The organism is Butyricimonas sp., assembly GCF_019423355.1.
Taxonomy (GTDB): domain Bacteria; phylum Bacteroidota; class Bacteroidia; order Bacteroidales; family Marinifilaceae; genus Butyricimonas; species Butyricimonas faecihominis.
Window position 1 is genome coordinate 115343 of the sequence record NZ_JAHZBP010000007.1, and the last position, 57671, is coordinate 173013.

A 57671-nucleotide genomic window follows, 5' to 3' on the forward strand; every position below is an offset into this window, starting at 1 on the left:
ATTTTGGTAATCGTTTCTTAACAATACAATTCTTCCTTTGTATAAGTAATTTAGGAATGAATATATGCCTAAGAAACAGCAACATTACAAAACAATCGTTCTTTCGGACATTCACCTCGGTTCTAAATGGTCGAAGACGAAAGAGGTTACCCGTTTTTTAAAACAACACTCTTGCGATACCCTTATCTTATGTGGTGATATTATCGACGGGTGGTCGCTTATGCGAGGGAAAAACAGTAAATGGCGGCGGCGCCACACGAATTTTATCAAGGTGTTACTGGACATCTCTCATGACACGAAGATTATTTACGTGCGGGGAAATCATGATGATTTCTTGGATCGAGTGATCCCCTTGACCTTCTCGAATATTTCAGTGGTGAAGGATTACATCTACACGAGTGGGGATAAACGTTATTACGTGCTGCATGGGGACGTGTTTGATAAAGTGACTTCCTCTATGAGTTGGTTGGCGAAAGTCGGGGATGTGGGATATTCTTTTTTGTTGTGGGCGAACAAGATTTACAATCGCCGTCGATTGAAGAAAGGTTTGCCCTATTATTCGATTGCCCGGGAAATCAAGTTGAAAGTGAAAGCTTCGGTTTCATATATCAGTGATTTCGAAAAACACATCGTGGATATTGCCGGGAAGAAAGGTTGTCAAGGGGTGATTTGCGGGCATATCCACTATCCGGAGAAGAAGATGATCGGGAACGTGCTTTACTTGAATTCGGGAGACTGGATGGAATCTCTCTCTGCCTTGACCGAGGATTACGATGGAAACTGGAACGTGTATATCGAAGAAAAGGCTTTGACGGAGGTAAGAGATTCGGAATCTGAAACTGTATTACACACGGGATTAGCGGTATGAAGTATTTATTTATCGTTCAAGGAGAGGGAAGGGGCCATCTGACACAGGCCATTTCGCTCTCACAAATGCTACGTCGTCATGGTCATGAGGTCGTGGAAGTGCTGGTTGGGAAAAGCAGTAACCGGGAGATTCCCGCTTTTTTTTTGGAGAAAATTGGGGCAAAGGTAAAGACTTTTACCAGCCCGAGTTTTTGTTATGGGAAAGATCACAAGAAGGTGAAACTGACAAAAAGTATATTACTTAATATCACGGTGAAGAAATTGCGGGAATATAGGAAAAGCGTGAATCTGATCCATCGTCACATTCAAAAGACGGAGCCGGATGTGGTAATTAACTTTTACGAGATTTTGGCCGGGCTGATGAACCTGCGTTTCCGGGAACATGTTCCTTTTGTCTGTATCGCTCACCAGTTTCTGATGAAACATCCTGACTTCCAATACGGGAACGGGACCGGAAGAGAAGAAATGTTATTGCGTCTGAATAACACGTTGTGTAGTATCGGGGCGACGAAAACATTGGCTCTTTCATTCTATCCCTTAAAGGATTTTTACCGGGAGAGAATGGCCGTCGTACCGCCACTTTTACGGGAAGAGGTGTTACAAGCTGACCCGCGGGATAAGGGATATATTTTAGGGTATATGCTGAATCCCGGGTATGCCGATGAGGTAAAAGAGTGGCATAAATCCCATCCCGATCAGGAGGCTCACTTCTTTTGGGACAAGAAAACTGCTCCTCCGGTTTTTCGGGTAAACGATCGTTTAACTTTCCACCGGATTAATGATGTCAAGTTTCTAGAATACATGCAAGGCTGTTCGGGGTATGTCACGACCGCTGGGTTTGAATCCGTCTGCGAGGCGATGTATCTGGGAAAGCCGGTCATGATGATTCCTACCCACGTGGAACAGGAAATCAATGCTGCCGATGCAGTTGGAGCCGGGGCGGGAATCGAGAGTACGACTTTCGATGTTTCCCGCCTCGTGGAATATATTCCGAGCCATAATGCAGATTCAGGGGCTTTTCGAGCTTGGGTACAATCTGCAGAAGAGTTGTTTATTCGGCATTTGACGACGCTGGTATAGAAAGTTTATCTACCTTACAATCCATCTTTATGCAAAAGACTTTCAGGTTATGCCGGGTACATTGAACAAGCCTTGGAAAAGTAATTAAAAATGTTTACCTTTGAAGTAGGTAATCAAACGATTTAGTGATGGATAAATACATTCGATTTGACTGGGCCGTGAAACGCTTGTTGCGCAACAAGGCTAATTTCGGGGTGCTGGAAGGCTTGCTGACAGTTTTACTGAATCGCCCGATACAGATTCTTGACATATTGGAAAGCGAGAGCAATCAACAGGACGACAATGACAAGTTTAATCGTGTGGACATCAAGGCTCGGGATAGCGAGGACGAGATCATTATCGTGGAAGTTCAGGTGATGCGGGAATTATATTTCTTGGAACGAATTCTTTACGGTGCGGCCAAGGCCATTATCGAGCATATAGAACTGGGAGAACTTTACTCGGAAGTGAAGAAAATTTATTCTATCAGTATCCTCTATTTCGATATCGGTAAAGGTGATGATTACTTGTATCACGGTCAGAACACGTTCACGGGAGTTCACACCGGCGACCACTTACAGGTAACAATGAAAGAACGTGATGCCTTGGTTCGTCGTCTTCCCTCCGAGATATTTCCCGAATATTTTTTAATCCGAGTGAACGAATTTGACAAGGTGGCTGTAACCCCGCTTGAAGAGTGGCTGGATTATTTGAAAAACGATCACATCCGTCCGGACACGACCACACCGGGATTAAAAGAGGCAAGAGAAAAACTGGTTTACTATGATATGGATCCAAGTGAGCGGGCCGCTTATGATCGTCATGTGGATGCGATCATGATCCAGAACGACGTGTTGGGAACGGCTAAATTCGAGGGACTGGTAGAAGGTCGAGCAGAAGGTCGGGCAGAAGGCCGTACAGAAGGTATTCTTGAAGTTGCTCGAAACATGAAAAAGATGGGAATATCCGTGGAAACAATTATTCGAAGTACGGGATTGCGACCCGAGGAGGTCGAACAGTTATAGGTAATATATGAATGTATTTGATTTATTAATCGGAAATACGGGACAGGCTCTTCAACTGGTGTTCCAATTGGGATTTCTTCCGGTTGAAGAGAATTTCCTAGAATTGACAGACGAGCAGTATCGGCAATTTTCGGCAGAAGTGGGAGGCGTTGATGAAAAACTTTATATGATCGTCACTTCTAATGGACAGGATATTCTGGACGATGATTATAATGAAATCTCTGTAGTGACTGAATCAGAAAAGAATGGATTTTTAAATGCGACGGCAATTATAAAAAAATATTGTGCGGACAAAAATTTGGCTTCTGATAAAGAAAAATTGTGTTATGCCGCACATTGTTTACCCGATTGTTTTTCGAAAGGTACGAAATTTGAAAAATATCATAATCTTTCTGTTGATTAGGGGCAATAAAGTCAACTCGTGGGTATAATTTTGCCTTCAAGGATAGCTTGATATAAGGAATAACAAGTAGTCAACGCCTTAATTTTCCAAAATAAACTGGGTGTCTCTATTGATAAGACAGGAGGATTTGAGTGTAGATAGGGGTGAGGTATAGTCAAGAAAGGGAGCCTCATGGACTCCCTTCCCTTGCCTGATAGCATTTCATTATTTCTTAGCCAAGTCAATCAAAATTTCGAGAACTTGGATTGCACTCTTGGATACTTTGGTACCGGGACCGAATACGGCGATAGCACCCGCATCGAACAAGAATTGGTAGTCTTGGTGAGGAATAACACCACCCACGTAAACGAGGATGTCTTCACGTCCCAATTTTTTCAATTCTGCGATAACGGCAGGTACAAGCGTTTTGTGACCGGCTGCCAGAGAAGAAACTCCGACAACATGAACGTCATTTTCAACGGCTTGTTTAGCGGTTTCTTCCGGGGTTTGGAACAACGGTCCCATATCCACGTCGAAACCAAGGTCTGCGTAACCCGTAGCAACAACTTTAGCACCTCGGTCGTGTCCGTCTTGACCCATTTTAGCGATCATGATACGCGGACGACGTCCTGTCATTTCTGCAAACTGGTCTGCCAGTTTTTTGGCTTTCTGGAAGTCTTCGTCTTCCTTGGCAATACTTGAATATACTCCGCTCACGGTTCTGATAACTGCTTTATAACGTCCTGCAACTTTTTCACATGCGTAAGAGATTTCTCCCAAAGAGGCTCTCTTCTTGGCTGCGTCTACGGCCAATTCCAACAGATTGCCCTCGCCGGTTTCAGCACAACGAGTGATCGCATCCAATGCGGCATCCACCTCGGCTTGGTTACGGTTGGCTTTCAATTCGTGCAAACGACGGATCTGGGCTTCACGTACTGCCGTGTTGTCCACTTCAAGAATATCGATCGGATCTTCTTTTTCCAAACGATATTTGTTCGTACCCACGATGGTTTGTTCGCCACTGTCAATACGAGCTTGCGTACGAGCGGCTGCTTCTTCGATACGTAATTTTGGAATACCGGATTCGATAGCTTTTGCCATACCACCCAGTTTTTCAATTTCTTGGATGTGAGCCCAGGCTTTTTCAACCAATTCTTGAGTCAAGCTCTCAACATAGTAAGAACCTCCCCACGGGTCGATTGATTTACATACGGTAGTTTCATCTTGAATATAGATCTGGGTATTACGAGCGATACGGGCAGAGAAGTCAGTCGGAAGAGCGATAGCCTCATCCAATGCGTTGGTGTGCAAAGATTGCGTGTGTCCCAAAGCAGCTCCCATGGCCTCGATACAAGTACGACCCACGTTGTTGAACGGATCTTGCTCGGTCAATGACCAACCTGAAGTCTGGCTGTGTGTACGCAATGCCAAAGATTTCGGGTTCTTCGGGTTAAATTGTTTAACGATCTTAGCCCACAACAAACGTCCGGCTCTCATCTTGGCAATTTCCATGAAGTGGTTCATACCGATAGCCCAGAAGAATGACAAACGAGGTGCGAATGCGTCGATGTCCATTCCGGCGTTAACCCCGGCACGTAAGTATTCCAAACCGTCAGCCAAGGTGTATGCCAACTCGATATCGGCGGTAGCACCTGCTTCTTGCATGTGGTATCCGGAGATAGAGATAGAGTTGAACTTCGGCATATTCTTGGAAGTGTATTCGAAGATGTCAGCGATAATCTTCATAGAGAACTTCGGCGGGTAGATATAAGTGTTACGCACCATGAACTCTTTCAAGATATCATTCTGGATTGTTCCTTGTAATTGGTCAAGAGTAGCACCTTGTTCCAATCCGGCAACGATATAGAATGCCAAGATAGGAAGTACGGCACCGTTCATCGTCATGGATACAGACATCTTGTCCAATGGAATTTGATCGAACAAGATCTTCATGTCCATGATAGAGTCTACGGCAACACCGGCTTTACCCACGTCACCGATTACACGCGGGTGGTCTGAGTCATATCCGCGGTGAGTGGCTAAGTCGAATGCTACAGACAAACCTTTCTGTCCGGCAGCCAAGTTACGACGATAGAATGCATTTGATTCCTCTGCGGTAGAGAATCCGGCATACTGACGGATTGTCCAAGGACGCATCGGGTACATCATGGAGTAGGGACCACGTAAATATGGAGGGATTCCGGCAACATAATCCAAGTGCTCCATCCCTTTTAAATCTTCAGCCGTGTACACGGGTTTTACCGGTATCAGCTCGGGTGTCAACCAGTTTTTCTCAATGTGATTAGCTTTTTCCCATTCTGCAGCAGCAGTGGTAGCTTTCTCTGTTGACTTGATATTTATATCTTTGAAATTTGGTTTCATCTTTCAGTTTTTGATTTATGATAAATCGTCAATTACTTAATTCCCAATTTTTGTTGGTATGCTTTCAAGTCTTCCAGCACGTTACATTTCACGTGAACATAGTTCTTGATGCCAATTTCTTCTAGTTGGGGTCTGCATTCCGGGTTACCGGCAACAACGATGATTGCTTTGTCCTTCATTGCTGCATATACTTCCGGTGCGATAGTAGCGTACTCGTCATCCGAGCTACAGATTACCACGATATCAGCCTTGTTGTCCATGCATGCTTTAGCACCTTCTTCAACAGTCTTGAATCCGTTGTTATCCATTACTTGGAATCCTGCACAAGCGAAGAAGTTACAAGCGAATTGAGCTCTTGCTTTACGCATAGCCAAATTACCCATCGGGAACATGTAAACTACCGGGCGACGACCTTGTTCTTTTGCAAACAAGTCAGTTCTGATACGCATAGCTTCGAAAGCTTGAGTTCCACGGTAAGGTTTCAACGTTTCAACAACAGCGTCGGGAGCGGTTTTGTCTTCCGGCTCTAGGATGCAAGCACAAAGCTCTTTATCCATTTTCTCGTTGAAGTTCGGGAATTGGTTCGTACCCAAGAAGTTTTCTTTCCGGTTAGCGATGTCCTGATCTCTCTTCTGTGCTGTAGCTTTCACGGCAGCCTGTACGAATCCTGATTCAAGAGCTTTCACCATACCGCCTTGTTCTTGTACTTCCAAGAAGAGTTTCCAAGCAGCCTCGGCGATGAATTGGGTTAATTCTTCGATATAATATGAACCTCCGGCAGGGTCAACGATTTTGTCGAAGTGTGATTCTTCTTTCAATAACAATTGTTGGTTACGAGCTACGCGTTCTCCCAGTTCTGAAGGATGGCACTCGTAGATATAGTCGTACGGGTGAACCGTGAACGAGTCAACACCACCGATTGTTGCGGACATGGTTTCCGTTTGAGTACGGAGCATGTTCACGTTCGGATCGTATACCGTCTTGTTCCATTCTGATGTTTCAGCATGGATATTCATCTTGCAAACGCAGTCACAGCAAGGATTGTAAGCTTTCACGATGTGAGCCCACAAATAACGAGCTGCTCTTAATTTAGCAATTTCCATGAAATATTTGGAACCGGTAGCAAAGTGGAAACGCATACGAGGAGCGATGTCCTTCACGTCCATTCCTGCATCGGTTAATTTGTCAAGGTATTCTACTCCGGCAGCCAAGCTGAATCCTAATTCCTGAACGATGGATGCTCCCGAGTTATTAAAGACATATCCACCTACCTCAATGGTTTTGAAGTTTTTCAGTTCGGAAGTGCTTTCCGTGGTAGCCTTTACCACGCTGAACGGGTTCGGGTCACAGAATTTTCCTTCTAAAACGAGTTTGCTGATCGGATCGATATTGATACCTCCCTGTATTTTTTCAGGGTTGAAACCTTTCTCTGCAACGTACTCTTTGAACATATTCAAGATAGCAACTTTGTTGCAGCATACAACGAAGTTAATCTCGATACATTCCAAGCAAATATCTTTCAACAAGGCAGCCATATCGGCTTTCGTGAAGTTCTTGCAATTTGTAAGCACGAATCCGAGTGAGTTAACACCCTTGTTCAGAACATCCAACGCTTTCTTGTTCGCCTCAGCTACATCCTCTACCACGATGTCCTGACGAACGAGCCATTCGTTGTTGTTTTTCTTGTTACCTCTCACGAAAGGATATTCTCCCGGGAAGCATTCTAAGTTCTTGAGGTCTTTCATGTCCTCCAACCGGTACATCGGTTGTACGTTGAAACCCTCGTTTGTTCTCCAAACCAGCTTTTTATCGAAGTCAGCCCCTTTTAGGTCTGCAATGACTTTGTCCTTCCACTCTTGGGTGGTGTTGGGAGCAAATTCACTGAAAAGCTTTTCGTTTACATTCTCTGCCATAATAGATTTTTATGTATTTATTCTGTAACTGTTTGTTATTAAAAACGAAAGGCAAAATTAGCCGTTTTTGACAATAAAAAAAAGAAATTCTTCTTTATTTCGCCTCGTGAATCGGATTATAAGTCTTTTTAAGGATTTTGTGAATAGAATGTTCTATGGGTTATCGGGGGATGATGGAATGACAGGTATTTAAAGAAATATTGCAGGAATGTTGTTTTGCATAGAGAAATGGATAATGCACTGATATTCAATGAATCGTTTTGCATCCGGTCGTTATGGTTTCGATGAGTGTCTGTTCTAGGGAATAAAGGGATAAAACGGGTTTGGCAGGACTGATGTAAGGGAAGGTGAAAAGATGCAGTGGTGTATGTTGTATTTTAATGGCAAGGGAAAAATAGATGTTGAAAGTTTAACAAATGGGTGAAAACGTTACGCTTGCGTTTTGTAGGGGAAAAAAATATTTCGTAATTTGCGGTGTTAATTTAAAAAGCAAAAACAGATGAAGAAAATTAGAGCAGCCATCGTCGGGTATGGAAATATAGGTAGTTACGTGCTTGAGGCACTGCAAGCTGCCCCCGACTTTGAAGTAGCAGGAGTAGTACGCCGGGATGCGACGAACGTGTCGGCCGAATTGAAGGACTATGTTGTCGTGTCGGATATTGCTCAAATCAAGGATGTAGACGTGGCAATTTTGTGTACCCCAACCCGTAGTGTGGAGTCGTATGCCTCGAAAATATTAGCTATGGGGATTAACACGGTGGATAGTTTCGATATTCACACGGAGATTTCCGGTTTGCATAAACGTCTGGGAGAGGTTGCCAAAAAGCATGGGAAAGTATCTGTTATTTCCGCCGGATGGGATCCGGGAAGTGATTCTGTCGTCCGTGCCTTGTTAGAAGCTTGCGCCCCGAAAGGGATTACTTATACGAATTTTGGCCCCGGCATGAGCATGGGACACACGGTTGCCGTGAAAGCCGTGGAAGGCGTGAAAGCTGCGTTATCCATGACGATTCCAGTGGGAACGGGAATCCATCGCCGGATGGTGTACGTGGAGTTGAAAGAGGGGTACGATTTCAAACAAGTGGCCGAGGCGATCAAGACCGATCCTTATTTCGTGCATGACGAGACGCACGTGATGCAGGTGGAGTGTGTCGATAACCTGAAAGATATGGGCCACGGCGTGAATCTTGTCCGCAAGGGTGTTTCCGGCAAAACGCAGAACCAGTTGTTCGAATTTGACATGAAAATCAATAACCCGGCTTTAACCGGACAAATCCTCGTGGCAACAGCTCGTGCATCCATGAAACAACAGCCGGGATGCTACACGTTAATCGAGATTCCGGTGATTGATATGCTGTATGGAGATCGGGAGGAGTTGATTAAGCATCTGGTATAATTCATGTAACGTTCTTGTAGAGCATTTATAATGATTTTAAACTACGACTTTATGCTGTTTTTTCAGATGTAAAGTCGTAGTTTTTTTTGTTCTCTTATTGGGTGGGTTTAGATCGTGGGTGTGAGAATGGGATGTGACTTGTCTATTTTTTTATTTTATTTTTTATATCTTTATCGTGTCGGATTTGGGGGTAACGTGCTTGCTCGGAAATTTGTATTTTCAAGAGAAGCAGGTGAGAGAAACCTATCGGGCCACTTTTGTTCGGAATTGGCGTGTTAAAACGAGTCGAGTAAAGGAGCGTGATTTCCCGAAGGAGAAGGCCACGATTACACTGGATGATCGGAGAGAATCGGACAATACGATTATTGCGGATGCGGTGAAGTGGATGAAGGTGAATAAATGAGAGATAAAAAGCAAAAGGTCATCCGATAAGGTAATTCGTGAATGTTAGAATGATTTTATACCAAAAGGTATTATACCAAAAGGTATAAAATTATTTCCTATAATTTGGTAAATCCTTGAATACTCATTACATTTGTAGAAAACAATTATTATGTTGGAGTCACCTTTTCAATACGGGAAATTAGCCGCTGGTTCGACTTTTGTAAATAGGGTTAGGGAGAAACAAGAACTTAAAAGTAACTTGTATTCGGGCATTAACACGATGCTGATTTCCCCCCGGCGCTGGGGAAAATCATCTTTGGTGAAAGAAGCGATGAAAGAGCTGGTTGAAGAACGTCCTGACGTGCGAGTATGCTTTTTGGATGTCTTTACGGTACGAAGTGAGGAGGAGTTTTATCAACTTTTTGCAAAAGAGGTCATCAAAGCTACTAGTAATAGTTGGGAAACGTGGATTTCAAATGCTACGGAATTCTTAAAAACGCTCTCTCCGAAAATATCTATCGGTGTTGATCCGATGACTGATTTTTCTATCGGGCTAGAATATCACCGGGTGAAAGAAAATGAACGGGAGTTATTAGAACTTCCGGAAAAGATAGCTTGTTCCAAGGGAATTAAAATTATTGTTTGTATTGATGAGTTTCAAAGTTTGGCAGGATTGAAAAATTATGGGCATTTAGAAGGAGAAATGCGTAGCGTGTGGCAACACCATCAAAAGGTTAGTTATTGTTTGTATGGTAGCAAACGGCACATGATGATCGAAATTTTCAATTCGTCTTCCAAGCCTTTTTATCGATTTGGACAATTGATGTTTCTCCAGAAAATTGATGAAACTGAATGGATAAAATTTATCATGAATTCCTTTCGACGGACGGGGAAGGAGATTTCGACAGAGGATGCCGGATTGATTGTTGAGAAGGTGAAATCTCATTCTTGGTACGTGCAGCAGTTATCTCATTTCGTGTGGAGTGCAACTCGGAAGGCTGTGACAGTAGAAATTGTTGACAAGGCGTTTTCGCAAATCGTGAATACAAATTTACCTTTGTATGTTGCCGAATGTGAGGCTTTATCCATTACCCAGCTTAATCTTTTGATTGCTATAGCGAAAGGGGAGTCCGTTCTTACGGGAGCGACAACGATGTCCAAGTATAAATTAGGAACGCCGCAAAACGTGTCGAAAAATAAAATCGTTTTAGAACAAAAAGATATTTTGGATAAAACGGTGGAAGGTTTTTATTTTCTTGATCCTGTATTCGAATTCTGGTTTAAGAGTGAATACGTGGATGGATAACGAATATTTCCCATATAGAAAAACTTTGGCGATTCTATATAGAGGAGAGACAGACAACACGATTATAGTGAATATCGTGAAATAGGAAAAGTGCCTCAATAGGGAATTTAACTTAAATTGTGGCCCAAAAGCAAGAAACCATGATAAATGCTTTTACATTCATCATGGTCTCTTAGTGTAGGAAATGATTAAATACTTTTGATTATTCCTTAATTGCCTCCAACGTTTGTTTTCCCGTCAGTTCCTCCGGTAGTCCATTCTGTAATTGTGGATGAAAAGTTAACTCCAGTGGCGTTTACTGTAATTGTTAAGGTTGTTATTTTTCCGGGTAATAAAGCTAGATCCTTTATATCGTAATCTTTTGCTTCTGTTATATTGGCAAATTTAAGATTGATAGTTGTTGGGGCTACTGGTAAAATAATAAAATTTTTGGATACAGAGGTTTCTGTCGTGCTGTATGTGATAGAGCCAAAATCAAGATCTATATTTGTGGGGGTTGCGTTTGCGGTTAATTCGGTACTTCCGTCTGCTTTAATTGTCATATCTAATTTTGAAGGTACGTTTATTTTGGCACTTTCTAGTACTCCGTAAAAGGAAAAAGCAGATTCGTTTTGAGCTATTACCTTTAATTGAAGTTGGGCTAGTTTATGTGCGAATTGGAAATTTACGGTTGGTGGTGTCGTGGAATAAGTTGTCGCGATAGCGGGAGCGACAATGATGTCTTCTTCTCCGGTTATCGTAAAATTGACTGTTCCGGAGGTGAGAAGGCCTTGTGGCCAATAGGCAATAAAATTTGCTGCATCTGTTGTTGATTTATAATATTGAGGATTTATGATGTTTTCAAATGTCCCATCTGTTTTTAAGTCAGCTGTGGTTGTTACATCTGAAATCGTGTTAAATGCGGGATTCGCTCCGTCTGTACCTCTTAGAATTTGTATGCTTGTTATGTTTGATACAGGATGACCGCTTCCGTCAGTAGTGATGGCAGCCCGGGATAACATATCGATACCAGCTCCGAATTTAATCTCTACTGGAGCATTAGGATCAACGTCATCTTCGGATGTTTTAGTACAACTTGCCATAGCTGCTATGGCAAGAATTGATAGAATAAATTTTTTCATATCGTGAGCATTTAAGTTTTTGCAAATGTGAGGGACTTGTCACGAAAGAGATGAGTAAAAAGTAAAATTCTGTTATAATTTTACCTTTTCGGTCGTGACTTGTACGAATTCCAAAGTTTTTACGTATTCGAAATTGTTAAAGGGGGGCCACGTAACGTTGTTTCCATTGTTTGGGGGTGATGCCCTCGTTGAGCTTGAAGGAGGAGATGAACGAAGAAAGGGAGTTGAAACCGGAAAGGCTGGCAACTTCCTGGATTTGCATATCCGGGTGTTGAATTAATAAAATGGTGGCTTTCTGTATTCGGTATTTGTTGACGAACTGGTAGAAGCTGAAGCCGAACTCGTTGTTGATAACGTTCGAGACGTACGTGCGGTTTGTTCCCAGCAAGGCGGCCACGTCGGCTATGGTCAGGTTCCCGTTGGTGTATATTTCTTTTTCATCGAAAAGACGGATCAGTTCGTCTTTCATCTTTTCTCTTTTGATCCCGAGATTTTTCAAGTATTTTTCGGGTAGAGGGGGGAAAACGGGGGATAATTCTGTTTCACTTGTTGGAGTGGTGACAGGTGTCTCCGGGCAGGAATTAGGGGAAATGATTTCCTCTTCATGAATCTCCGCGTGTTGCTCCGTGTAACAGATATAAGGTTCGTTGAGAGCGTGGATAAACAAGTAAAAAGTGAATAATATGGAACTGATGTGGAATAGATAATCGCTCCAGATGGCTTGAAAACAAGATGCGAAAAGAGCTATAAATGCGAAAAATGCAGCCAGAGGGATGGCTTGGTTTAGCCAGCGTAAATCGATGTTTTCCATGGAAGAATAATTCTCTTCCAGTCGTTGCATATGTTCTCGTTTCAAATGCAGAATGCGAAACGTGTATAGTGTGATCATGATGGCTTGAAGGATCAGGCTGGCGCAACGGAAAATAATTAAAGGTAAGTTGGCATTAAAGAACACGCCGTCCCCCGCAATTTTTTCTTGCAGAGGCGACAAAAAGAAACTGGTAATCAGTACCAAAATTCCCGGCATCAAGTGTGGCCAAATTCTTCGGGATGTCAGTTTTTCCGGTTTCGTGAGCTTGCGGAAATAGAAAAAATACAGGGGAACCAGAAACAAGTTAATGACAATATCAAAGATGGGTAAGCCCAGTTCACCCGTGATATATTTATGAATATCTTGTATCATGTTCGGGATGAAGATCAACCCCGAGAATGTGAAAATAATTCCCAGTAGCCTCCGCGGATGCATTCCGGCTTGTTCGCTGGGGACGGCCCCTTTGACCGTTAACAGTGTGAGGCCGCAAAATAGGGGAATGATAAAAGAAAGGACGTACGAAAAATACATCCAAAATATTGGAGAAGATATACTGTCATTCATCATATTCCTAGAATTTGAAATGCCGTCCTTTTATTTTACGGGACAAATATAGTGAAATTATAACTATATGGATACGATCTTGATATTTTGAATAAAAGTTTGGAAGAATAAAAATAGATACCTTAAAAATTGACATCCTGCCGTAAACTTTGTACTTTCGTCCCCACTATAGATGACTTATAATGAATGATGAAAAGCTAAAGGAAGAAGTTCGCAAGGCTTGCGAAATTCTTAAAAATGGGGGGATAATTCTTTATCCCACGGACACGATATGGGGCATCGGGTGTGATGCCACGAACGAGGCTGCCGTGAAACGGGTGTACGAGCTGAAACACCGGGAGGATAGTAAGGCCATGTTGGTATTACTGGACGATGTGGGTAAGCTTGCATCCTACGTGGAGGTTCCGGACGTGGCTTACGAGTTGCTTGAAGTGAACGATAAACCCATGACAATCATTTACCCGAACGCAAAGAACTTGGCGAAGAATCTGATTGCCCCAGATCGAACCATCGGCATCCGGATCACCTCGGAGGATTTCACGAAATCCTTGCTTTACCGTTTCCGTAAACCCATTGTCTCGACGTCAGCCAACATCAGTGGGGAACCTTCTCCCCGGTGTTTTGCCGAAATCAGTGATGCTGTGAAAACTGCTGTCGATTACGTGGTCGATTTCCGTCAGGAAGAAACAACGAATCCCGCTCCCTCCAGTATCATCAAACTGGGTGTTGGTGGCGAGATTCAAATCATCAGAAAGTAATAACCCGAAGATTGAAATCGAGAGTGTCCCCACATTTTCAATTTTCAATTTTCAATTTTCAATTGTATTATGGCTCTTATTTTAAATATAGATACTTCAACAGATGTATGTTCCGTGGCGATTGCCCGGGATGGAAACGTGATTGCTTTAAAAGAGAATGACGAGGGATTTAATCATTCTACTTTACTGGGTGTGTACGTGGATGATTTATTAAAAGAGAATAACTTGACGGCGAATGATTTGGATGCCGTGGCCGTGAGTATGGGCCCCGGTTCCTACACGGGCTTGCGTATCGGGGTATCTTTAGCCAAGGGGATATGCTTTGGTGCCGGGAAACCTTTGATTGCTGTTAGTACATTGGCAGCATTGGCAAATGCCGTGGCCCAAAGAGAGGACGAAGAGGCTTTTTATTGCCCGATGATTGATGCCCGTCGCATGGAAGTCTATACGGCAATATATGATCGGGAAGGAAATGTCGTGCGAGATATTCACGCTGAAGTGATTGAAGAAAATTCTTTTGCCGATTTATTATCTACCCGGAAAGTTTTGTTCTTTGGAAATGGGAGTGATAAGGTGAAGGAAGTCTTGAAACATCCGAATGCCGTGTTTATTAACGGGGTCTCGACTTCTGCGGCAAACATGATTGGGCTTGCAGAACGATACTTTGAAGCCGGTAAATTTGAAGATGTAGCCTATTTTGAACCGTTTTATCTGAAAGATTTCGTGGCTACCGTACCTAAACGGAAAGTTTTATAAATTAAAAGCTTTATCTTTGCTCTACTAAAAAAGAGAGATGGGCGATCCGCATGTAATAAAAAAAAGAGGTAAGCAAGAAGAAGAGGATTTTAAAATTCTTTTTCGGGGTTATTTTGCCTCCATGTGTGTCTTTGCTAATCGTTACTTGGAGGATGGAGAGATGGCCCGAGACGTGGTTCACGATGTGTTTTGTAGATTATGGGAAAATCCATCGGAACTGGTGGGTGTTGCCAACGTGAAAAACTATCTTTATACTAGCGTGAAGAATCGTTGTCTTGACGTGTTGCGTCGGGAGAATATCCATCATCGTTACGTGGAGTGGGAACAGGAAAATGAAAAAGAACGTGAAGAGTTTTTCGAGATAGAAACTTTGCGTGAAGATGTTTACCGGTTACTGGATCAGGCCATACAATTATTGCCGGAACGTACCCGGGAAATTTTGTTGTTGAAGTTACAAGGTCTAAAGAATCAGGAGATAGCAGATCAATTGCATATTTCCGTGAATTCGGTAAACACGTTAAAGGCAAATGCTTACAAGGTATTAAGAGACCAATTGCATGATCAATATTTCCTTTCATTGTTATTTTTTTTGAAAAAAGTCTGTTTTTGATTCACTAGTTTTTTTCATGAGTTCGTCTATGGGATGTATTAAGGATAATAGACGGATGTATGAATCTGAAATCAAATCATAAGGTATGGCTCGTGTTTGCCCAGTTGCTTGGAATGGAAACCGAGCAGGAACGGCGTCAATTGGACGAGATTGTCGTGCCTGATTCTAAAGAAAAATTATTACTTGACGAAATGTCTTCGGGGGAGGATTATTTGCGGCGGCGGCAAATGATAGAAGATATAGATGTGGATAGAGAGTTGGAACGGGTGATGAGGCCCCGTAGGCGGCGATTATCAGTTCTGTTGGGGAGAGTAGCAGCCGTGTTATTGCCTCTTCTTTTAGGGGGAACGGCCATTTATGTTATGTATTCAAGAAATAATGCATCCTTGAAAAATGTAATTAGTTTGCACGATGTGGAGCCGGGGACCTTGGAGGCTGTGCTTGTCACGAGTGACGGGACATTGCGGGAATTACAGACAGCCGGGAACCATATTAACGAAAAGGATGGAAGTAAGATAATGGTCGATTCGGCTCGCTTGAATTATCAGGACAACAGACCGGAATCCGTGCAGGAATTGATTTATAATAAATTGCTCGTGGGGCGTGGGCATGAATATATGCTGATCTTGAATGACGGGACACGGGTGTGGATGAACTCGAAATCAGAATTAAGTTATCCGGTAGCTTTTGGGGAGAACGTACGTCGGGTACGTTTATCGGGAGAGGCTTATTTTGAGGTAACCAAGGATTCGGTTCGTCCCTTTATCGTGGAAGTTGACCGGGGATTTGAAGTGAAGGTGCTGGGAACGCATTTCAATATAAAGGCATATGACACGGATGATTCCTATGAAACGACTTTGGTTGAGGGGAAAGTGCAGGTTTCTCAAGGGCATAAAACAAAGATCACGCTGGAACCTTCGGAACAGATGGTGATCGGGAAAGACGGGCGTCACGAGGTACGGGTGGTAAACACAAGTTACTACACGGCTTGGCACGAGGGATGGTTTTATTTTAACGACGAGTCCTTGGAACAGGTGTTAATCATGATTGGTCGTTGGTATGATGTCGATTTCGTTTTTGCGAAGGAGAACCTGAAAGAGATCGCCGTGACGGGGAAATTGAAACGTTTCGAGAATCTGAGTGTGATATTGAAGATGTTGGAAAGAACAACCGGAACGGAATTAATACTGGAGAATAGAATAGTAAAGGTGGATAAAAAGAAATAACCGGGGATGATTGGACCCATTCCCGGTTATTATTAATAATCAATAAATAATTATTATTTAGTCAAAAACAAAGTTATGAAAAAAAATGGAGAAACGCGCTATCTTCCGCGGGGAGGATGTGTGGAAAAATGGTTATTGTTTATGCGAAATTTTCTGATTATTTTTTTGATGAGTTCTATGTCTCTGTATGCTAATCAAGTGACTATGGCTCAAAAGATTTCGATTAAGGTGAATAACGTTAATCTGAAAGTGGTAATCGAGGCTATCGAGCAACAGACAAAGTTCGGTTTCCTTTATAATGAGAACGAGGTGAGACAAGTAAAGAACTTGTCTTTGAGCGTGAAGGATATGGATGTGATAAAGGTGTTGGACTTGGTGTTGAAAGGTAGTTCGTTGGTGTATTCCATTGAACAGGAAACAATTCTGATCTCGACGAGGGAACGTGTAGTGGGTGATACGGTAAAACCGATGGAAGAATGGGTAATTCGAGGACGGGTGACAGACAAGAAGAATGGGCCTTTACCCGGTGTATCCGTGTACATAAAAGGAACCACGAAAGGGGTGGCCACTGATTCGAAGGGTGAATATAAATTGGTTTTAGCTCCCCAGAAGAATTTGGTGTTGATGTATTCATTCGTGGGAATGAAAATGAAAGAGGTTCCGGTAAGTAAACCGGGAGTGGTAAATGTCGTTTTGGAAGATGACGTGTCGGATTTGGACGAGGTAAGAGTTATCGCTTACGGGAAGACCACGAAGCGAGAGATGATGGGGGCCGTGACTTCCATCAAGGGAGAGGACATTCTTAGTGTCCCGACAGCTAATCTTTCCAGTTTGTTGCAGGGGCGTGTTGCCGGGTTAGATGTCTCTAACATGAGCGGGGCGCCCGGTAGTGGGGGAACGGCAACTATTCTGCGTGGATATAATACTTTGAGTGCGGAGCAACGTGATTTTAGTTCTCCCCTGTGGGTGATTGATGGTGTGCCCATCACGAATATGACTTCTTCTTTAACGGGGACAAATGCTTTGGCCGAGATTGATCCGGAATCGATTGAATCTATTGAAGTGTTGAAGGATGCGGCGGCTACTTCCATGTACGGATCACGTGCAGCTAATGGAGTCATCTTGGTTACCACGAAACGGGGTAAAAACGGGGAACGTTCCATACGGGCTAACGTGTCTTATTCATGGTCTTATATCCCTGAATACCCGACAGTTTTTGCCGGTAAAGAATCTCGGAGATATAAATTGAAAGCCTTGCAGAATTATCGTCAGGCTTATATGAATGATGATTATGAGGCGGTGTATCCTAAAAGTTATCAGGATGTTTTCGGGAAGTATGGAGGAGCTTATGATTATTTCTGGGGAAATGGTAGTGAATATAATGCAAAATATATAGATCAATTGCAGGATAGTTTGAATTCGTTTTATAATAACTCGACAAATTGGTTCAAGCGTTTCTTCCAAACGGGAAAAGTCATAACGGCCAACGTGCAGTCATTGTATGGAACGGATCGTTTTAATAGTAGCGTGGGAGCTGGTTTTTATGATGAAACGGGAATTTTGAGAAATAGTGGGTTCACCCGGTTTAACTTCATGACGAATTTGGGATTTAAACCCATTGAACGTTTTAATATAGAAGTTCATTTGTCTTTGGCATACGCCCGTCGTAAACGAAATCAAGGAGAGAGTAGTAACTTGATCATGGGAGACGGTCAAAATTTAGTAAATATTCCGAAGGTGCCTTTTGAAACGTCTCCATTTTTGCCCGCAAATTCCGTGGTTGAGGAATACGTGCTGAAAAATCAAAAAGGAGTGAAGGAGAAGAATGAAGATTTATTTGGTCGTTTGAGTGTTGCTTTAACTTATAATATTGCCGATTGGCTTCGAATCTCGTCAACGAATTCTATTGGATATACATTAAGTAAACAGAATACGTTTACTCCTATGGAATTGACCACGGATGGTAAGACGGCCACTCAAGGATCATTTTTGGAAAATCGAACTTTATTAACAGAAAATCTATTGGTATTTAACAAACAATTTAAGGATCATAAGGTAGAAGCTTTGGCAGGTATTTCCACGCAGATGGATGAGGAACATGTCGTTGGAGGAATCGCTAAAGGGGGGCCTAATAATCAGGTACATTATGCTAAAAACAAATGGCCGTCGATTGACAATAGTGGCTCAACGCCTCAAGCTTTGCAAGCATATAGCTCTAATTATGAAAAAGACGTGATGGTGAGCTTTCTGGGAAGATTGACTTATAGTTACAAGCAGAAATATATTTTTGGAGCCTCTGTTCGGCGGGATGGTAGTTCAAAGTTCGGTAAAGGAAAACCTTGGGGGACTTTCCCGGCAGTTAGTGCGGCTTGGGTGTTCTCTGACGAATCATTTATGGATTGGTGTGATTGGCTGGATTTTGGAAAGATTCGTGGTAGCTGGGGAGAGACCGGAACTCAATTTACAACTCGTTATTTAGCTTACGGCTCTTTGACAACAGGTTGGACGTTTATGGGGAGTTCCACGATCGTACCGGAATCGGCCAATGGTTTGTTGAATCCCGACTTGTCTTGGGAAACAACTGGACAGTATAATATTGGAGTGGATCTGGATTTCTTGAATTACCGGCTGAATGTGGTATTCGATTATTACAATCGTTATACCGATGATATGATGTACGCGGTCCCGCTGCCGGGAAACTATTCTCCCATGACAACGCAATACCAGAATGCGGGGGCTATTTCCAATAATGGGGTGGAATTATCGTTGAGATATGACATCTTTAGAAGAGATAATTTCCGTTGGAGGTTGAATTTCAATATTGCCCGGAACTGGAATAAATTCAAAAAAAGCCATAATGGCCGGGATTTAGGGACCTATATCATTGGTGAGCCATTAAATATTATTCGGAGATTGAAGACGCAAGGCGTTATCGAGTCCGAGGATCAGATTCCGTATAAATATAATGCTTACGGTGAAAAACAATATTTACATCCGGATATGTATGAAGGGGAACGCCAGTTCTACACGGTAGGAGATATGTATTATTATGATGCGAATGGAGATGGTTTGATTAATCCCGCTTCTGATGCTATCTATGTGGGGAGTCCTCTCCCGGAGGCCCAAGGGGGTATTATGACAGAATTGCAATGGAAAGGTTTTGATTTATCCATGAATTTTACTTATTCTTTGGGGCGTACGATCATCAATGCCGGGAAGGCAGAAGCTATTGCGGTGAATAGTTCCACGTTAGACGGTCCTATTTTAGAGGATATTCGTAAATATACATTCTGGGAAAAAACCGGGGATAAAGCGGACTTTCCCAGATTATCTTATGATGTTGGAAAAAATAACACGGGAATTTACAGTGATCAGTTCGTGGAGGATGTGAATTATCTTCGGATGAAGAGTTTTGTTCTGGGTTATACTCTACCGAAGAAAGTTACGGATCGTATGCGTTTACAAAAAGTTCGAGCCTATATCAGCGGGGAGAATTTATTTACTTGGACTAATTATTCCGGAATGGACCCCGAGGCCGTTGACTTGATGACTGGATTTGATAATGTTCGAAAATATCCGTTGAATCGGAAGTTTACTTTAGGTTTGTCAATTAACTTTTAATAGAAGCTATGATGAAGAGGTTTACAATTATACTATTTCTGTCGGTGATCATGATGTTACATTCCTCGTGTAACGGGTTAATGGATATAGAGCCGGAGAATTCAATGACTTACTATAATTTTTTCAAGACGGAACAGGATTTTGAGGGGATTATGCGGGGTGCTTATGAAACTTATCGCAGTGCTTACGAGTATTCCACGCCTCGTGCTATTTCCGGGGAAATTATGGACGAGTGTGATCAATATCTGACAAAGGCATTAAGAATACTGGATGCAACAACAATTAATAGTGACGTGACTGCCTGTTCTTGGTATAGTTACTATCAAGCAATTACACAGGCAATGATGGTGATCGAGAACATTGATAAAGCTGATTTACCCAAGGAGAGACATGATTACTGGTTGGGACAAGCGCTATTTTATAAAGCTTTATGCTATTTCGAGATCGTTCGGGATTGGGGAGATTGTCCATACGTTGCGACTTCTTACAAGGTCGAACCTTTAGCTCGTAAGCCGTGGAATGAGATTTTGGATATTGCTATTTCTGATATGAAACAGGCTACTACTTTGCTCGATGTTTGGAATAACTTGACAGATGCCAGCGGGAATAAGGTAACAACGAAACAAATCCCCGGGAAAGAAGCGGCTTACGCCATGTTAGCACACATGTACGCGTGGGAAGGGAGTCTGTTAAATAATAACGACACCTTGCAAAAGGCGATAGATGTGGCAACTTGGGTTATCGAGAAAGGTGGATTCACGTTGGCGGCCGATCCGGAAGAGGTATGCACGAAGTTGCTATTAGGTAAGCATCCCGAATCTATTTTTGAACTGGAAGTGGTGTACACGGACTTGTTGTGGATGGATGTTTACATTGACGAGGAATTGTATTACCAGAGTTACCCGATAGAGCCTAATTCGGAGCCGGGAGATATTGCTTGGAAAGATATGAAAATTAAAGCGGAGAGTGTGTTGAAAATGTACAAAGAGGGAGATAAACGAAGAGATGCTTATTTCTACAAACCGGCTGAAATGATTGATGTTGAAGAAACTGAGGGATGGGCTCTTATGCAGCGTAGAAGGGATATAGTTGAAGATAAAACATGGTCATCTCCTTCCATGTGGTTCCAGAATTTTGCAGGAAACGTTATACGTACCCGTTTGGCCGATATTCTTTTGCTGCGGGCGGAATGTTACGCCAAGTTAGGAAAAGATGATCTGGCAAAATCTGACTTGGATCGGGTAAGAGACCGGGCCGGGGCAGCAAGATATACCGCGGCAGAAGGACCTATTTATAGAGCCGTTTTTGAAGAAAGGGAGAAAGAATTACTTCTTGAGCGTCATCGTTGGTATGATATGGTACGTACGGGATACTGGAAAACGGATATGACCGAGGAATATGCAAAACTAACGGATCAAGATGTTGAGGACGGGGCGTTGTACCTACCTGTTCATTATAGTGCATTCAATTCCAATAAATTAATGCGTCAAACTAGATATTGGTTAAAGAGACAATAAAATGTGAAAGCTATGAATAAGATATTTATAATACTGCTGATGGTTTTTATCGGGTCAGCTTGTACGAAAGAAAATTTTATAGACACGGGAAAGGCTTCCGGAATTTTTGACGGGAATATACTGGAATACATGAAGAATGATCCGTACAACTGGGATTCAACCGTGGTCGTTATTGAATGGGCGGGATTGACTTCCTTGTTTGAAGGGAAAGATGCGCAATATCCTGAAATAACCTTCTTTGGCCCGACCAGACTTTCCATCCTGCGCTATATGTTGAATAATGGAATCGAGCGGATAAAAGATGTTGAGCCGGAAGTGTGGAAAGAGATGATGCTTAGATACGTGATTCCGGGGAAACATATGAAAGATAGTTTTGCTGTTGGCGACATTGATGATGGGGGTGACGAGTTTACAGCAATAGCGGGGAATCGCATCCGGGTTTATCGAAAATTGAACCCTTATAAGGATACTCCGGATGTAGGTGCTGCTACCTTGCATATACAATCCATTGATACGGGGTATTCCATCGTGATGATTGCATCCGCGGACATTGAGCCTGATAACGGGGCCGTGCATTCATTAGTGTATGGCTTTACATTTGGAAAATTTTAAAACAAAAGCATTATGAAACAGATCATATACATTCTATTCATGTTTTTCGCTTTCATAGCCTGTGATGACACAAAAGTCGGTTACCTGGAAGTGGATGAGGTCAGTTATGATCCTAACACGATGATCGTTCAAAAGAACCCGGATGAGGAAGAAGAGGCGGACCGGATTGAACGGAAATACCCTTGGGTGTCTTCGCCAATACAAGGGATATTGGGAACTTACCCGATTCATTATAAAATTGCAGGAGTACATACCAGTGATGGCGATGTTGAGTCTTTTTATAATGAAGTACAACTGAGAGGAGATAGTTGTTTTGAAGTACCTTTTGAGAATTCAATAAAGGAAGGGACTTACTATATTGACGTGAATATTTATAATCAAGGGTATTCCCTCGTGAGGGATTCGCTCTTTATTATCGTGGTGGAATAAGGTAACATGAGGGTGTGTCAAAAGTCATTTTTCAAACTCCCTCCCCCCCTTCGGGGTACTCCCTCTATAAACAGAGGGAGAATTGAAATACTCCCTGTCTTTGGGATGAGTCACCAGTTCCTCCTCTGTTTATAGAGGAGGTGGCACGAAGTGACTGAGGAGTTTTTTTGAGGGTAAAATACCTTTTGACACACCCTCTTATTTCTAAGAGAATATATGAGAAAAATAGTTTTATTATTGTTGTTGGGATTTGTCCAACTTTACTCTAATGCTCAATATAAAATGGACACCTCGGTTCCCTTGAACCCGGACGTGAAACATGGAAAATTGAATAATGGGCTGACCTATTTTATTTGTAAAAATAACGAACCAGTAGGTCAAGCTGACTTTTATATCATCCAGAACGTGGGTGCACTCATGGAAAATGATGCCCAAAATGGGTTGGCTCATTTCTTGGAACACATGGCTTTCAACGGGACGGAGAACTTTCCCGGTAACTCGATTTCTGAAATCCTGAAAAAGTACGGTGTGAGCATGAATACACACGTGAATGCGCAGACCGGACATAACGAAACCGTGTATTACTTGGCAGGAATTCCCACCAAAGAAGAGGGATTAATTGATTCTTGCTTGTTAGTACTTCACGACTGGTCACGTTATATTACTTTTGATGAAAAGACGATCGACAAGGAACGGAAAGTTATTATCGAAGAAGAGAGGACAAGAATGGATGTGGGTGAACGATTAAGAGCCAAGACGATGCCTGTGATGCTGAAGGGGTCAAAATACGTGAAACACAACATCATCGGGAACATGGATGTGATTCGGAATTTTAAACCGCAGACACTAATTGATTATTACAACGAGTGGTATCGTCCGGATTTGCAGGCTGTTGTCGTGGTGGGAGATTTTGACGTGGAAAAGATGGAGAAGAACGTGATTGACTTATTTTCCCGGATCCCTGCCGTGAAGAATCCTACGCCGCGTCCTTTTTATCCTGTACCTTTGAAAGGGGGTGTTTCTTATTCGTTAGTTCTTGATAAAGATGTCCCTTACTCTTTTGTTTCTTTGAATATTCTTTCGGAGACGACAAAACCGGAGTTAAAAAATCACGGGTATATGAAAGAGGCTTTGGTGGAAGCTTTGTATAGTTTGATGTTTCAAAACCGGTTGGCTAAACTGACACAACAGAAGAATACGCCTTGTCTGGCTGCCGATAGCCGGATGAATGCTTTAGTACGGGGCTACCGGGTTTACGCTATCTCCACGACAGCTGCTCTAAACCAAGAAGACAAGGCGTTAGAGTTAGTGTATAAAGAAAATGAACGCTTAAAAAGATTCGGTTTCACGGAAACGGAATTAACGGATGCAAAAAAGTTGTTACTAACCAGTTTTGATAATCTTTACAAAGATAAAGGTAAACTTTCAAACGGGCAGATTGCTGCAGAACTTCAATCTTATTTCTTGGAAAATGAACCGGCCCCGGGCTTGGAGTACTATTATCGTTTTGTCCAAACCATTATTCCCCAGATCACTGTGGAGGAAGTTTCTGCCAAGGCGAAAGAGTGGATCACCCGTGATAACATGGTCATTTCGATTGCTGGGCCTAAAAATGCGATTCATCTTACCAAGGGAGAGGTGCTGAATGTGTTGAAACGAGTCGAAAAAATGGATATAGAACCTTACGAGAAGGAGAAAACAACTGCCAGAAAATTAATGATCGGAAAACTGGCAGGGGGAAAGATCGTGGAAGAGAAAGAATTACTAACATTACATGCAAAGGAGTGGATGTTGGATAATGGAGCCCGTGTCTTGTTCCGGAAAGCAAATTACGAGAAAAATCAAGTGGAGGTAATGGCCTATAGTAAAGGGGGTGCCTCTTTGTATGGTAAAGATATGCTCCCGTCTGCCATGATGTTAGGTTCTTTCATGCCGGCTTATGGAATTGGAAACCTTAGCATGAAAGAGTTGCAACAATATCTTGAAGGTAAAAATGTGAGATTCCGGGTAAGCGTGGACCCTTTGTCGGAGTCTGTTCTGGGATCAGCCACTCCTCAAACCTTGGAGACATTGATGCAATTGATTTATCTCGGTTTTGAAAAGCCACGGTTCGATAAAGTAACACACGAACTGATGATGCAACAAGCGAGAGCCTCGTTTCAAACATCACGGGTGAATGATTCCTTGCAGATGATCATGAATAATTATAATCCGAGAATCGTGTTGTATAATCAGGATTTTCTGGATCAGGTTTCGTTGGAGAAAATAGAACGGATTTACAGGGATCGTATACAAGATGCCAGTGATTTTACTTTTTTCATCGTGGGAGACGTGGAGGCGGAACAAGTTCGACCGTTAGTTGAAAAATATATTGGTTCGATTAAATCGACTTACCGGAAGGAAAATTGGAAGGATAACGGGGTTCGTTGTCCGCAGGGTGTTACCCGGAAAGTAATCGAATTGGATGGGGAGAAAGCAAAAGCGACGGAAATTGCCATTTATTCCAAGGAGATGCCCTATACCGTGAAGGATAATATTTATTTGGGGATTTTGAAATCTATTCTTAATTCCCGTTGCCTGCAAAGAATCCGGGAAGAGGTAGGGGGAACCTATAATATTGATGTGCAAGGCTCGGCGGAGCGGGAACCGTATAACGTGTACGATCTTAGTATTAGTTTTGATTGTGACCCGGCTCGTTTGGATGAATTGAGGTCCATCCTTTTCAACGTGATAGAGAAAATGGTGAAAGAGGGGCCCCGGCAGGATGAACTCGTGCAGCTTGTGATTGCTATCCGGAACGCTTACAACGAGACGATGCAACATAATCCTTTTTGGATGAATGCCCTGATGATGCAAGCGCTCTATGATTTGGATATTACTGATCCTAAGAATCAGAACGATATACTTGATTATGTTACTCCCGGGGATATTCAGGAATTTGCACGACGTTTATTCGAAAATGCCAATTTGATGGATATATCTTTCGTAACGAGAGCGAAGTGAGATCGGCTGTTAGTTGAGTGTGTGTTGGGACGGGACTTTTTAGCCCCGTCCTTTTTGTTTAAAACGGATACTGTGTTACCTTTGTCTTTCTAAAATTAAGCATAAAATGCATCTTATGGATATAAAATTACTAAGCCCTTCATGCTGGTCAGATTACGAGTTAATTGATAGTGGTGCTTTTGAGAAATTGGAACGTTTCGGGCGTTACGTGATTGCCCGGCCGGAGCCGCAGGCGATATGGAATAAATCGCTTCCCAACGTGGAATGGCAGCAACGGGCGGATGCTTATTTCAAGAAGGATAAGAAAAGCGAGGACCGGGGAGAATGGATTTGCAAGCCTAAAATGCCACAGCAATGGTTCGTGAATTACCGTTACGGGGAGATGAATCTCCGGATGCGTTTGGGATTGACTTCTTTCAAGCACGTGGGGATATTCCCGGAACAGGCAGAGAACTGGAATTTTATATTCGATCAGGTGAAACGAATTGGTTCGGAGGCAAAAGTGTTGAACCTGTTTGCTTACACCGGGGGAGCTACTCTTGCGGCGAAGAGTGCCGGGGCGGATGTTACCCATGTGGATTCGGTGAAGCCGGTTGTTTCTTGGGCTAGGGAAAACATGGAAGCTTCGAAATTGGATGGTGTTCGCTGGATCGTGGATGATGCTTTAAAGTTCGTACAGAGGGAAGTACGTCGGGGTAAAAAATATAACGGGATCATTCTGGACCCTCCGGCTTACGGGCGCGGTGCGAATGGCGAGAAATGGGTATTGGAAGAAAATATCAACGAGTTGATCACCTTGTGTGGGCAATTGTTGGAAGGTTCTAATAGTTTCCTTGTGCTTAATTTGTATTCCATGGGGTTATCAGCCTTGTTGGCCCGGAGCATCGTGCGGCAGTTGGTCGGTGATTGTACCGGGGAACAATTCGGAGAGTTGTATTTTACCGATTCATACGGGAAATCGTTACCGTTAGGAGTTTATTATCGGTTGTGGCGTAAGTAGTGTGGTTTTATATTATTACTTTTGTATTTATAAAAGCAATAATATGACACAAAAGGATGCAATAAAGCTATTTGAAGAAAGAAAGATTCGTACAGTTTGGGATGAAGACCAAGAAAAGTGGTATTTTTCAGTTGTAGATATTGTTTCTGTATTGACAGATAGTGCTAATCCGACTGATTACTTGAAAAAAGTAAGAAAACGTGATTCTGAATTGGGATTGTTCATGGGGACAAATTGTCCCCAGGTAATGATGATGACCGAAACGGGTAAGAGGCGTAAAACACTTGCTGCAGATACGGAATCCCTTTTTCGAATTATTCAGTCGATCCCCTCTCCTAAAGCGGAACCTTTTAAATTGTGGATGGCACAAGTAGCTAAAGAACGTCTGGATCAACTGGAGGATCCTGAGTTGTCGATCGAGCAAGCCTTGTTAGACTATAAACGATTGGGTTATTCGGATAATTGGATAAACCAACGTCTAAAAAGTATAGAAGTGCGAAAGGAGCTTACTGATGAATGGAAATGTCGGGGAGTGAAGGAAGGTGTGCAATTTGCTGCATTGACAGATATAATAACGCAAGCTTGGGCTGGACTGACTACTCGAGAATATAAACAATTAAAGGGTTTAAAAAAAGAAAATCTTAGAGATAACATGACCAATATGGAGTTGATTCTAAATATGCTTGCAGAAGCGACGACAACCGAAATATCGAAAGAACGTGAACCGAAAACATTTGAAGAAAATCGACATATTGCGAATCAAGGAGGTCAAATCGCAGGTAATACTCGGAAAGAAATTGAAATTCAGACAGGTAAAAGTATAATTTCTCCATTAAATGCAAAAGATTATTTGCAACTTGGAAATTCGGAGAAGGATGATTAGTTTATTATTTGGACTGGATTAAAAATCGGCTTACTTGTGTGATAATAGACGGATCATATAAGAAAATAAAATCCTCATTTGGTGATTTGTGCTGATTTCCTTATCTTTGCACACTCAATGAAAAATATTAAATCTAAAAAATAAAATAAATGGCAACAACGGCTGATTTTAGAAATGGATTATGTATCGTTTTCAAAGACGATTTATACAGAATTGTACAGTTTCAACACGTGAAACCCGGTAAAGGTCCCGCTTTCGTGAGAACGAAGATGCAGAACATCAAAACCGGTCGTACCTTGGAAAATACCTTTACGTCAGGAGTGAAGATTGATGTAGTACGTATCGAGAGACGTCCCTATCAATTCCTGTATATGGAAGGAGAGGACTATATCATGATGCACACGGAAACTTTCGAGCAAATTCCTATTGCAAAAGATTTAATCAATGCTCCCCAGTTCTTGAAAGAAGGTGATGCTGTTGAAATGGTTGTACATGCCGACACGGAAACCCCGTTATATGTTGAGTTGTTGCCGACCGTTGTTTTGGAAGTAACTTACACGGAGCCGGGATTGAAAGGTGATACCGCTTCTTCCACGGCGTTGAAACCGGCAGAAGTAGAAACCGGTGCAAGAGTGATGGTGCCGCTTTTCATCAATACCGGCGAGAAAATCCGTATCAAAACGGAAGACGGTACTTACGTGGAACGTGTGAAAGAATAAAAAGATTGAGTGATTTATGATTGGCGATTCTGTGATTATATTCACTGAAAGAAATCACGGAATCGGCAATCGTGGAATCATGGAATAATATTAGATTTCAATTTCTCCTTGGGTCTCGACTTGGAGTTTTTGAATAACTTTTTCAGCGGAGTTTTGCTCCGCTTCTTTTTTTGATGCACCTATACCTTGGGCCATAATGTCCTCGCCGATAGAGATGGTGCAGACGAATTTAGAGCGACGGGCATTACTTTCAATCGTTTCGATATTCAGGTCAATCTTTTGTTTTTGGGCCCATTCAATCAGGCGGCTCTTGTAGTTTTTGTCAACGTACACGAGGTCTTCCAAGTTCACGTAGTGAGGGAAGATGTAATTCTCGATAAACGCTTTTGTTTTGTCGTATCCTTGATCTAGGTAGATGGCCCCGGTGAAAGCCTCGAATACATCTCCGTAGATATGTTTGTTTTTGGAAATATCCGATTTGGCAATTACTTCCTCGCTCAACCCCATTTTGATGGCAATGATATTCAATGATTCGCGGCTCACGATCTTGGAGCGTAAGCGGGTCATGAATCCCTCGTCCTTGTTGGGAAAAAATTTGTACAGGATTTCAGCGACAATAGCTCCCAGCACGGCATCGCCCAAGAATTCGAGACGCTCGTAATTCAATACGGTTCCGCTTTTCGTGTATCTGGATGCCGATTTATGTAACAATGCTAGGGTGTATAAACCCTTGTTACCGGGAACGAATCCCCATTCCGAAATAGACAATCCATAAAACTTTTCCTTCCTGTGAAGGTAAAGTTTTATGGATTGAATTATTTTACTAATCACTTCCCCAAAATTTTAGTTAGTGATTACTTTTTGAATACAACGCAAGCATTGTGTCCTCCGAAACCGAAAGTGTTACTGATGGCTACATTGATTTCTTTCTCTTGAGCCTTATTGAACGTGAAATTCAGCTTGGGATCCAGTTCCGGATCAAGGTTGCTGAAATTAATGGTAGGGGGTACAATGTTGTTTTTCACAGCCAGAACACAAGCGATCGCTTCCAAGGCACCGGCGGCACCTAATAAATGTCCTGTCATTGATTTGGTGGAACTGATGTTCAGATCATAAGCGTGTTCACCAAATGCTCTCTGAATGGCCTTAGGTTCTGCCACATCTCCGAGTCCGGTAGACGTTCCGTGAACGTTGATATAATCAACATCTTTCGGGGTTAGTCCGGCGTCTTCCAACGCGAGTAACATAACATCGGCTGCACCTTCTCCTTCCGGGTCCGGGGCTGTCATGTGGTAAGCATCGCAATTGGCTCCGCCTCCCGCAAGTTCCGCGTAGATGTGAGCGCCTCTTTTTACTGCATGTTCGTACTCTTCCACGACTAGGCAAGCACCGCCTTCGCCGATAACGAATCCGTCACGGTCAACGTCGAAAGGACGCGAGGCTGTTTTCGGGTCATCATTACGAGTGGATAAAGCTTTCATGGAATTGAAACCACCTACACCCGGGGGGGTGATGGCTGCTTCGGATCCACCGGCAAGTATCACGTCTGCTTTTCCTAATCGGATCAGATTTAATGCATCTACTAACGAGTGTGCGGATGATGCACAGGCTGAAACCGTCGTGTAGTTCGGACCCTTTAGGCCTTCTTCTATGGCGATCATGGCTCCACCCATGTTGGCAATCATCTTGGGTATAAAGAACGGGTTGAATCTGGGAGTTCCGTCTCCTAATGCAAAAGTTTTGCATTCTTCGTAGAACGTATCCAAACCACCGATACCTGCACCCCAGATTACACCGATTCTCTTTCTGTCCTCTTGCGAGAAATCGAGTCCGGCATCTTTCACGGCCTCCCTAGAACAAATTAGGGCAAACTGGCTGTAAAGATCCATTTTACGGACCTCCTTCTTGTCGAAGTATTCCGTGGGCTCGTAGTTTTTAACTTCGCAAGCGAATTGCGTGCGAAATTTAGATGCATCAAAACGAGTAATAGGACCGGCGCCACTGACGCCACCTTTCAAGTTCTCCCAGAATTCGGCCACGTTATGACCCAAGGGATTAATAGTTCCAAGACCAGTTATTACTACTCGTTTGAAATTCATAGATAAAATATTAAATTATTGAGCGTTAGCTTCAACGTATGCAATAGCATCGCCCACGGTAGCGATTTTCTCTGCTTGATCATCCGGAATAGTGATGTTGAATTCTTTTTCCAATTCCATGATCAACTCTACCGTATCCAAAGAGTCAGCTCCTAAGTCGTTAGTAAACGTTGCTTCAGGTTTAACTTCACTTTCGTCAACTCCTAATTTATCAACAATGATAGCTTTAACTCTGTTTTGAATGTCAGACATAACTTTAAATTTTAATTAGACATTTTTTAAATTCACACTTGCGTCTACAAGAGACGCGCATAACTCTCTAAGTTCGGGGGCAAAGTTAGAGAATTTATTTTTCCTAGAAAATTTTTTGGCATGAATAAAGTTTTCTTATCTTTATGCGTTTGATTTTTAATAGATTACAGGATGAAAAAAATAGCAATATTTGCCTCTGGTTCAGGTTCTAACGCTGAAAATATCATTAATTATTTTAAAAATGACACCGAAAATGTCGTGAAAATCGTGTTTTGTAACAAACCCGATGCCTATGTTTTGGAACGGGCGAAACGTTTAAACGTACCGACATTTGTTTTCGGGCGGGAAGAGTTCTCTCATTCTGACTTGGTTTTGAATGAATTGAAACGATTGGATATTGATCTGATCGTGTTGGCGGGTTTTCTCTGGAAGGTGCCGGATGCCATTATTGAGGCCTATGAAAATCGGGTAATTAACATCCATCCGGCCCTGTTACCCTCTTACGGGGGCAAGGGTATGTACGGCATGAAAGTACACGAGGCGGTGATCGCTGCCGGGGAAAGAGAAAGCGGTATCACGATTCATTACGTGAATAATCATTATGACGAGGGGACAACTATTTTTCAGGCTAAATGTGAAATCGTCCCGGGCGACACACCAGAGATGCTGGCAACGAAAGTCCATGCCTTGGAATACGAGCATTTTCCTCGTGTGATCAAGGAAGTCCTAGAAAAAATCGAGTGATTTTTTCTCAATTTTAGATTTATAGGAAACTTGATGATTCCGGGTGTGTGAGGCCATGTTTTCATTTTCAATTTTCAATTTTTATGAGGAGGTTTATTCTTTTACTAGGCGTGTTGTTAGCCGGTTTGTGGGTGCAGGCCGGGGAGGCAAGGTTATTAAGGTTCCCGCATAGCGTGGGGGACAAGTTGGTATTCTCGTATGCCGGGGATCTTTATTTGGTTTCGGCCGGGGGAGGAACGGCCCGTCGGTTGACCTCGCACGTGGGGTACGAGATGTTTCCTCGTATTTCCCCGGATGGAAAATATATCGCCTTCACCGGGCAATATGATGGTAACACGGAAGTATTTGTCATCCCCGTGGAGGGGGGCGAACCTCGTCGCTTGACTTACACGGCCACGCTGAAACGGGATGATCTAGGGGATCGCATGGGGCCGAACAATGTGGTGATCGGTTGGACCCCGGATAGTAAACGGATTCTTTATCGTTCCCGGAGATATACTTTTAACGATTTTACCGGGCAACTGTTCACGGTCCCGGTGGAGGGAGGGATGTCCGAGGAAGTACCTTTAAAGAATGGCGGCTTTGCCTCTTATTCTCCGGATGGCAAGAAATTAGCTTACAATTATATTTTCCGGGAATTCCGGGCGTGGAAACGTTATCAAGGTGGTATGGCAGATGACATCCGGGTGTTTGATTTCAACACGAAGAAATCCGAGCGGATTACCGACAACGTGCGGCAGGACGTGTTCCCGATGTGGTCACCGGACGGGAATACTATATATTATATATCTGACCGGGGTGACATCATGAATCTTTACGCCTACGACGTGAACACGAAAGAGGATAAACAATTGACTTCTTACAAAGAATACGATATAAAATTTCCCGCGATAGGTGACAAGCTAATCGTGTACGAGCAAGGAGGGTATATTTACGGGTACGATTTGCAGAGTGGTAAGGAATCCAAGATCACGATAAACATTGATAACGATCAGGTTTATTCTCGTCCGACCTTGACTGATGTAAGCGGCCAGATTTCGAGTATCGCGGTTGCTCCCGGTGGGGAGAGGGTGGTTGTGGCTGCCCGTGGGGATATTTTCTCTTTGCCCGTGAAAGAGGGTATTACCTATAATTTAACCAATTCTTCCGATGCTAACGATATGCAGGTGGGGTGGTCACCGGACGGGAAATACATCAGTTACGTTTCCGACAAGGACGGGGAATTCAATATTTATCTCCGGGACGTGGCGACGGGAAAGGAACGGAAACTGATCAAGAATCTGAAAAGTTATATCTTCAATTATAAATGGTCCCCGGATTCCAAGAAAATTCTCTGGAGCGAAAAAGGAAACACGTTGAATATATCTGACGTGGAAAGCGGGAACCGGAAGATCGTGGAAAAATCGGGTATCCGTTCCATGACGTCCTACAACTGGTCTCCCGATAGCAAATATGTCACTTACGTTCGTCCGGAAACGACGATGGATAACATCATCGTGTATCATGTTGAAAGTGGCGAGAAACACCAAGTTACCGACGGGTGGTTCGGTTCCAGTTCACCGAATTTCAGCGAGGACGGGAAATACCTTGTGTTTGTTTCTGCCCGCACATTCTCCCCGACGTATGGACGGACGGAATGGAATCACGTGTATAATGATATGAATAAGGTGTACATACTGCCTTTGGCGAAAGATGCCCCGGTATTGTTCGCCCCTAAAAATGATGTTGTCCGGGTGGAGACAACCGTGAAAGAAAAGGATAAGAAGAAAGAGAGTGAAGACAAAGGTGTCGTGTATGATTTCACGAATTTGGAAAGTCGTCTTGTCGAATTGCCCGTGTTGGCATCGAATTACTATGGTAACGTGCATATGCTGGGGAACCGGGTATATTATAACCGGGGAGGCCGCACGCTGATTTATGATCTGAACGGGAAGAAAGAAACCGACACGGGTGGGGACATAGAGTTTTCTCCCGGTTACAAAAAGGCTATCGTTTCTTCGGGTTCCGCGTTCCAAGTGGAGGACCTTCCGGTGCTTTCCGCTAACGTGACTTCTCCCGTTCCCACGAAAGGGGTGAAACGGGTGATTGACTACCATCAAGAATGGATGCAGATCTATAACGAGAGCTGGCGGCAGATGCGTGATTTCTTCTATGCCAAGAATATGCACGGCGTGGACTGGGATCATGTGTACGAGAAATATAAAGTGCTGGTGCCTTACGTGAATCATCGTACGGACTTGACTTATATTATCGGGGAGATGATCGCGGAATTGAGTGTCGGACATGCTTACTCGATTAACGGGCGGGTTCCGATGCCCGAGAGAATTGATATGGGGTTGCTGGGTGCTAAATTCGTGAAAGATAAATCCGGTTATTTTAAAGTGACCGAGGTGATCGAGGGAGCCAACTGGGATGCCTCCACCCGCTCGCCTTTGACCATGCCGGGCGTGGAGGTGAAAGCGGGTGACTATATTCTGGCCATTAACGGGAAATCGTTGAAAGAGGTAGATAACCTGTTCTCCGAGTTGATCGATATGGCTGGTAAGACGGTTGAATTGACCGTGAACACGACCCCGACCGAGAAGGAGGCCCGTAACGTGTTGGTTGTTCCGTTGGCTGACGAATCGAAATTGTATTATTATAATTGGGTACAGAATAATATCCGTAAGGTAAACGAGGCCACGAACGGAGAGGTCGGGTATATTCATATCCCGGATATGGGGGTTGACGGTTTGAACGAGTTCGTGAAACATTATTACCCGCAGTTGAATAAGAAAGCCTTGATCATTGATGATCGGGGAAATGGTGGGGGAAACGTGTCCCCGATGATTACCGAACGTTTGATGCGTACGCCGACTTTCTACACGATGCACACGAACCAAACTTCCGGGTCGGTAAGCCCGGTTGGTACGTTCTTGGGGCCGAAGGTGTTGCTGGTAAACGAGTATTCCGCCTCTGACGGGGATCTTTTCCCGTATCGATTCAAGTATAATCATTTGGGAACGATTATAGGTCGTCGCACGTGGGGCGGTGTTGTTGGATATAGCGGTTCGATCCGGGTGGTTGATGGCGGTTCCATCGTGACTCCGTCATACGCGCCGTTCGCGGCAGATGGCAGCGAGTTTATTATCGAGGGAACGGGAGTTACTCCTCACGTTGATATTGAAAACGATCCTTATTTAGAGTATAATGGTGAGGATCAACAGTTAAATAGAGCGATTCAAGTGATTCTGGAGAAGTTAAAGACCGAGAAGAAGGAGATTCCATCTATTCCCGCTTTCCCGAATAAAGCGGCAAAGAAGAAATAGTACCGATCATACGTGAGAATATAGAGAGTGTTTGGCTGTGATGCCAGGCACTCTTCTTTTTTTAGTGTGTTTTTGTGATTTAACAAGGGGGATTAACCTTGAATAAATCCTTGTTAATGCCTTGTGTGTGAATATAAAATGAATGTTTCATGATCACTTCTAGATCACTACCAGATAAACTAGTTTGAACATCCTATTAAAATTCTAATAGAACGCTATTATATATAGCGTTTTAATAGGGATTTAATAGCGTTTTAATAGCGCTTTACACGATAGTGATCCGCTAGATTTCAAGATGTGATCATAAAATATGTATGATTATCAGTTTGTTTACCATTACTATACCGACAGACAACCGATAAGGTAGTTTTTAAAATTTTCGTACGCTGGGTGAAATGGGAATTTTATATTTCGTATTTTTGCACGATAAAATTGGACTGGGAAAATGAGAACGAAAGAGGTAGAGTGGGACGGGTTGCCTATCCCGAAACGATACTGGGCGATTCTTGCCATTGCCATGGGAATTACGGTTTCCGTGTTGGACGGCACGATTGCCAACGTGGCGTTACCGTCTATTGCGGAGGATTTGCAGGCGACGCCGTCCATGTCGATCTGGATCGTGAATGCCTACCAGTTGGCGATCGTGGTTTCCTTGCTGTCCTTGTCTTCGTTGGGTGATATTTTGGGCTATCGACGGGTATATATCGGGGGATTGCTCATATTTAGCGTGACTTCATTAGCTTGCGCGCTTTCCAATTCTTTGCTGACGTTGACGATAGCCCGTGTATTTCAAGGTTTTGGTGCGGCTGCTCTGGCAAGCGTGAATACTTCTTTGATCCGGATTATTTATCCCAAACGACATTTGGGGCGGGGAATGGGCATCAATGCGCTAGTGGTTGCCGTGTCGGCGGCAGGGGGGCCGACGATTGCGGCAGGAATTTTGTCTGTCGCCTCTTGGCAGTGGTTGTTCGCGATAAATGTTCCCATTGTTATCGTGGCTTTGATTTTATCTTTCCGTTTTTTGCCCGTGAATCCGGTAAAAAGAAGTGGGCGGAAGTTTGATTGGATAAGCGGGTTGATGAACGCTTTTACATTCGGGTTATTGATTTTCTCGATCGAGGGATTCACTCACGGGGTGAGTTTGTCCGTGCTACTCCCGGGGATTGGGGTGGTTCTGTTGGTTGGTTACTTTTTCGTGCGCCGCCAGTTGTCGCAGGAATATCCCCTGTTGCCTGTCGATTTGTTGAAGATACCGATTTTTTCGTTGTCTGTCGGGACGTCCGTGTGTTCTTTCGTGGCACAGATGCTGGCCATGGTTTCTTTGCCTTTCTTTTTGCAGCACACGTTGGGACTGGATGAGGTGGCGACGGGATTGTTGCTGACCCCTTGGCCGTTGGCGACGATGATCGCGGCTCCTTTGGCCGGGAGGTTGATCGAACGGGTTCATGCCGGGTTGTTGGGTGGTGTGGGATTGTCGATATTTTCCGCGGGATTATTTTTATTAGCTGTCTTCGCGGATCAGGTTTCCAACGCTGGGATTGCTTTGTTTATGGCTATGTGTGGATTCGGGTTCGGGTTATTCCAGACGCCGAATAATAGTATATTAATTTCTTCCGCGCCACAGAACAGGAGTGGCGGGGCTAGCGGTATGCTGGGTATGGCCCGTTTGACCGGACAGACTACGGGCGCTTCGTTGGTGGCATTAATGTTTGTTGTTTTTCCGGTGGACGGGACGTATGCTTCCCTCTATTTTGCTGGAGGGTTTGCCACGCTTGCTGCTATCGTGAGTTTTACCCGGGTTTCCTTGCCGGAACCGGAGATGCTGATGACGACGAAAAAGAAGAAGACAGTATGATTTAAAAAGAGGTTTCTACATAAGATTGTTTATTTAGAAAATACAGTTGTTGATTAATTCCGTAAATTTGTGTAATGGCGTTTTCAGCGTGTAACTAATAACAAATTTATGAAATCGAGAGATATTCTATTTTCGAGTCTATTTGTTGTTTTTTATTTGGTTCTCTTTTTTTCTGTAGAGGCGCAAGTTAAGTCGAGCAGGGGGACGTTGGGTTACACGTTCGAGGAGAAAAAGCGAGATGCACGGACTTCGGGAGATCCGTTTTTACAACGAGGGGACACGTTGTACTTGCTTTATGATTTGACGGATTCTTTGCAAATGAGAACGGGAGAAGGTGTTGAATGGTGGCAACGTTTCTTGACGAAGGAGGAAATTGCGATTGTAGAGGACCCTTCAAATGAAGATATGTTTGATCTTGGCGAACCGGATATGTTTCTTGTGCGGCGTTGGAAATTGAGTCCGAAAAAGGAATTGTCATCCGAGGAAATTAGAGAACTGACCTTGACGACACGTGACGAGGTAATTGCTTTTTATGAACGGGAAGTGAAACGAATGGCGGAGAGGAAAGCCAAGGATAAAGGATTTAAGATATACGTTCGGGTTTGGGGATCTTTTAACTTGGAATGGTATTTTGATAAAATATATATGATTATTCCAAAAACGGATAGTTCGGCTGTCATGTACGATATATATACCTTGTGAATTTATGATTTTTGAAAATGGGAGCAAGGCGAGAGTTTCGTTATAGTTTCTAGGAAATCTATATGAAAGCTAGGATTTTTGTCTAATTTTGCGTGATTGAATAAGAATGCTTAATTAGATCTATGGGTATAGAAAGGACATGGAAAACGATTGTTTTTCTAGGAGTTATATTCGTCGGGAGTGTGTTGCGCGTAGCAGGACAGGGGAACGATAGTCTGGTGAACGTGTCACCACGTAAGTTCGTGCATGGTTTGCGGGTGGAGGGACGTCCGGAGTATATTTTCCCGACAAGTTCTTTTCTGAAGGGGGCGAATGCCGAGGGGAGGATTATCCGGGGAGCTTTTTCCACTCACTTGAAATATTTGTTCCGTTATCGCCCGGGGAGTGTTGACGAGCGTATCTATGGAGATGTTTATCAAGGGATAGGGCTCGGGTTTTATAATTTTGGGGAATCCCGGCAGTTGGGAAATCCGGTTGCGTTTTATTTGTTTCAAGGGGCTCGTATCTCTAGTTTGGCTCCTTGGTTGTCTTTGCATTACGAGTGGAATTTTGGTTTGTCCGCGGGATGGAAACCGTATGACTCGTATTATAATTCGTACAATACGATGATCGGTTCGAAGGTGAACGCTTATATTAATGCTAATTTTTATTTGCGCTGGAGGTTGTCCCCGAGGCTTAGCCTGCTTTCGGGGTTGACGGTATCGCATTTTTCCAACGGGAACACGAAGATTCCTAATGCCGGGTTGAACACGATCGGGGGAAATATCGGGTTAGAGTGTAATTTCTACCGGAAGGATGATTTGAAGTCGTTGGAGAGGAAAGTAGCTTTGATCACACAACCTTTTCGACGGCATTTCACGTACGATTTTGTTTTCTTCGGCTCTTGGCACGATCGGCTGGTGAAGACTTCCGACGGATTTTCCCCTTCCCCGGAGGCTTACCCCGTGTTCGGGTTTAATTTTACCCCGATGTATAATTTGAATTATAAACTCCGGTTAGGCGTGTCTCTGGATGGGACGTTTGACGGGGGAGCTAATTTATACACGGATGGGGATGTGTACGGGAGTGTGGATAAGTCAGACATTGTTCGTCCTCCTCTAGGGGATCAGTTTGCCCTAGGGCTTTCCGGGCGGGCGGAGTACGTGATGCCCTTTTTTGTCGTCGGAGTTGGGATCGGGGCGAACGTGATCGGGAAGAATGATCTGAATATGTTCTACCAACTGTTGACGTTGAAAATAGCCTTGTCCCGTGCCGTGTTTTTGCACGTGGGGTATCGTCTTCAGAATTTTAACGAACCTAACTTCTTGATGCTGGGGATTGGTTTCCGGTTTAACGGGAAATATACTGCTTTTTAGAATTGTTTGTATGATACGGGGTGGTAGTGTCGGGATTTTTGGCTAAATTTGTGATATGCCTTTTAGGGGTGTGTTAATATTTAATTAAGTGTATATATGGCATTTACGCATTTTCATGTACATTCTCAGTATTCTATTCTCGACGGGGCGGCGAGTGTGCCCGGTTTGGTGGAGAAGGCGATTGCCGACGGGATGAAGGCAATCTCGTTGACGGATCACGGGAATATGTTCGGGATAAAATTATTCTACGATACTTGTCGCAAAAAGGGGATAAAACCTATTTTGGGGGTGGAGGCCTACGTGGCCCGGGTGTCTTTGTATAATAAGGAGAAGCCGGTGGACCGTTCGGGAGAACATTTGATTATTCTGGCCAAGAATTTGAAAGGGTATTTGAATTTGATCAAGCTTTGCTCGGCGGCGTTCGTGGATGGGTATTATTATCGTCCGCGTATTGATAAGGCTTTGTTGGAGAAGCATCACGAGGGGTTGATTATTTCGTCGGCTTGTTTGGGAGGTGAGATTTGCCAGAAGATTATGGCCGGGGATATCGAGGGGGCGGAGGCGGCTGCCTTGTGGTACAAGAATCTGGTGGGGGAGGATTATTACTTGGAGGTGATGAGGCATCCGGCAGAATCGGCCAAGGAGAGAGCGGAGGTTTACGATAATCAGGTGAGGTGTAACACGGAGATTCTGCGTATGGGAGAGAAGTTGGGGATCAAGGTGATTGCCACGAACGACGTGCATTTCCTGAACGCGGAAGATGCCGAAGCGCATGACCTGTTGATCTGTCTGAATACTCGTAAGGATTTGGATGATCCTAACCGGATGCGCTACACGCGGCAGGAGTGGTTCAAGACGACGGCGGAGATGGAAGAGTTGTTCAAGGATATTCCACAGGTAATCGAGAATACACAGGAGATTGTTGATAAAGTTGAAGATTATAAACTGGATTCCGACCCGTTGATGCCGGTTTTCCCGATCCCGCCGGAGATCGGTACGGAGGAAGAGTACCGGAAGAAATACACGGAAGAGGATTTGTTCAACGAGTTTACCCGTAATGAGAAAGGTGAGGTCGTTATGAGCGAGGAGGATGCTCAAAAGAAAGTGAAGAAGTTGGGGGGATATGATCGACTTTACCGTATTAAGTTGGAGGCAGATTATTTGAAGGAGTTGGCGATGAAGGGAGCCGTGCGGCGATATGGTGAGAATATTCCACCGGATATTATGGAACGTTTGATTTTCGAGTTGCATATCATGAAGACGATGGGTTTCCCGGGGTACTTCTTGATCGTGCAGGATTTTATTCAGGCGGCTCGTGATATGGGGGTGATCGTGGGACCGGGGCGTGGTTCTGCCGCGGGAAGTGCCGTGGCGTATAGTCTGGGTATCACGAATATTGATCCGGTGAAGTATGATTTGCTGTTCGAGCGTTTTTTGAATCCCGATCGTATCTCGCTACCGGATATTGACGTTGACTTTGATGATGACGGGCGTCAGCGGGTGTTGGAGTGGGTTACACAGAAATACGGGGCGGATAAGGTGTCGCACATCGTGACTTTCGGTAGTATGGCTGCCAAGATGGCGATTAAGGACGTGGCGCGGGTGTTGAAGTTGGATTTGTCGGAGGCAAACCGGTTGGCCAAGATGGTGCCGGAAACCCCGAAAATCACGTTGAAGAAGGCTTACAAGGAGAATCCTGATTTGGAAAAAGAACGGGAGTCCTCGAACCCGCTGGTAGCAAAAACGCTTCATTTGGCGGAAATTTTGGAAGGTTCCGTGCGGCAGACGGGGGTACACGCTTGTGGTATCTTGATCAGTCGTGACCCGTTGACGGAACATATCCCGATTATGCCGACGGAAGGGGAAAGTTTGATGACGACTCAATATGACGGTCACTTCGTGGAGCCGATCGGGTTGATCAAGATGGACTTTCTGGGATTGAGAACGCTTTCGATTATAAAAACCTGTTTGGATAATATAAAGAAATCCCGCCACGAGACACTGGACGTGGATGCGATTTCGTTGGAGGATAAAGAGACATTCGAATTGTTTTCAAGAGGGGAGACTACCGGTCTGTTCCAGTTTGAGTCGCCGGGAATGAAAAAGCATTTGAGGGCGTTGAAGCCGAACCGTTTTGAGGATTTGGTGGCCATGAATGCCTTGTATCGTCCCGGGCCTATGGAGTATATCCCGGATTTTATCAAGCGTAAGCACGGGGAGGCTCCTATCGAGTACGATCACCCGATGATGGAGCCTTACTTGAAGGACACGTATGGTATTACCGTTTACCAAGAGCAGGTGATGTTACAGTCCCGTGCATTGGGTAATTTTACCCGGGGTATGTCGGATACTCTTCGTAAGGCAATGGGTAAGAAACAGATTGACACGATGAACCAGTTGAAGACGCAGTTCATCGAGGGGTGTAATAAAAACGAGGAGTTCGTGAAGGGATGCAAGGAGATGGGGAAGGAGGTCAACCCGTTGGTTGATAAGATTTGGGGAGACTGGGAGGCATTTGCATCGTACGCGTTCAACAAATCGCATTCGGTTTGCTACGCTTATATTGCTTACCAGACGGGATTTTTGAAAGCTCATTATCCTGCCGAGTTTATGGCGGCCAACTTGAGTTGTAACTTGTCACAGATTGAGAAGGTTACGGTTTTCATGGACGAGTGTAAGCGAATGGGGTTGAGCGTGCTGGCTCCGGATGTGAACGAGTCGGATGATGATTTCACGGTGAACCACAAGGGAGATATTCGTTTCGGGATGGCCGGAATCAAGGGGGTTGGCGAGGCTGCCGTACATTCGATTATCCGGGAACGAAATGCTAACGGGGGGTACAAGGATCTTTTCGATTTCTTCGAGCGATTGGATTACAAGACGGTGAACAAGAAGACGTTGGAAAATCTGATTACCGCGGGAGGGTTGGATAGTTTCGGGTTGGATCGGGCGCAGTATTTCTATATGCCTGACGGTCACACGACATTTCTTGAAAATCTGGTGAATTACGGGCAGAAAAAGCAACAGGATAGTTTGATGATGCAGGCGACGCTGTTTGGGGGGATGGATGAATATGACGTGAAAAAGCCTACCATTCCTTTGTGTGAACCTTGGACGGATGTGGAGAAGGCGCGTAAAGAGAAGGAATTGATCGGTATATACCTAACTTCTCACCCGTTGGATTCGTATAAGTTAGAGATCAAGGCGATTTGTACTCCTTTGGAGAGTCTGAGCAGTGATTTGAGTTCTTACAAAGACCGGGACGTGACGATTGCGGGAATTATTGTTGCCATGCGAGAGGGGAAGACGAAGAAAGGGAATGATTTTGGTATTTTGACAATCGAGGATTTCACGGGTTCTTACGAGTTACCTTTCTTCGGGGAGGACTATATCAAGTTCCGGAATTATTTTATTCTGGAGACGTCCATCTACATCAAGGGTAGAGTGCAGGAAAAGAAGTGGGGCGGGGCCGGAGAGCTGACTTTTAACGTGCAGAGCATGGATTTGCTGAGCGTTATCAGCGAGAACCTGATTCGCTCGATCACGTTGCAGGTGGACGTGGAAAAGCTGACACACGAGCTTGTGTTGGAGATACATAACCAGTTCGTGAACGAGAAGGGTGATCTCCCGTTGAATTTTATTTTGTATGACGGGACGGGACACCGGGTAAAGATGTTTTCAAGAACCTGTAAGATAGGGCGTTCGAGAGAATTATATGAATATTTTGAAAATAATGATGCTATTAAAATGAAAATTAATTAATTTCGCCATGTCAAAGCGTTGGATCATGGCGGAACTTAATCCAACGCTTTTAGCATGAATATTATTATAAACTTTAAAGATAGAAGTATGGCTATTGCAGTTAATGATTCAAATTTCGAGGAAGTTGTGCTAAAAGCAGAAGTTCCTGTTCTTGTAGATTTCTGGGCAGAATGGTGTGGACCATGTAAAATGATGTTACCCATCGTGGAAGAGATCTCTAAAGAGTTCGAAGGTAAGTTAGTGGTTGCTAAAGTGAACGTGGATGAAGGTTCTGCTGCTGCTAAGTATGGTATTCGTAACATCCCGACAATTCTTTTCTTTAAGAATGGCGAGGTTGCTGACAAACAAGTAGGTGCAGTACCTAAGACGACTTTGGTTTCTAAAATCAATGCACTGCTTTAAAATATTAAACCGCCGATCGGCGGTTTTTTTGTTTGTATTTCCACTTGTAATTTGCAAAGCCGTAAGCTTAACTTGTAGCTCGTAACGGGAATGTCCAAAAGTCATTTTTCAAACTCCCTCCCCCCTTCGGGGTACTCCCTCTATGAACAGAGGGAGAGCTGAAATACTCCCTATATTCTGGGAGAGACACCAGCTCCTCCTCTGTTTATAGAGGAGGTGGCTGCGAAGCAGACGGAGGAGTTTTTTGAAATAAAATGACTTTTGGGATAGCTTCTAATAAAGAAGATACCCGGCCACTCCTGCCGCTATGATCATGAGTATCGGGTCCATTTTGAATTTGAAGGTGGCGATGAAGGCTATGGCGAAGATTATATAGCTTTTGTAGTCCACGAAGTTTTGTTTGTTCATCAATAACAACGCTGCTGCCCCGATAAGTCCTAAAACAGTGATTTTTAAACCTTGCATGGCCATTTCCACGTATTTGTTGTCCCGGAACATGAAAAAGAACTTGGAGATCGTGATCATGATGATCAGGGAGGGAAGACTGACGGCTATCGTGCAGATGGCTGATCCCCAGATGCTGCCTGTTGCCGTGTAGCCGATGTAGGTGGCGGTGTTGAAGGCGATGGGGCCGGGCGTGCTTTGCGAAATGGCCACGATGTCCGTGAAGTCGGCCACGCTGATCCAGTTGTGGGTTTCCACGACGTCATGTTGTATCAACGAGAGCATGGCGTAACCGCCCCCGAAACCGAATAGACCGATTTTGAAGAAGGTGATGAAGAGGCTGATATAGAGATCAAGTTCTGACATATTAATTGAAAATTGAGAATTGAAAATTGAAAATGGAGAACGGACTTTGTTTCATGACATTTTTAGAGTTTGTGGGTGATCTTGCCGTAGAGCAAGCCACCTAGGATGGCGGCGATGATGATATATATGGGCGAGAGGTTGAGTAACCAGACGAGGAGGGCGGCAACGACCGGGAAAATGATGGTTTTACGGGTAACACCTGCTGATTTACCCATTTTGTATAAAGGAGCGGCGATGAGGGCCACGACTGCCGGGCGGATGCCTTTGAATACTCGTTCTACTCCGGGGTTGTTTTTGAAATCCGTGAAAATGATGGCGATTAACAGGATTACGATGAAAGAGGGGAGGATGGTTCCGAGGCTGGAAAAAATGACCCCTTTAATTCCTCGTGCCTTGTAACCCACGAAAATGGCCGTGTTCAGTGCAATCGGTCCGGGGGCGGATTGGGCTATTGCCATCATCTCCACGAATTCGCTCTCTTTTAGCCAACCTTTTTTATCCACGACTTCTTGTTGGATGAGTGGTATCATCGCGTAACCACCTCCTAGCGTGAAAGAACCGATCTTGAAAAACGAGATAAATATTTGCCAGTATGAAGCCATAATTTTGCGTTATATATCAGTGGCAAAGATACGATTTCCCGATTAAAATTCTTAATATTGTAGTGTTGAAAACAGTGCAGATGCGTTAAAACCTTGTTGATTTTTGGAATGAGAGTTCAAGCCTTTGTACAGACTCTGGTGAAGAATATACGAACTTGATGATTCATGTATGAAAAAAAGTACGAAAAGAAAGATAATTGTTGTTTTGGGCCTGTTTGTGGTAGTCGGCCTGATCGTGTGGTTCGGGATTTTCCGAAAGATGGGGAGGTTTGATACTTTGCAGGCGGTACCCGTGGATGCGGTCTTTAAGGTGAATATTGTGTCTGTAAATAGCGTGCATGAACGGTTGCACCGGAATTTTATCTGGAAATCGTTGAAAAATTATCCCTATTTCGAAGAGTATCATTCGAATTTGCAATACGTGGATTCCTTGGCGAATACCTATCCTAAATTAAAAAGGATATTAACTGATCGTCCGGTAACAATTTCATGTCATCAGGTGGGGTTGAACAAATACGATTTCCTGTACGTTTGTGATTTGGGGAAATTGAATGTGATTCAGGTGTTTGAAACGTTACTGCTGAAATTGGTGCAGGATGACGAGATAAAAATAAAGACGATCAAGGACCCGAACGGGGAGATCCGGGAGATTCGCTGGGCTGACTGGCGATTCTTTTTCACGATTAAGGATAATCTGCTGATCGGTTCATCGTCTCATGCTCTGATGGCTCGTTCTCTGGCTCGGTGTAAGACGAACAAGGAGGTGCAGGAAGTGGTGGTTTCGGGGGATATAATGCTTGATCTTGATCATCGGCAGTTGGGAAAATGGGTTACTTCGGTCATGGAGGCATCGGCGGTGGCAGATGAATTTTCATTGTTGAAAAATACCCGTTTGATGATGCAGTTGAATGATAAATCTCTTCGTTTTGTTGGGGAAACGAGGCCCGATCCTAATAAGTATTCTTTGTTGGATGTAGTTAGTTTCTTGGAAGGAGGTTCTTCTAACCTAGAGACGATCGCAGGTGAAAATACGGCAGCTTATGTTTCTTTTTGTTTTCCTTCTTTCAAGGATGCGGAAAATTTGCTGTTGGAGAATTACAAGGTGAATAGCCTGCAATCTTACACGGAAATGAAGAAATCACTGGATCGGTTGAATAAATTTCTGAATATGGACGTGCTGGAGGTGTTTACATCTTGGATTGGTGGGGAGGTGGCAATTATCAAACCCCGTTTGGAGAACGATCAGAAGGCGGATTATATCGTGCTGGCGATACGGGCAAAAGAGATTCATCTGGCCAAGGATCAAATGGCTTATCTGGCCGAACAGATTCAATGGAGGACTCCTATCCGGGAGAGGGCGATGGAGTTTAACGGGCACACGATTCATTATTTCCGGTTAAAAGGTTTTTTCCAGCTTTTCTTCGGGGGGATGTTCGAACGGTTTGAACGCCCTTATTATACATTTTTGGGTGATTATGTCGTTTTTAGTAATTCTCCTGCCACACTTGCCGAGATGATTAAAGAGTACGTGCTGGGAAACACATTGGAGAATGACGAGAAACATATGCGTTTAAAAGGGCAGTTGGGAAGTCGGAAGAACGTGTTCGGTTACGTGCAGACACCCAATACGTACGAGTATTTATATGATTCTTTCAAGGCGGGCTCCCAAGAAAGTCTGGAGAAGAACAGAGGGGCATTTCTGAGTTTTGAAACGATCGGTTTCTCGTTATCTAAGGAGGGAGGAATTTTTGAGACTCAAATTATAGCAAATTATAATGATAAGGCTCCCGAAGAGTACAAGATGCGAGAGTTGAATCGTCAGTTTGAGAATCAGATAAACAAGATCGAGGCAGGTTTTTATTATCCCGTGATTCCCGATAGTATTGCGGTGAGTAATCAAGAGTATTACGAGTACAAGTCGGAACAGGCCATTTTTAAAGGGGCACTGAAGGATGGAGAGCCGGATGGCGTGTGGTGCGTGTTTAATGTTGCGGGAAAGTTGCTCGGACAATTCCCGTATGGCGACGGAAAGATAGACGGGATTGCTCCGTTTTTTTACGAGAACGGGGATTTGTTGGCTCAAGTGACTTATAAAAACGGGCTGATCGCGGGATATAAGGAGTTTTTCCCGGACGGGACGCTTCGTACGGAGATCGCATATCGGAAAGGATTACGACACGGCACGGCAAAGTTTTATTATAATACCGGGCATTTGTTTTGTGAAGGACGTTACAAGAACGGGCGACAGACCGGAAAATGGCGGTATTATAAAGTAACGGGGGAAAAACTTTATTAATTTTAGATTTTAAATTTTAGATTGAAAAATTTAATGATTTCGTGGTTAAGAAATCGTAGGAGAGGTCACTGAACTATGGAATCATAAATTTAGTGAGTTCCTCAATTTAAAATCTAAAATTTAAAATCTAGAATTATAGGGTTTGTTTTAAGATCTTCACAAGCGAGTCTCTTGTTTGAATGAAACGAGGCATATTTTCCGGTGAGATCGGTTCTTTTGGGGGTGAACTCATTTTTAACGGGTTGATGGGAGTTCCATTTTTATATACCCGGAAATCCAAATGAGGGCCTGTTGCCAGTCCTGTACTACCGACATAGCCGATGACATCACCTTGTTTTACCCGTTTGCCCGGTTGGATCCCTTTAGCAAATTTGGAAAGGTGCATATAGGTTGTGGTGTACACGCTGTTGTGTTTGATGGTTACGTAGTTTCCTCCACCGTTAGCTTGATAGGCTTTTTTCACGACAACGCCGTCCCCGATGGTGTGTACTTCCGTCCCTGTTGGGGCTGCATAGTCCACGCCATGATGCGCCCTGTATCTTTTCAGTACCGGGTGGAAGCGGTTATTGGAGAAACCGGAAGAAATACGGGAATATTTTAAGGGGGCTTTTAAAAAGGTTTTTTGTAAGCTATTTCCTTCTTCATCAAAATAGGCCAGTTTTTCGTTTTGTTCAAAAGGAATGGCATAGAAGTCTTTGCCGGAATTGGTGAAAATGGCGGCTTTCACGTTAAAGTCTTGCAGGGGTTTATCTTCCACGTATGATTGTTCGTAAAGGACACGCACTGAATCACCTTTGGCAATGCCGTAAAAATCGATGCTCCACGCGTAGATATCGGATAGCGTGACAGCGAGCATGGGGTCTGCTTGGGCATCAACCATGGCATTCCATAGATTGGAGTTTATAATTATATTAGCTGTTTTCTCTTTGGTCACGATGTCTTTTTTGCCCACGTAAACATCCGCAGTTTCCTTGAAATCTATGACAACGTATTCTAAGGCATTTTTTTCGTAAATGAAAAATTCCGGGGTGCGAAGGCTGTCTTGTGCCAAGAAAAGAGTGTAGTTTTGACCTCTTCTGATACTTCGTACGTCAAAGACATCCTTGCAGCGTTGGGAGATTTCATGGATTTTGGCTGGTGATACCTTGTATTTGGAAAGGATTAGAGAGAGATTCTCATTTTTTCCCACGGTACCTTCTTCTATAATAAAGTTTTCATCGGGGATACCGTATTTGTAATGAATTTGTTGTTGTTCGGTCGTGTCAACAACTTCCTCTACCGCACTAGCCTCTAATATTGCCTCTTTGTTTCCTCTGTTGCTGGGCCAAAAAATAATAATACCTAACACGAGCCCTATGGCTGCCCAAATCCAAATCCATTTCGTTTTTTTCATCTTTTCCGTTTGATTCCTAATGTTCACTCAAAATCCGGGATGCAAGTTAGGGGATTCCTCTTGAAACTGCAATAAGGAAGGAATGTTTTTTTATCCACATGATTTGCAATGTGTGAAAAGATTCTTAATGTTGTTATTAATAAAAAGTTAAAGTCATTTTTTTAATATTACTCCTATTAGTATTTTACTATTTTTGACAAAACACAATATAAAAAAATGTTCCTGATTTTTTGGTGTGTATTTGTTTTTGAAGTGATGATGTAAAAGTTGAGAATGTTATTTTCTTCTGAAAATGCAAAATGGTGATTAATGTAATTTGATGTAAAACAACTTGTTAATGAATTTGAATATCTTAAAAATTTCATAAAGTTGATTTTTGAATAACACTAAATTGTTTTTGGAACGTCTTTTTATAAAGTTTATACCTGTTGTTGTAGATAATATTAATTTTAATAACAAGTTTATGGAAGAGCCAATTGTAAAAGTCGAACATTTGTCACATCGTTACAGCATCCAGTGGGCGGTAAGAGACATTAGTTTCGAAATCCCCCGGAGGGGGATATACGGGTTGCTAGGGTCTAACGGGGCCGGAAAGTCAACCACGATGAATATTATTAGTGGAGTTATCAAACAAACCGAAGGGCAGGTTTTTATCAAGGGTATCGATGCCCGTAAGAGACCGGTTGATGCGAAACGCCACATCGGTTTTTTACCGCAGAAGCCGCCTTTGTATGGTGATTTGACAGTGGAAGAATATTTGATTCACTGTGCAAGATTACGTTGGGTGGCCGATAAGGATATTATTCCGGCGGTGGATGAGGTGCTGGCAAAGTGTGGTATTACTCATTTCCGTAAACGTTTGATCAAGAATCTATCCGGTGGTTATCAACAGCGGGTTGGTATCGCACAGGCTATCGTTCATAAACCTGATCTGGTTATCTTTGATGAACCGACAAACGGGTTGGACCCGAACCAGATCATGGAGATCCGTCATTTGATCCGGGATATTGCCAAGGATCGTACGGTGATTCTTTCCACCCATATTTTGACTGAGGTTCAGGCCGTTTGTGATCATATCTTGATGATCGAGGAAGGTAAGCTCGTGTTTATGGGAACGGTGGATGAATTTGATAATTATATTATCCCGAATTCTCTCTATGTTTCAATGATAGATCCCCCCGTTGCCGACGAGTTGGCAAAGATCGAGGGAGTTCTTGGTGTGGAAGAGTTAGGAAACCGGAATTTCCGTATTCGTTTCACAGAAGCACAGGAGGTTATTGACCAGATCGTGAAATTAAGCGCTGCTAACGATTGGCGTTTGTCTGAGGTTCGGGTGGAGAAGAGTTCCCTCGATAATATATTCGCAGAATTATCTAAGAAAGCACATTAAAAAAATCGGGTTATGTTTAAAATGATATATAATATAGCGAGGACGGAATTGCAGATGTTGTTCTATTCTCCTGTGGCATGGCTAATTTTAGTCGTATTTGGGGTACAATCGGGAATGCTTTTTGCCGACCAGTTGGCCGGGCTTGTGAGTGCCCAAGAAATGGGATATGATATTCAAGGTTCCACGATCAGTATTTTTGCCAATAGATGGGGAGGTGTTTTCACCACGATGCAGAATTACCTGTATTTTTATATTCCTCTGTTGACCATGAGTTTGGTAAGTAAGGAGTTGAGTAGCGGGTCTATTCGTTTGTTGTATTCTTCTCCGATTACGAATACCCAGATTATCGTGGGAAAATTCTTCTCCATGATGATTTACGGTCTTATCATGATTGGTATTTTATTCTTGATTACCCTTTGTAGCTGGGCTATCGTTAAGGATTTTGAATTATCCATGGTTTTAACCGGGTTGTTGGGATTATACCTGTTGATCTGTGCTTATGCGGCTATCGGTATTTTCATGTCCAGTTTGACTTCTTACCAGATCGTGGCAGCTATCGGTACGTTTGCCGTGTTGATGGTATTGAGCATGATTGGAGGATGGTGGCAGGATTACGATTTTATTCGTGACGTGACTTATTGGTTGTCTATGCCGGGTCGAAGCGGTAAGTTTATAGCCGGTTTGATTTGTAGTGAAGATGTCCTTTATTTTGTTATCGTGGTATGTCTTTTCTTGGCGTTGACAATTATTCGCTTGAACTCGGTTCGTCAGAAAATTCGGTTCGTGATCACTTTGGGAAGAAATATCGGTGTTATTTTCTTGGCTTGTTTCTTGGGATATTTGTCTGCACTTCCGCAGATGAAACTTTACCATGATGCGACATCAACGAAAATGAACACGTTGACCCCGAATAGTCAGGATATCGTGGCGAAGTTGGATGGTGGTATGACAATAACTACTTACATTAATGCTCTTGATCCGGGTGCATCTTGGTATGCTGCTCCTTATTTTCTGAAACCGGATATGGAGCGTTTCGAGCAATATTTACGTTTCAAACCGGACATGAAGTTGAAATACGTGTATTATTATGATACCACGGCGAATCCCATGCTGGACAGAAGATTCCCGAACGCAACACTTCGCGAGAAGATGGTGGAGGTTTGTAAGATCTACGGTTTGGATTCCAACAAGTTTATGGCACCGGAGGAGATTCGAAAAATTATAGATTTGTCGGGAGAAAATAACACGTTCGTGCGTCAGATCGTTCGAGACAATGGTGAAAAAGCATGGTTGAGAATATACAATGATATGCAACGTTTCCCGAGTGAAAAAGAGATTTCAGCCGCTTTCAAACGGATGGTGATGGATCTCCCGAAGGTTGGATTCGTGGAAGGCCATGGAGAACGTAGTTATTCAGGTGGTAAAGACCGTGATTATAGTGCGTTTGCTAATGATAAGGGTTTCCGTTATGCTTTGGAGAATCAAGGGTTTGATGTTGCAAAAGTTACGATGGATCAGCAAGTGCCTGAGGATATTAATATTATCGTGATTTCTGATATGCGCGAGTGGTTTACCCCGGAGCAGGAGGCTAATTTACAACAGTATATTGACCGGGGGGGTAATTTATTCATCTTGGGAGAGCCGAAACGTAGAGACGTGATGAATAATTTGTTTGCCAAGTTCGGTTACGAGATGACAACAGGAGTGCTGGTTAAGAGAGACACGAACCTGCAAGCTGACGTGATTCTTTCCTACCCGACGAAAGAGGCTGATAGTATTGCTTATGATTTTGGGGCAATGCGTAGTCGTCGTATGGTTATCACGACACCTAGTACCGCCGGATTGGAGCAAATTGCCGATAAGGGTTACACGGTGACGAATATGTTCAAAACTGACACGATCGGTGTTTGGAATGAATTGGAAACGACAGATTTTATTGATGATACCGTGCGTCTGAACCCGGCTATCGGGGAGGTTGAGAAGATCTACAATACCGTGGTTGCGTTGTCCAGAAAAGTGGGTAATAAGGAACAGAAAATTATTTTGACCGGTGATGCGGATTGCATTAGTAACGGGGAATTCGGACGAAGAGTTCCGGGCGTTCGGACGGCAAACTTCTCGTTAATTACCGGAAGTTTCTTCTGGATGTCGGATAACGAAGTGCCTATTGACGTAAGACGTCCTGCCCTGCCGGATGATAAAGTGTATGTGGAAAAAACCGGAAGTAAGGTGATTAAATGGTCGTTTATGATCATATTGCCTCTATTGCTAGCGGGAATAGGTATCTTCTTGTGGATTCGTAGAAAAGGAAGATAAAAGATGCTGAGTTTATGATCGGGTAATTAGAAATCACCCGATCATAAATTGTAATGGTATTAAAAAAGATTCTATAATTTAGGGAGTTAAGAGAATTAAAATATGTATATTTGTAAGGATGTACATTTTTAATTTTCAATTTCAATTTTTAATTCATACAGGATGAGCTTTAAAATAGACAAACAGACGTTGGATGATCTGGCTATTTTCGGGAATAACCGAACGAAGTCTGTTTATGATATTTTCAACCGAACCCGTACGCGGGGTGGTGCGAAAATTCTTGAAGAGATGTTTTTATATCCCCTTTCGGATGCAGACCAGATTAACGAGAGGAGTGATGTGATACGTTATTATCGTGATATTGAGGCAGAATTCCCGTTCCGTGGTGAGATTTTTGACACGATGGAATTCTATTTGGGTAACACGGACAGGCGTACACAGCTGATGACGCAGGATAACACGTTAGGACGGAAATTCAAGAATCTCGTTGGGACTGATACAGAGTATACCCAAATCCACAACGGGATTGTTTGTTGTATAGAGTTGTTGAACACGCTGGATGCCTTCTTGAAGAATTCCAAGGCGGATGCTGGTAACAAGACCATAGCGGAGTTGACGGCTAGTTTACGGGGGTTACTGGGTAACGAGAAGTGGTCCTGGTATGTTTCCGAGAAGGGAAAGAAGAAACTGGGTTACGAGCAGGCGGTGGTTTACGACCGGGTGTTGCGTTTCGAGGAACGGGATAAGCTGATGAAGATTTTGTATTACGTTTATTTGCTGGATGTTTACATGGCGGTGGCCAACGTGGCGAAAGAACGTGGTTTTGTTTTCGCGAAAGCTCACCCGAATGACAAGAACACGTTGGTTATGAAAGGTGTATTCCATCCTTTCCTTACGAATCCTGTCGGTAACACGATCACGGTGGACGAGAATAGTAACGTGATTTTCTTGACGGGAGCGAACATGGCCGGGAAATCGACTTTCATGAAGAGTTTTGGTATCACGGTTTTCCTTGCTCACGTGGGATTTCCCGTCCCCGCGAAGGAAATGGAATTTTCCGTTCAAAACGGGATGTTCACGACGATTAACCTGCCGGATAACTTAAGTATGGGATATAGCCATTTTTATGCCGAGGTTTTGCGGGTGAAGAAGGTGGCACAACAGGTTAGACAAACCCAGCATTTGATTGTGGTGTTTGACGAGTTGTTCCGCGGTACGAACGTGAAAGATGCTTACGACGCGACGGTTGCGGTGACGGAGGCTTTTGCCGGAATCCGGAATTGCACGTTTATCATTTCGACTCATATTATAGAGGCGGGAGAGGTACTGAAGGAAAGGTGTGATAATATTAATTTCGTTTATTTGCCGACCAAGATGGAGGGAAGTAAGCCTGTTTATACTTACACGCTGGCTCCCGGTATCACGGATGATCGTCATGGTATGATGATCGTGAATAACGAACATATTATTGAAATCATTAAAAATGGAGAAGCATGAGTTTTGAGACAGATAAACAGACCCTAGATGATCTGAATCTTCTGGGGAAATACAAGAATAATTCCGTTTACAGTTTGTATGTCGGGACGATCACCCGGGGAGGTGAACGAAAGATGGAGGATATGTTCCTGCATCCGTTGACAGATGCGAAGTCAATCAACGAGCGTTCTGCCGTGTTCCGTTATTTTAGAGATCATGATTTTGGTTTTCCTTTCGGGAAGGACGAGTTTGATGTTGTGGAACAATATATTGCCGGGGCTAGTGGAAAGCGTGCTTTTATGAATATGCTGCAAATTATGCGGGCAAAAGCTATGTTTTACATCAGCCATGATCCGGAATTCGGGATTATCCGGGATCGTATTGTGACGTCGATTGAATTTTTCCGAAAGGCTCGGACTTATTTTGACGAGTTGGGACGTGACGTGGCCGGTAATCCTTTCCAAAAGATCGCGGAACGCGGGAAAGCTTTGTTGAGCGATAGCCGGGTGGCGAAGTTATTGGAGAATTCTCGTCGGGAGAATCCCGGTTTGATGGATATGATTTGTTTTGACAGGAATTTGCGGTGTATTTCTCACAAGAACTTCAAGGAGGTAATAGAGTTGTTACAGGAGATTGACGTGAACGTGGTGGTTGGTAGCGTGGCCCGAGAGAAGAAATTCTGCTTCGCGGAGGCGGCTGATGACGGGGAGATCTTGGTTGCGATGAAGGGTTTGCACCATCCTCGTATTGATGGGGCGATCTCGAATGATTTGGAGGTGACTGCCACGAAGAACGTGTTCTTCTTGACAGGAGCTAACATGGCCGGAAAGTCCACGTTGATGAAGTCGTTCGGTATCGCGGTGTACCTAGCTCACATGGGATTCCCCGTGGCGGCAACTTCCATGCAGTTTCGGATTCAGGATGGTATGTACACGTCTATTAACGTGCCGGATAATATTAACTTGGGTTACAGTCACTTCTATGCGGAGGTTCTTCGCGTGAAGAAGGTTGCTATTGAGGTGAGTCGTGACAAACGCTTGATCGTGATTTTCGACGAGTTGTTCAAGGGTACGAACGTGAAAGATGCTTTTGATGCCACTTTAGCTGTTACGGAGGCGATTGCGGAGAGAAAGAACTGTGCGTTCATGGTTTCTACTCATATCATTGAGGTAGGACAGGAACTCGGGAAACGTTGTAATAACGTGACGTTCGAGTATCTTCCGACCGTGATGAAAGGTAAGTTACCAACGTACACGTATAAGCTGGAGCAAGGTATCACGAGTGATAAGCATGGTATGATTATTATTAATAACGAGAAGATTATCGAGATTATTAAAGGAGAGGTTGCCTCTTAGTCTGGTAAAGATTTCAGAATAATATATTGATCCCGGAAATCGTAATGGTTTCCGGGATATTTTTTTGTTCGCAATTATAAATTGATTTCTATTCGCTTTTTTACTTTTAATGTGATTATATTTGTGTTCGTCAAAACGTAATGCAAGATCGATGTTGAATGAAATTGAGGTTGGTTTGATTTGTTTATCAGAGAGAAAGAAGTTTAAAGAGGTGTACGAAGAGTATTTTACCGCTTTGAAGTATTTCGCTATGCGTTACGTGAAGGATGAAGAGGTGGCTTGTGATCTATTGCAGGATATTTTTGTCAAATTGTGGGAGAAGGGAGATCGGTTCGAGAACGAGATGCAATTGAAGACTTATCTGTACCGGGTTGTCCGGAATCATTGCCTGACTTATGTTCGGGATACCCAAAGGAAAGAGAAACGTATGGAGGGTTTCGAGGTGGAAGAGACAGAGGAATCGTTTGTACACCAGATGATTGAGGCCGAGATATACGCTTTGATAAATGATATTTTCGAGGAACTCCCGGATGCTTGTAGGAATGTTTATATGAAGAGTCTGGAAGGCAAGAGTCACAAGGAGATTGCGGAAGAATTGCACATCGCTATCACTACGATTAAAAAACACAAGACGAATGCGAATAACTATCTGCGAGAGCGATTGAAGGGGCTGTTGTGCTTTATGATGTACTTGGGGATTTAATCATCATAAATCTTTTTTGAAAAAAAGTTCTTTTCAGAGTACTACCATTTTTACTTTTTGGAGTTCTTAGTAAAAGTGATAGTAAGAAATGATCATTTATTGATTGTCAAGGAAGAGAGAATGATGATAAACAAGGAGATTGAGAATTTAATAATTAAGGCTCTTTTCAAAGAGATTACGGATGACGAACAGCGACGGTTGGACGAGTGGCTGAATGTATCTGAAGGTAATCGTATTTTCTTTGAACGCTTGCATTCGGAGAGGTATCTGAAAGGTGCGATCAGTGATCGTAACCGGGAATTGAGAGAGGAGAGCTGGAAGAGGTTGGAGGGAAGGACTGTTGGTAAGAGAAGTCGCAAGATCCGTATGTTCGTGCTACGGATTGCCGCTATGTTGGCTTTGCCTTTGTTGGTGGGAGGTATTATGTGGTACATGTCAGAGCGTGGGGGAGCAGATTTGCCTTTGGCTAATCAGGAAATCAAGATAGGAGGTTCGAAGGCGGTGGTAACTCTATCGAGCGGGGAACAGTTGTCTCTTTTCGGGGATACAATCGTATGTGTGAATGATGGGTTGGCGACGTTGGTTAATATGAAGGACACGTTGAATTTTATGAAAAGTAATCATCCAGTCGTTGCTGATAATAGTTATAACGTGATTCAGATACCTCGGGGTGGGGAGTATATTGTGCGTTTGGAGGATGGAACAACTGTTTATTTGAATTCGGAGTCCGAGTTGAGAATTCCGGTACATTTTGGGAAAGGCGAGAGGTTGGTTTGGTTGACGGGGGAGGCGTATTTCAGCGTGAAACACGAGGCGGAGCGGAAGTTTGTTGTAAGAACAAACAAGGCGGATATAGCAGTGTTGGGTACGGAGTTCGGGGTGAGAGTTTATTCGGAGGAAGATGAGTTGCTGACCACGCTGGTGAAAGGTTCCGTCGAGGTAAAGAGTGATCATGATGTACACCGAATTATTCCCGGCGAGCAAGCTACAGTGGATAATACGGGGAAAATTGAGGTTCGGGAGGTGAACGTGGATGAGTTCGTGGCTTGGAAATCGGGACGGGTGGTATTCGTGAATGCTCGCTTAGAGGATATTATGGATGAATTACAGCGTTGGTATGATTTTAATGTTTTCTATTCGTCTCCGGAATTGAAAGAGCTACGTTTCACGATGGATATTATGAAATATAAGGAGGTTTCAGAGATATTCGAGTTGATGGAGAAGATTAAAAAAGTATCATTTAGCGTGAATGGAAATAATGTAATACTAAAATAAAAAGAGAGTGATACCGCAAATATCACCCCCTTGTAAGTCTTTAACAGACTAATGTAAAATCTAAGTACAAAGTTATGGAATTTAATTAAAAGAAAAAAGGAAAAGCTAAGTATTTCTGCCGCAAACAGAAAGACACGAAAAAGAGAAAAACAGACTAATGTAAAATCAAACAAATTACCTTTATGAAAAAAGAACGCAAGTGTTTCCGGGTTATTCCCCGGTGGCTATGCCATTTACTACTATCGGTGAAGATTGTACTGGTTTCAGTATCGTTTTCATTCGCGCAACAGAACACGGATCGGGTGAATCTTGACATGAAGAATGCTTCGTTGTCAGAAGTATTTGACGAGATCAAGCGCCAGACAAAATTGAGTTTCATGTTCAGTAATGATGACGTGAAACACGTGCAACGGAAAGATTACGTGATTAAGAATGCAACGCTTGATGCAGCGTTGAAACAGTGTCTGGAAGGCACCGGGTTAGAATATGAATTAACCAGTAATCAAGTTGTTATTATTCGCAAAGCAGCCGTGAAGGCCGAGAAGATTGAACGGGTGACCTTATCCGGAGTGGTGAAAGATCAGAAGGGCGAGACGTTGCCGGGAGTGACCGTTATGATCAAGGGAACCACGTTGGGAGGAACGACGGATATCGACGGGAAATATGCCTTGACGGTACCCCTTTCGAAAGATATGGTTCTTGTTTTTTCTTTTGTCGGTATGGAGCCTCAAGAAGTTGCTTATAAAGGCCAAAGCAAGATTGACGTGACGTTGGCCCCTTCCGTGACGGAAATGCAGGAGGTTGTGGTTACCGGTATTTTTACTCGGAAGGCTGATAGTTATACGGGTGCTGTAACAACAATTAAAAAAGAGGAATTACAGCGAGTTGGTAATCAGAACATCCTACAGTCACTGAAAAATATAGATCCGGCATTTCAAGTATTAGAAAATAATGATTTCGGTTCTGACCCTAATAGAGCCCCGGAAATTCAAATGCGTGGAGCCTCCAGTTTCACGGATATGAAGGATAAATACCAGACTAATCCGAATCAACCTTTATTTATTGTTGACGGTTTCGAGCAGTCAATAGAGAAGGTGATGGATATGGATATGAACCGGGTAGCTTCTATAACGCTGTTGAAAGATGCAACGGCAAAAGCATTATACGGTTCTAAAGGAGCGAATGGCGTTGTGGTTATAGAGACTGTGGTGCCGGAGAAAGGAAAAATGCGA

At 43.4% G+C, this 57671-nt stretch carries 44 protein-coding genes (1 of these 44 cut by a window edge); 34 read left to right on the top strand and 10 right to left on the bottom strand.

Annotation, left to right across the window (positions count from 1 at the left end; genetic code table 11):
- Positions 1-64 precede the first annotated feature (64 nt).
- The 4 genes from QVC79_RS11165 to QVC79_RS11180 all read left to right on the top strand — a co-directional run bounded on the left by QVC79_RS11165 (position 65) and on the right by QVC79_RS11180 (position 3354).
- Positions 65-868, top strand: coding sequence for a UDP-2,3-diacylglucosamine diphosphatase (locus QVC79_RS11165; RefSeq protein WP_270594591.1), 804 nt, complete (start codon positions 65-67; stop codon positions 866-868).
- Positions 865-1947, top strand: a complete 1083-nt coding sequence (locus tag QVC79_RS11170; protein ID WP_270594590.1) for a glycosyltransferase family protein — start codon at positions 865-867, stop codon at positions 1945-1947. The genes QVC79_RS11165 and QVC79_RS11170 overlap by 4 nt, the downstream gene beginning before the upstream one ends.
- Before the next feature lie 128 nt (positions 1948-2075).
- On the top strand, positions 2076-2951 hold the full coding sequence (locus QVC79_RS11175; protein WP_270594588.1) for an Rpn family recombination-promoting nuclease/putative transposase: 876 nt from the start codon (positions 2076-2078) through the stop codon (positions 2949-2951).
- Positions 2952-2958: 7 nt separating this feature from the next.
- A complete protein-coding gene (locus QVC79_RS11180; RefSeq protein ID WP_124318043.1) occupies positions 2959-3354 on the top strand; it encodes a hypothetical protein in 396 nt (131 codons plus the stop codon).
- Between the two features lie 204 nt (positions 3355-3558).
- On the opposite strand, the gene scpA is transcribed toward QVC79_RS11180, so the two are convergent.
- Positions 3559-5715, bottom strand: a complete 2157-nt coding sequence (scpA, locus tag QVC79_RS11185; protein ID WP_124318042.1) for a methylmalonyl-CoA mutase — start codon at positions 5713-5715, stop codon at positions 3559-3561.
- A gap of 32 nt (positions 5716-5747) precedes the next feature.
- Positions 5748-7628: a methylmalonyl-CoA mutase small subunit gene (gene mutA / locus QVC79_RS11190; protein ID WP_270594585.1), complete on the bottom strand. Its 1881-nt coding sequence runs from the start codon at positions 7626-7628 to the stop codon at positions 5748-5750.
- Between the two features lie 499 nt (positions 7629-8127).
- Here mutA and QVC79_RS11195 point away from each other — a divergent pair, with 499 nt between their 5' ends.
- From QVC79_RS11195 to QVC79_RS11205, 3 genes are all read left to right on the top strand, one after another.
- A complete protein-coding gene (locus QVC79_RS11195) occupies positions 8128-9024 on the top strand; it encodes a diaminopimelate dehydrogenase (protein WP_270594584.1) in 897 nt (298 codons plus the stop codon).
- Positions 9025-9256: 232 nt separating this feature from the next.
- On the top strand, positions 9257-9427 hold the full coding sequence (locus QVC79_RS11200) for a hypothetical protein (protein ID WP_167513912.1): 171 nt from the start codon (positions 9257-9259) through the stop codon (positions 9425-9427).
- A gap of 150 nt (positions 9428-9577) precedes the next feature.
- Complete coding sequence (locus tag QVC79_RS11205; protein WP_270594581.1) at positions 9578-10714, top strand: AAA family ATPase; 1137 nt, start codon at positions 9578-9580, stop codon at positions 10712-10714.
- Between the two features lie 209 nt (positions 10715-10923).
- On the opposite strand, the gene QVC79_RS11210 is transcribed toward QVC79_RS11205, so the two are convergent.
- Positions 10924-11835: a fimbrillin family protein gene (locus QVC79_RS11210; RefSeq protein WP_270594580.1), complete on the bottom strand. Its 912-nt coding sequence runs from the start codon at positions 11833-11835 to the stop codon at positions 10924-10926.
- A 136-nt stretch (positions 11836-11971) separates the two neighbouring features.
- The gene (locus tag QVC79_RS11215; protein WP_287642482.1) at positions 11972-13213 is read right to left on the bottom strand and encodes an AraC family transcriptional regulator; all 1242 of its coding nucleotides are present in this window, start codon (positions 13211-13213) and stop codon (positions 11972-11974) included.
- 179 nt (positions 13214-13392) lie between these two features.
- Here QVC79_RS11215 and QVC79_RS11220 point away from each other — a divergent pair, with 179 nt between their 5' ends.
- The 12 genes from QVC79_RS11220 (at position 13393) to efp (ending at position 28344) form a co-directional block, all read left to right on the top strand.
- Positions 13393-13968, top strand: coding sequence for an L-threonylcarbamoyladenylate synthase (locus tag QVC79_RS11220; RefSeq protein ID WP_124316767.1), 576 nt, complete (start codon positions 13393-13395; stop codon positions 13966-13968).
- Between the two features lie 69 nt (positions 13969-14037).
- Positions 14038-14724 (top strand): tRNA (adenosine(37)-N6)-threonylcarbamoyltransferase complex dimerization subunit type 1 TsaB, encoded by a 687-nt coding sequence (gene tsaB / locus QVC79_RS11225; RefSeq protein ID WP_270594578.1) that lies wholly within the window; start codon positions 14038-14040, stop codon positions 14722-14724.
- 37 nt (positions 14725-14761) lie between these two features.
- A complete protein-coding gene (locus tag QVC79_RS11230; protein ID WP_270594576.1) occupies positions 14762-15334 on the top strand; it encodes an RNA polymerase sigma-70 factor in 573 nt (190 codons plus the stop codon).
- A gap of 59 nt (positions 15335-15393) precedes the next feature.
- The gene (locus tag QVC79_RS11235; protein WP_270594575.1) at positions 15394-16560 is read left to right on the top strand and encodes a FecR family protein; all 1167 of its coding nucleotides are present in this window, start codon (positions 15394-15396) and stop codon (positions 16558-16560) included.
- A 75-nt stretch (positions 16561-16635) separates the two neighbouring features.
- A complete protein-coding gene (locus QVC79_RS11240) occupies positions 16636-20181 on the top strand; it encodes a TonB-dependent receptor (protein WP_270594574.1) in 3546 nt (1181 codons plus the stop codon).
- Between the two features lie 11 nt (positions 20182-20192).
- A complete protein-coding gene (locus QVC79_RS11245) occupies positions 20193-21698 on the top strand; it encodes a RagB/SusD family nutrient uptake outer membrane protein (protein WP_270594573.1) in 1506 nt (501 codons plus the stop codon).
- A 12-nt stretch (positions 21699-21710) separates the two neighbouring features.
- On the top strand, positions 21711-22310 hold the full coding sequence (locus QVC79_RS11250; protein WP_124316773.1) for a fasciclin domain-containing protein: 600 nt from the start codon (positions 21711-21713) through the stop codon (positions 22308-22310).
- A 12-nt stretch (positions 22311-22322) separates the two neighbouring features.
- The gene (locus QVC79_RS11255; protein ID WP_124316774.1) at positions 22323-22739 is read left to right on the top strand and encodes a hypothetical protein; all 417 of its coding nucleotides are present in this window, start codon (positions 22323-22325) and stop codon (positions 22737-22739) included.
- 216 nt (positions 22740-22955) lie between these two features.
- Positions 22956-25742, top strand: coding sequence for a M16 family metallopeptidase (locus tag QVC79_RS11260; RefSeq protein WP_124317588.1), 2787 nt, complete (start codon positions 22956-22958; stop codon positions 25740-25742).
- Between the two features lie 115 nt (positions 25743-25857).
- A complete protein-coding gene (locus QVC79_RS11265) occupies positions 25858-26742 on the top strand; it encodes an RsmD family RNA methyltransferase (protein ID WP_270594571.1) in 885 nt (294 codons plus the stop codon).
- A gap of 43 nt (positions 26743-26785) precedes the next feature.
- On the top strand, positions 26786-27625 hold the full coding sequence (locus QVC79_RS11270; RefSeq protein WP_118303006.1) for a BRO-N domain-containing protein: 840 nt from the start codon (positions 26786-26788) through the stop codon (positions 27623-27625).
- 149 nt (positions 27626-27774) lie between these two features.
- The gene (gene efp, locus QVC79_RS11275; protein ID WP_027200891.1) at positions 27775-28344 is read left to right on the top strand and encodes an elongation factor P; all 570 of its coding nucleotides are present in this window, start codon (positions 27775-27777) and stop codon (positions 28342-28344) included.
- 90 nt (positions 28345-28434) lie between these two features.
- Here efp and rnc read toward each other — a convergent pair whose 3' ends face one another.
- From rnc to QVC79_RS11290, 3 genes are read right to left on the bottom strand one after another with little or no spacing between them, the layout of a single operon-like run.
- Entirely contained in the window at positions 28435-29175 is a 741-nt protein-coding gene (gene rnc, locus QVC79_RS11280) for a ribonuclease III (RefSeq protein WP_270594569.1), read from the bottom strand.
- Between the two features lie 23 nt (positions 29176-29198).
- A complete protein-coding gene (fabF, locus tag QVC79_RS11285) occupies positions 29199-30443 on the bottom strand; it encodes a beta-ketoacyl-ACP synthase II (protein WP_087419369.1) in 1245 nt (414 codons plus the stop codon).
- A gap of 15 nt (positions 30444-30458) precedes the next feature.
- Positions 30459-30695 carry an acyl carrier protein gene (locus tag QVC79_RS11290; protein ID WP_027200888.1) on the bottom strand — a complete coding sequence of 79 codons (237 nt, stop codon included), beginning with the start codon at positions 30693-30695 and terminating at the stop codon, positions 30459-30461.
- 171 nt (positions 30696-30866) lie between these two features.
- On the opposite strand from QVC79_RS11290, the gene purN reads away from it, so the two are divergent.
- The 7 genes from purN to trxA all read left to right on the top strand — a co-directional run bounded on the left by purN (position 30867) and on the right by trxA (position 42823).
- Positions 30867-31439 (top strand): phosphoribosylglycinamide formyltransferase, encoded by a 573-nt coding sequence (gene purN, locus QVC79_RS11295; protein WP_270594568.1) that lies wholly within the window; start codon positions 30867-30869, stop codon positions 31437-31439.
- An 83-nt stretch (positions 31440-31522) separates the two neighbouring features.
- The gene (locus tag QVC79_RS11300) at positions 31523-34747 is read left to right on the top strand and encodes a S41 family peptidase (protein ID WP_270594567.1); all 3225 of its coding nucleotides are present in this window, start codon (positions 31523-31525) and stop codon (positions 34745-34747) included.
- Positions 34748-35192: 445 nt separating this feature from the next.
- Complete coding sequence (locus QVC79_RS11305) at positions 35193-36602, top strand: MFS transporter (RefSeq protein ID WP_270594566.1); 1410 nt, start codon at positions 35193-35195, stop codon at positions 36600-36602.
- A gap of 108 nt (positions 36603-36710) precedes the next feature.
- Complete coding sequence (locus QVC79_RS11310) at positions 36711-37304, top strand: hypothetical protein (protein ID WP_151411720.1); 594 nt, start codon at positions 36711-36713, stop codon at positions 37302-37304.
- Positions 37305-37426: 122 nt separating this feature from the next.
- Complete coding sequence (locus QVC79_RS11315) at positions 37427-38659, top strand: acyloxyacyl hydrolase (RefSeq protein ID WP_270594563.1); 1233 nt, start codon at positions 37427-37429, stop codon at positions 38657-38659.
- Positions 38660-38755: 96 nt separating this feature from the next.
- Positions 38756-42421 carry a DNA polymerase III subunit alpha gene (gene dnaE / locus QVC79_RS11320; RefSeq protein WP_124317071.1) on the top strand — a complete coding sequence of 1222 codons (3666 nt, stop codon included), beginning with the start codon at positions 38756-38758 and terminating at the stop codon, positions 42419-42421.
- Positions 42422-42508: 87 nt separating this feature from the next.
- A complete protein-coding gene (trxA, locus tag QVC79_RS11325; RefSeq protein WP_027200880.1) occupies positions 42509-42823 on the top strand; it encodes a thioredoxin in 315 nt (104 codons plus the stop codon).
- Between the two features lie 273 nt (positions 42824-43096).
- On the opposite strand, the gene QVC79_RS11330 is transcribed toward trxA, so the two are convergent.
- Together QVC79_RS11330 and QVC79_RS11335 are read right to left on the bottom strand one after the other, a co-directional pair.
- Positions 43097-43633: a chromate transporter gene (locus tag QVC79_RS11330; RefSeq protein ID WP_027200879.1), complete on the bottom strand. Its 537-nt coding sequence runs from the start codon at positions 43631-43633 to the stop codon at positions 43097-43099.
- 62 nt (positions 43634-43695) lie between these two features.
- Positions 43696-44235 (bottom strand): chromate transporter, encoded by a 540-nt coding sequence (locus QVC79_RS11335; protein WP_124317073.1) that lies wholly within the window; start codon positions 44233-44235, stop codon positions 43696-43698.
- A 169-nt stretch (positions 44236-44404) separates the two neighbouring features.
- Between QVC79_RS11335 and QVC79_RS11340 the strand changes: the two genes are divergently transcribed.
- Positions 44405-46531, top strand: a complete 2127-nt coding sequence (locus QVC79_RS11340; protein ID WP_270594562.1) for a toxin-antitoxin system YwqK family antitoxin — start codon at positions 44405-44407, stop codon at positions 46529-46531.
- A gap of 133 nt (positions 46532-46664) precedes the next feature.
- Here QVC79_RS11340 and QVC79_RS11345 read toward each other — a convergent pair whose 3' ends face one another.
- The gene (locus tag QVC79_RS11345; protein WP_270594561.1) at positions 46665-47924 is read right to left on the bottom strand and encodes a M23 family metallopeptidase; all 1260 of its coding nucleotides are present in this window, start codon (positions 47922-47924) and stop codon (positions 46665-46667) included.
- A 463-nt stretch (positions 47925-48387) separates the two neighbouring features.
- Here QVC79_RS11345 and QVC79_RS11350 point away from each other — a divergent pair, with 463 nt between their 5' ends.
- From QVC79_RS11350 to QVC79_RS11380, 7 genes are all read left to right on the top strand, one after another.
- Positions 48388-49314, top strand: a complete 927-nt coding sequence (locus tag QVC79_RS11350; protein ID WP_087419776.1) for an ABC transporter ATP-binding protein — start codon at positions 48388-48390, stop codon at positions 49312-49314.
- A gap of 12 nt (positions 49315-49326) precedes the next feature.
- Positions 49327-51630 carry a Gldg family protein gene (locus QVC79_RS11355; protein ID WP_270594560.1) on the top strand — a complete coding sequence of 768 codons (2304 nt, stop codon included), beginning with the start codon at positions 49327-49329 and terminating at the stop codon, positions 51628-51630.
- A gap of 162 nt (positions 51631-51792) precedes the next feature.
- Positions 51793-53127: a MutS-related protein gene (locus QVC79_RS11360; protein WP_124316748.1), complete on the top strand. Its 1335-nt coding sequence runs from the start codon at positions 51793-51795 to the stop codon at positions 53125-53127.
- A complete protein-coding gene (locus QVC79_RS11365; RefSeq protein WP_270594558.1) occupies positions 53124-54461 on the top strand; it encodes a MutS-related protein in 1338 nt (445 codons plus the stop codon). Before QVC79_RS11360 ends, QVC79_RS11365 begins: the two co-directional genes overlap by 4 nt.
- A gap of 151 nt (positions 54462-54612) precedes the next feature.
- Complete coding sequence (locus tag QVC79_RS11370; protein ID WP_124316750.1) at positions 54613-55164, top strand: RNA polymerase sigma-70 factor; 552 nt, start codon at positions 54613-54615, stop codon at positions 55162-55164.
- A gap of 120 nt (positions 55165-55284) precedes the next feature.
- Complete coding sequence (locus tag QVC79_RS11375; protein WP_270594557.1) at positions 55285-56439, top strand: FecR family protein; 1155 nt, start codon at positions 55285-55287, stop codon at positions 56437-56439.
- A gap of 182 nt (positions 56440-56621) precedes the next feature.
- A protein-coding gene (locus tag QVC79_RS11380) for a SusC/RagA family TonB-linked outer membrane protein (RefSeq protein WP_270594556.1) crosses the window boundary here: on the top strand, positions 56622-57671 show its start. 2343 nt of this gene lie beyond the right edge of the window; the window shows 1050 of its 3393 coding nt (coding positions 1-1050); its start codon is at positions 56622-56624; its stop codon lies off the right edge, out of view.

Coding starts and splice junctions, on each gene's coding strand:
- QVC79_RS11165 (WP_270594591.1), top strand. CDS start 65: ATGCCTAAGAAACAGCAACATTACAAAACAATCGTTCTTTCGGACATT.
- QVC79_RS11170 (WP_270594590.1), top strand. CDS start 865: ATGAAGTATTTATTTATCGTTCAAGGAGAGGGAAGGGGCCATCTGACA.
- QVC79_RS11175 (WP_270594588.1), top strand. CDS start 2,076: ATGGATAAATACATTCGATTTGACTGGGCCGTGAAACGCTTGTTGCGC.
- QVC79_RS11180 (WP_124318043.1), top strand. CDS start 2,959: ATGAATGTATTTGATTTATTAATCGGAAATACGGGACAGGCTCTTCAA.
- scpA (WP_124318042.1), bottom strand. CDS start 5,715: ATGAAACCAAATTTCAAAGATATAAATATCAAGTCAACAGAGAAAGCT.
- mutA (WP_270594585.1), bottom strand. CDS start 7,628: ATGGCAGAGAATGTAAACGAAAAGCTTTTCAGTGAATTTGCTCCCAAC.
- QVC79_RS11195 (WP_270594584.1), top strand. CDS start 8,128: ATGAAGAAAATTAGAGCAGCCATCGTCGGGTATGGAAATATAGGTAGT.
- QVC79_RS11205 (WP_270594581.1), top strand. CDS start 9,578: ATGTTGGAGTCACCTTTTCAATACGGGAAATTAGCCGCTGGTTCGACT.
- QVC79_RS11210 (WP_270594580.1), bottom strand. CDS start 11,835: ATGAAAAAATTTATTCTATCAATTCTTGCCATAGCAGCTATGGCAAGT.
- QVC79_RS11215 (WP_287642482.1), bottom strand. CDS start 13,213: ATGATGAATGACAGTATATCTTCTCCAATATTTTGGATGTATTTTTCG.
- QVC79_RS11220 (WP_124316767.1), top strand. CDS start 13,393: ATGAATGATGAAAAGCTAAAGGAAGAAGTTCGCAAGGCTTGCGAAATT.
- tsaB (WP_270594578.1), top strand. CDS start 14,038: ATGGCTCTTATTTTAAATATAGATACTTCAACAGATGTATGTTCCGTG.
- QVC79_RS11230 (WP_270594576.1), top strand. CDS start 14,762: ATGGGCGATCCGCATGTAATAAAAAAAAGAGGTAAGCAAGAAGAAGAG.
- QVC79_RS11235 (WP_270594575.1), top strand. CDS start 15,394: ATGAATCTGAAATCAAATCATAAGGTATGGCTCGTGTTTGCCCAGTTG.
- QVC79_RS11240 (WP_270594574.1), top strand. CDS start 16,636: ATGAAAAAAAATGGAGAAACGCGCTATCTTCCGCGGGGAGGATGTGTG.
- QVC79_RS11245 (WP_270594573.1), top strand. CDS start 20,193: ATGAAGAGGTTTACAATTATACTATTTCTGTCGGTGATCATGATGTTA.
- QVC79_RS11250 (WP_124316773.1), top strand. CDS start 21,711: ATGAATAAGATATTTATAATACTGCTGATGGTTTTTATCGGGTCAGCT.
- QVC79_RS11255 (WP_124316774.1), top strand. CDS start 22,323: ATGAAACAGATCATATACATTCTATTCATGTTTTTCGCTTTCATAGCC.
- QVC79_RS11260 (WP_124317588.1), top strand. CDS start 22,956: ATGAGAAAAATAGTTTTATTATTGTTGTTGGGATTTGTCCAACTTTAC.
- QVC79_RS11265 (WP_270594571.1), top strand. CDS start 25,858: ATGGATATAAAATTACTAAGCCCTTCATGCTGGTCAGATTACGAGTTA.
- QVC79_RS11270 (WP_118303006.1), top strand. CDS start 26,786: ATGACACAAAAGGATGCAATAAAGCTATTTGAAGAAAGAAAGATTCGT.
- efp (WP_027200891.1), top strand. CDS start 27,775: ATGGCAACAACGGCTGATTTTAGAAATGGATTATGTATCGTTTTCAAA.
- fabF (WP_087419369.1), bottom strand. CDS start 30,443: ATGAATTTCAAACGAGTAGTAATAACTGGTCTTGGAACTATTAATCCC.
- QVC79_RS11290 (WP_027200888.1), bottom strand. CDS start 30,695: ATGTCTGACATTCAAAACAGAGTTAAAGCTATCATTGTTGATAAATTA.
- purN (WP_270594568.1), top strand. CDS start 30,867: ATGAAAAAAATAGCAATATTTGCCTCTGGTTCAGGTTCTAACGCTGAA.
- QVC79_RS11300 (WP_270594567.1), top strand. CDS start 31,523: ATGAGGAGGTTTATTCTTTTACTAGGCGTGTTGTTAGCCGGTTTGTGG.
- QVC79_RS11305 (WP_270594566.1), top strand. CDS start 35,193: ATGAGAACGAAAGAGGTAGAGTGGGACGGGTTGCCTATCCCGAAACGA.
- QVC79_RS11310 (WP_151411720.1), top strand. CDS start 36,711: ATGAAATCGAGAGATATTCTATTTTCGAGTCTATTTGTTGTTTTTTAT.
- QVC79_RS11315 (WP_270594563.1), top strand. CDS start 37,427: ATGGGTATAGAAAGGACATGGAAAACGATTGTTTTTCTAGGAGTTATA.
- dnaE (WP_124317071.1), top strand. CDS start 38,756: ATGGCATTTACGCATTTTCATGTACATTCTCAGTATTCTATTCTCGAC.
- trxA (WP_027200880.1), top strand. CDS start 42,509: ATGGCTATTGCAGTTAATGATTCAAATTTCGAGGAAGTTGTGCTAAAA.
- QVC79_RS11330 (WP_027200879.1), bottom strand. CDS start 43,633: ATGTCAGAACTTGATCTCTATATCAGCCTCTTCATCACCTTCTTCAAA.
- QVC79_RS11335 (WP_124317073.1), bottom strand. CDS start 44,235: ATGGCTTCATACTGGCAAATATTTATCTCGTTTTTCAAGATCGGTTCT.
- QVC79_RS11340 (WP_270594562.1), top strand. CDS start 44,405: ATGAAAAAAAGTACGAAAAGAAAGATAATTGTTGTTTTGGGCCTGTTT.
- QVC79_RS11345 (WP_270594561.1), bottom strand. CDS start 47,924: ATGAAAAAAACGAAATGGATTTGGATTTGGGCAGCCATAGGGCTCGTG.
- QVC79_RS11350 (WP_087419776.1), top strand. CDS start 48,388: ATGGAAGAGCCAATTGTAAAAGTCGAACATTTGTCACATCGTTACAGC.
- QVC79_RS11355 (WP_270594560.1), top strand. CDS start 49,327: ATGTTTAAAATGATATATAATATAGCGAGGACGGAATTGCAGATGTTG.
- QVC79_RS11360 (WP_124316748.1), top strand. CDS start 51,793: ATGAGCTTTAAAATAGACAAACAGACGTTGGATGATCTGGCTATTTTC.
- QVC79_RS11365 (WP_270594558.1), top strand. CDS start 53,124: ATGAGTTTTGAGACAGATAAACAGACCCTAGATGATCTGAATCTTCTG.
- QVC79_RS11370 (WP_124316750.1), top strand. CDS start 54,613: ATGTTGAATGAAATTGAGGTTGGTTTGATTTGTTTATCAGAGAGAAAG.
- QVC79_RS11375 (WP_270594557.1), top strand. CDS start 55,285: ATGATGATAAACAAGGAGATTGAGAATTTAATAATTAAGGCTCTTTTC.